Genomic DNA, 57671 nt, shown 5'->3' on the forward strand with positions numbered 1-57671 from the left:
AAGATTATGCCTTGTCTAAAGAAATAATAAAGCTTAATAAAATATTTTATGGTGATGAAAATGTTTAATAAAAAATTACATGAGCTTTTACAAGAAGAATTTGGAAAAAGAGGTATAGAGCAAATAGAAATTCCTTTTTATGTAAAAGAGAATTTATCAAAAGAACTAAGATTTTATCAAGAAAAAGCTCTAAAGTATTATTATGCAAATTTTGATAGCATAAAACAAAGACATTTAATGTTTAATATGGCAACAGGAAGTGGAAAAACACTTATAATGGCAGCTTTAATGCTAGATTGTTATAAAAAAGGATATAGAAATTTTATCTTTTTTGTAAATTCTACTTCGATTTTAGAAAAAACGAAAGCAAATTTTGCCAACAAATACTCAAGTAAATATCTTTTTAAAGAAAATATAAATATAGATTCTAAAAATATAGAAATTAACATTATTAATAATCTTTCTGAAAGTAAAGATGACTGTATAAATATATATTTTACCACCATACAAGCCTTGTTTTCTCTTTTTAAAAATGAAAGGGAAAATTCTTTAAGTTTTGAAGATTTAAAAGACAAAAAGCTTGTATTTTTAGCTGATGAAGCTCATCATTTAAATAGTGATACTAAAAGCAAAAATGAAAATGAGATCAAAGAAGGTTGGGAAGCTATTATAAAAAGAGCTTATGAGAGCAATAATGAAAATTTATTGTTTGAATTTAGTGCTACTATTCCGCAAGAATTTAATGTATTAGAAAAATATCAAGATAAAATCATTTATGAATACACCTTAAGAGAATTTTGCAAAGATGGATATTCTAAGCGTATATTTTTAGTTAAGTATGATAATGATAGTTTAGAACATAGATTTTTAGGAGCAGTACTTTGTAGTCTTTATAGAGAGTTGTTGGCTCAAAAATATAATATCGTATTAAAGCCTGTTGTTTTATTTAAGAGTGAATCTATAAAAGAATCTATGCAAAATCAAGAAAAATTTATAGATTTTATAGATAATTTAGAAAGCTTGCATATAGAAGATTTTTATAAAAATATAAACAAAGAAAGCGATCTTTTAAATAAAAGCTTAGAGTTTTTTAAAAAAGAATATCAAAATACTTATGCAAAAACTATTGTAAATTTTTTGAAAAATAATTTTAAAACGCTTTATATGTTAAACACAAATGATGATAAAGAGCTAGAAAAAAATCAAATTTTACTTAATAGCTTAGAAGAAAAAGATAATCAAATAAGAGTTATTTTTTGCGTTGATAAACTTAATGAAGGTTGGGATGTTTTAAATCTTTTTGATATAGTTAGGCTTGGAAATAAAAAGGCAAGTAAAACAATAACCACAAAGGAAGCGCAACTTATAGGAAGAGGTGCTAGATATTATCCTTTCAAAAGCGATTTGTTTGATTTTGATGATGAGTTTAAATTTAAAAGAAAGTATGATAGTGATCTTGAAAATGAGTTAAATGCTTTAGAGAAATTAACTTATCATACTAGAAATGATGTTGAGTTTATCAAGCAACTCAATGAAAGCATGAATAAAGAAGGATTATTATTTGAGGAAGAAAAAACACGCATAGATTTAATAGTCAATGAAAAAATAAAAGAGATTATTAAAAATAACAAAATTTATTACGCTAATAATAAAAGAATCAAAAAGCGTGATTTGAAAAATTTTTACATTACAAGAATTGAGATGGAACAAAAAATAAAAGGTTTGCAAATTCCTTATTTTTCAAATTCTATAAAAGAAAGTGAGGAGAAATTTGAAGAAATCAAAGAAGAATATGATCTTCAAAGACCATCTGCTCTTAATCATATAGATAATATATATTTTTTAAAAGCTATGAATATATTAGGACTTGATTTTAACAAAATCAATGAAAATTTTACCTTTAAAAGCAAAAAAGATTTTATAGAAAATTGTTTAAAAAATACAGTTGTTTGTTTTTCAAAACGACAAGAATTTAATCAAATAAATAATCTTGAAATAGCCAAATATATTTTAGAAAATTTTAAATCGCTCAAGCAAAACATAAAACAAGAATACGAAGTAAGTGAGTTTATAACTCATGAATTTAATATAGGCAATAAGGTAGTATTTAAAAATAAAGAGAATTTTAAGGAAATGAATTTTGAGTGGCTTTATCACAAAACTTTTTGTTTTGATAGTAATTTAGAAAAAGAATTTTTAAATTTTATAGAAGTGAAAAAAGATGAAATCAATAAAGTGTTTTCTAAATGGTTTGTTATAAGAAATGAAGGCTTTGAAGAATTTAAAATTTACGATAATAGAAAAGATGAAGTAACTTATGCTATGGGATTTGAACCTGATTTTATTTTCTTTGGTAAGAAAAATAAAGATGATGATAATTTTTTAAGTATACAATGTTTTATAGAAACAAAAGGGGAGCATTTAGCAATAGCAAAAGATGCTTGGAAGGAAGAATTTTTAGAGACTTTAAAAGGAAAAATCATAACCACTAAGGATGATAAAAAATTAACTCTTCAATCTTTACCGTTTTTTATAAACAAGAACTTTAATATAAATGATAAATTCCTTAGTAGTTTTGATGAATTTGTAAGTTTTCAAGATGAAAGATAAGTAATATTTATTTTTACCAAGTATAAATCTAGCTTTTTAAAATCCTTGCAAGTTTAAGCAAATTTGAAATCAAAAATTCTTTTTTTACGAGCTTAGAATTGGTTTTAAGCTCGTATTCGCTTTTAAGCAAAAGAGTGAAAATTTCTTTATATTGTTCGATTTTTAAACTAAAGGCTTGAGAGCTTAAATTTTGTCCCACTTGAGGAGGTGGAGTATAGCCTAAAAGATCTTTAAAGTCAATTTTACCATTGACTTTAGCATAAAGTGCGATTTTAAACAAACGATAAAAAGAATTATACAAAGAGTTGATTAAAGCAATTTCATTAAAATTATCTAAAATTTTTTCAAGTTCGCTTTTAAAGTCTTGTTTTTTTAAAATTTTCTCAAAAAAGCTTTCAAAACTTCCTGTATTCAAACTATAGCAGTATTGTTCTATGGTTTTTTCATCTACTCTTAAACCACTAAATTTATTAAGCTCGCTCGCAGCAAGATATAAATTCTCATCAAAACTTGTAAAAAGGGTAAACAAAGCATTTTGAGTGATTTCAACCCCTAGTTGTTTTGCTTTTATACTTAAAAGCTCCACGCCTTCTCTAGCTCCGTTAGCTTTAAAAAATCTTACAAAATGAGGAGAGAAAATTTTTTCTATGTCGCTTTGCTTTGAGTTTTCATCATAAAGCTCTAAAAGAAAGAAATTGTCCGTATTGTTTTTACAAAGATCTACTAAAATTTTAAGATCTTTTGTTGGAATTTTTTTAGAAGTTTTAATTTCGAGTAATTTTTTTTCACTAAAAAGCGATCCTGTACTTAAAAAATCACTTGCACGAGTGAAGTTGTATTCTTCAAAAAAAAGTTTTAAAGTTTCATCGGGCTTATATTTTTCTTTTATAAATTCAGCATAAAGTTCGCTTTGAAAATTATCTGCTCCATAAAGAAAGAAAAAATTAGGTATTGAATCTTTAGAAAGTAAGGTTTGAAGCTCTTTTCTATACATTTTCTTCCTTTATGAGTCTTTGGGTGATTTTAGCATAAATTTTTGCCATAACTATATCTGCTTCCATGATTTGCACTTCAACACTTTCTAGCAAATTTACACGCGTATCATAAAGGATTATATCTGCTCCTTTGATTTCATCATCTAGTTTAGCTATGCAAACTCCATCATTTTGCACAACTAAAGCTTTAAATTTTTTGCCTATATTTTTAGCCGCCCATCTAGCAAATTTTCTATCCATAAAATCAAAAGCAACCTTATCCGCCTCTCTTTCAAGTGTGCTAAGATTCTCGCAAGTGCTTTCTATGTTTAAAAGTAGATAATTAAAAAGTTTTTCATCGTTTTTTTGTTTGGCTTTTAAAAGTCTGTGTAAAATAAGATCAGAATACCTTCTTATAGGGCTTGTAAAATGTGAGTATTTATCAAAACCTAAGCCAAAATGTCCCGCATTTACACTAGAATATTCCGCTTTTTTTTGTGCTTTGATGATGAGTTTATCTACTTCTGCTCTTAAATTTAACTCATCGGCTAAAGCTTGTATGTCTCGTATGAGTTCAGGAAGATTGGGCTTAAAATTTACATCGATTCCGAGTTCGCGTAATTCATTTAAAAGCTTATCGATTTTTCTTACATCAGCGCTTAAGTGATTTCTAAAAACGCCTATATCTATGAGTTTTGCTGCGGCTTTATTGGCTAAAAGCATACAATCTTCGATCAAATTATGCGAAGGTGTGTCTTTTTCAAAAACTGTGCTTTTTAGACTTAAGTTTTCATCTAGATTCATTCTTAATTCTTCGGTGCGAAATTCAAAGGCATTTTTAAGACGCATTTTGCGTAAATTTTTTGTGATTTCAAAAAGCTCATAAAGCCATGAAAGCTCTTTTAAATCAGGTTTTTGTACTAAAATTTCATCAACTTCATCGTAATTAAAACGGCGTTTTGAGTTGATAATACCTTCAAAAAGTTCTTCTTTGATGACTTTATTTTCATGATCGAGTGTGATTTTAAAACAATACGCTAAGCGATCTAAATGAGGTTTTAAAGAACAGATATTTTCACTTAAAGGATGAGGCAGCATAGGTATAGCAATATGTGGAAAATAAATAGAAAATCCACGATTTCTTGCTTCTTTATCTATAGCGCTATAAGCATAAACATATTCGCTAACATCAGCAATAGCTACATAAATTTCTCGTTTTTGGATGTCAAAATAAATCGCATCATCAAAATCTTTTGCATGTATAGGATCTATGGTGCAAAAAGGCAAGGCTCTTAAATCCATGCGATTTTCATACATACTCGCATCAACACTATCGCCGTTTGCTAGAGCTTCTTTGATACAAGCGTCGCTAAATTCGTTATTTTTATTAAAAAGAGCTAGGGAGATTTTTTCATCTACGCTTTCATCATCGATATGTCCTAAAACTTCTATGATATTGTTATTTTCATTTTCTATTTTTAAAATTGTCCCTAAAGGTAGTGCTTTTAAAGATTTTTGAGAAGCTTTTAAGGCAGTGCTTAATCCTGTTTTGATATTCATTCCAAGCACGGCTTCGCCATACCTTTTGGTGATCACTAAAGAGGTTTCATTGGCTCTTTTTAGAACCAAAATCACCTTTGCACTGGGGCGTTTTTTCTTTAAAGGTAGAAGTTTTACCGCGACTATATCTTTATAGTTTGCACCTTTTAGGTTTTTGTTTTCTATCAAAAGATCTTTTTTAAAACTTTCATCAAAGCATTGTAAAAAACCTGTGCCTTTGCTTGAAATATCAAGTACTCCAAAGGCAAAACCATTGTTAAGATAGTATTTGTTTTTGTGTTCTTTGATGATATGATTAGCTAAAAGCTCTCTTAAAATTTGTTTAAATTCATTGCTTACTTCATGAGAGCTAATGCCATAACTAAGACTGTTTAAAAATTCTTTCACTTTTGATACTTTATGATTTTTTGTAAAATTCTTACATAAAGTTTATAAAAAAAATATGAAATTTATACTTTAATTGCTATAATAATACCTTTAATTTTTGAATTTTTAAGGAGTGAATATGGCTATTACAGTATATTATGATAAAGATTGTGATTTAAATTTAATCAAATCAAAAAAAGTAGCAATTATAGGCTTTGGCTCTCAAGGACACGCTCATGCGATGAATTTAAGAGATAATGGCGTAAATGTAATTATCGGACTTCGTGAAGGTAGTGTAAGTGCTGTTAAAGCAAAAAATGCTGGTTTTGAAGTAATGAGTGTAAGTGAAGCTTCTAAGACAGCAGATGTGGTTATGATTTTAGCTCCTGATGAAATTCAAGCAGATATTTTTAATGTCGAAATAAAACCAAATTTAAGTGAAGGCAAGGCTATAGCTTTTGCGCACGGTTTTAATATCCACTATGGTCAAATTGTTGCTCCAAAAGGTATAGATGTTATCATGATAGCACCTAAAGCACCAGGACATACAGTAAGAAATGAATTTACTTTAGGAGGTGGAACTCCTTGTTTAATAGCCATCCATCAAGATGAAAGTAAAAATGCTAAAAATTTAGCCTTAAGTTATGCAAGTGCGATTGGGGGCGGACGCACAGGTATTATAGAAACAACCTTTAAAGCCGAAACAGAAACAGATCTTTTTGGTGAACAAGCTGTGCTTTGTGGTGGGCTTAGTGCTTTGATTCAAGCAGGTTTTGAGACTTTGGTTGAAGCAGGTTATGAACCTGAAATGGCTTATTTTGAGTGTTTGCATGAAATGAAACTCATTGTGGATTTGATTTATCAAGGTGGTATTGCAGATATGCGTTATTCTATCTCAAATACTGCAGAATACGGCGATTATATTACAGGGCCAAAGATTATTACTGAAGAGACTAAAAAAGCGATGAAAGGTGTTTTAAAAGATATACAAAATGGTGTTTTTGCAAAAGATTTTATCTTAGAACGCCGTGCAGGTTTTGCTAGAATGCATGCAGAACGCAAAAATATGAATGATTCTTTGATAGAAAAAACAGGGCGTAATTTGCGTGCGATGATGCCTTGGATCAGTGCTAAAAAATTAGTAGATAAAGATAAGAACTAAACATTGTCAAAGAAAAAATTAGTTCAAATTCAGCGTTATTTAATCATAGCTATACTTTTTTTACTTTGTATAGCTTTAGCTTTGGGAATTTTAGTAAAATATCAAAATTCCCAAGATGTTTCTTCTGTTAAGCCGGATTATTTTATTGATAAACAAGAAGATTTAATTTCATCAAATAAAGATCATTATGAAATTGGTATTTTTCAAGAGAATGAGTTTGATAATAATAAATCTGTAAGTATTTTAGAGCAAAAAATTCAAGAAATTGATGATTTAAATATAAGTTTAAATGAGCAAAATTTAAGCAATGTAGAGCAGAATTTAAGTTTAGAACAAAATCAGAGTTTGGAACACAATTTTATTCCAAAAGATACAAATTTAACTCAAGATCAAAATTTAACTTTTGATGAAGATATTCATTTAAATAAAATTTCTAAAAAACCAAAACTTGCTATTATTATCGATGATATGGCAAATGCAAGTCAGGTTAGAGGTTTAAAAGCTTTAAATTTAAAGTTAAATCCTTCTTTTTTCCCGCCAGATAAAAACCATAGCGAAACGCCAAAACTTGCTTTAAAATTTGATTTTTATATGGTGCATTTACCTTTAGCAGCGATTAATTACAATAAACCCGAGCTTGATACTTTAAATCCAAATGATAGCAAAGAAAGAATTTTTAAAAAAATCAAGCAAATTAAAAAAGATTTTAAGGATTTAAGATATATCAATAATCACACAGGAAGTTTATTTACAAGCAATGAAGAAGCTATGAGAAAGCTTTACGAGGCTTTAAAAAATCAAAATATATTTTTTGTAGATTCTAAAACTATAGGAAATTCTAAGGCAAATAAAATCGCTAAAGAACTCAGTATGCCTTATATACAAAGAGATGTGTTTTTGGATAATGAGGATGATGTTAATTATGTTAAAAAACAACTCGAAAGTGCAGTAAAACTTGCACAAAAAAAAGGTTTTGTTATAGCCATAGGACATCCTAGGAAAAATACTTTTAAAGCCTTAGAGCAAAGTAAGGATTTGTTAAAAGGCGTTGATCTTGTGTATTTGAGTGAAATTTATGGCAAGTGAAATTTTGCCTGATGAATTTTTAGAACTTTTTAAAGATTTAAAAAAGCCTCCTAAAAAATTACACTACAAAGGAAATTTATCTTTATTAAGACAAGATAAAATCGCTATTATAGGTTCAAGGCGTATGAGTGTTTATACGAAAAATTGTGTTTTTTCCTTAGCGAGTATGCTTAAAAATACCCATCTTTGTGTGGTAAGTGGCGGTGCTTTGGGTGTGGATATCACCGCAAGTATGGCGGCTATGCCAAATACTATAGGTATTTTTGCTAATGGTTTAGATCAAATTTATCCAAGAACTAATGAAAAAATCATTAAACAAATTTATGAAAATGCTTTGGCTTTAAGCGAATACGAAGATGATTATTTGCCAAAAAATTATGACTTTTTACTAAGAAATCGTTTGGTTATTGCTTTAAGTAAGGCCGTTGTAGTTGCACAAGCAGATATAAAAAGTGGTTCTATGCAAAGTGCAAAACTTGCTTTAGAACTCAATAAACCTTTATATGTTTTACCGCAAAGACTAGGAGAAAGCACAGCAACTAATTTGCTTTTAAAGGAAAATAAAGCAAAATTGATTTGTGATTTCAAAGAATTTGTAAGTGAGTTTGCAAGTATAGATACAAATCAAGATGAATTTTTAGAGTTTTGTAAAAAAGGTGTGAGTGTTGATGAGGCTTTAAAAATTTATGGACAAAAAGTTTATGAATACGAACTTGAGGGAAAAATTTCCATAGAAGGGCTTTTTATAAGGGTTTTAGTATGAGAGCTTTGGCTTTAGATGTAGGTTTAAAACGCATAGGTGTAGCGCTTTGTGTAGATAAAAAGATCGCTTTGCCTTTAGATGCAGTTTTAAGAAAAAATCGCAATCAAGCCGCCAATGAAATCAAAAATTTACTTAAAATACATGAAATTTCTTTACTCATTGTAGGCATTCCTAAGGGTGGATCAAGCGAAGAAGAAATGACAAGACGCATTAAGCATTTTGTTTCTTTGCTTGAATTTGATAAAGAAATTTGCTTTGTAGATGAAAGTGGAACAAGTAAAGAAGCTTTAGGATACGGTGTAGCCAATACACGCAAAAAAGATGGTAAATTAGACTCTTTATCCGCTTTTATCATGATAAAGGATTATTTTGCTCTCTAGAATAGAAAAACTTTATACCAAAGATGAAATGCAAAATATTTTATCTTCTTTTACTCAAGAAAAAAATGTTTGTGTATTTGCAAATGCTTTAAAAACCAGCATTGAAGAATTAGAAAAAGAATTTTTAAAACAAAATTTAAAATTTAAAAAGATTAACGCTTATTGTTATTTGTTTGACGCCAAAGATAAGGCTATCTTAAGTTCTATGAAAGCTTTTAATGAGGCGCACTTTTATATACAAAATTATTCTTCTTATTTGTGTGCTTTAAATTTAGAAGTTAAAGCAGGGCAAAGTGTTCTTGATATGTGTGCAGCTCCGGGTGGTAAAAGTATCAATCTTGCAAATTTTATGCAAAATACAGGTTATTTAGCTTGCAATGAGATGAGTAGGGATAGATTTTTTATTTTGCAAAAAAATCTTAAAAATTACGGCGTGAATGCTAAAGTTTTTATGAAAGATGGTAAAAATATAGGCAATTTATGTCCTTTAAAATTTGATAAAATTTTACTTGATGCACCTTGTTCAACTTTTGCTAAAATAGGTTTTGATTTGGAAAAAAGTTATAAAGAAATCAAAAATATTGCAAAAACTCAAAAAAAACTTCTACATTCTGCTTTAAAGGCATTAAAAATAGGCGGAGAGCTTGTATATAGTACTTGCACCTTTACCAAAGAAGAAAATGAAGAAGTGATAGAGAATGCTTTAAAAAGCGAGTTTAAATTAGAGCTTTTAGATATTGATTTGGAAAATGTTGAGGCTAAAGCAGGGCAAAGTGAAGAATTTGCTGAAATTTCAAAATGCAGACGGATTTTACCAAGCTTAGACTATGATGGATTTTTTATAGCTAAACTTAGGAAATTATGTTAATTGATAAAATTATTCACATTTAAATACAAATTCATAAAAAAACTTAAAAAACAATAAATAATTTTTTCTTTATTTTAAAGCTTAAAGTTCTATTTTTAAGTACTTTGAAAAGAAAATCACAGCGTGAAAAGGCTGTGAATAAAGTTGAAATTTTTTTAACCTTAAAAAGATGAAATTAGTCTGATTGTATTTTTTGCAGTTTTGGAACTATTACAGCTTGACAATATCCTTGATTGGGATTATTTATAAAATAATGTTGATGATAGTTTTCAGCTTTGTAGTAAGTTTGCAATCTTGAAATTTTAGTAACTATTTTTTTGCTAAATATTTTTTGCTGTTCTTCGATGAAATTTTGAGCTAAAATTTTATCTTCTTCATTTTCGTAAAAGATTATTGAGCGATATTGTATACCAATATCTCCACCTTGTTTATCTATACTTGTTGGATCATGAATTTTAAAAAAGAGTGTTAAGATTTCAAGAAGAGAGATTTGTTTTTCATCGTAATTTATTTTGACAACTTCTATGTTACCATCACCATTACACACGCTTTCATAGCTAGGATTTGGATTTCCTCCGCTATATCCAACTTCAGTATCGATTACACCTTTTAGGCGTTCAAATACGGCTTCAACACACCAAAAACAACCACCACCTAAAACGATATTTTTCATTGCGAGTTTTCCTTGAGTTTAGCCCTTTGAAGGGCTAGGATTATTTGTAGTTTTTGATTGCTTTTTCTAAAATTTCAATTGCAGCTTTTTCATCTTTAAAATCTTGTACTTTAACCCATTTGTTTGGCTCTAAAATTTTATAAGTTTCAAAGAAATTTTTGATTTTATTTAAAGTTGCTTGTGGTAAATCTGTGTAAGTTTTTATATTGTCATATCTTGCATCTATTTTTGAATTTGGAACTGCAAGAAGTTTTTCATCCATTCCGCTTTCATCTTCCATGATTAAAACACCGATTAAGCGGCAAGGAATCACGGCTCCAGCTTGGATAGGATATTCATTAAGCACTAAAATATCCACAGGATCACCATCATCAGCCAAAGTATTGGCAATAAAACCATAGTTTGCTGGGTAAAACATCGCACTAGCCATAACGCGATCTACCATGATAGCACCACTATCTTTATCGATTTCGTATTTGATGCTTGATCCGTATGGAATTTCAATTACGGCATTGATTTTATTTGGAATATCTCCGATTTTGATTTTGCTTAAATCCATTTTTTCTCCTTATATACTTTGAATTTTTTTAATCAGTTCTTTCATGTCTGCAACGATAGGTTCGATAGTGCGTTCCCCATCGATAATAAAATGAAGTTTTTTCTTTTGATAAAAATCTAAAATTTCATTTAAAGGTTCTGTATAAACTTTCATTCTATTATAAAACACTTCTTCATTATCATCTGCACCACGATTTCTGCCTAAAACTCTTTCTTTGGCAACTTCTTCGCTTACTCTTACTTCTATAACACCTTTAAGACAAATTTCATTTTGCTCACTTAAAACCTTGTCAAATTCCATCATTTGTTCTACGCTTCTTGGATAGCCATCGATGATAATAGTTTTAGTTGGAGCAGCTTTTAGTGCGCAAACTATAGTATTTACAACAACATCTAAAGGAACAAGATTGCCTTTGGATATAAAACTATCTATAGTTTTTCCAAGCTCACTCCCACTTGCTACTTCAGCTCTTAAAAGATCTCCTGTTGAATAGTGTGTGATATTTGTCGCATCTGCTTGTGCGATTAAACTAGCATCGGTAGTTTTTCCACTACCTGGTGCACCTATGATTAAAAACAATTCTTTCATTTTATATTCTCCCTTAATTTGATTCCTAATTCTCTCATTGCTTCATTGCTAGCAGGCGATGGTGCATCTGTCATTAAGCATTGCGCTCTTTGGGTTTTTGGAAAGGCTATAACCTCTCTTATGCTGTTTACTCCTGTAACTAGCATGATGAGTCTATCAAGTCCTATAGCGATACCTCCATGTGGTGGAGCACCAAAACTTAAAGCATCAAGTAAGAAGCCAAATTTTTCTTTTTGTTGTTCTTCATCGATATTTAAAAGTTTAAATACTTTTTGTTGAATATCGTTTTTATGGATTCTTATACTACCTCCACCTAGCTCAACGCCATTTAACACTACATCATAAGCAATAGATGAAATTTCTTCTAAATCAGTCTCATCGATATTTTTTGGCATGGTAAAAGGATGGTGCATCGCAGAATAACTTCCATCATCATTTTGCTCAAACATAGGAAAATCAACAACCCATAAGAATTCTAAGGCATTTGGATCTATAAGATTTAACTCGTTGGCTAAGAAAATTCTAAATCTTCCCATGTAATCAAGCACGGTTTTTTTAGCTCCTGCACCGAAAAATACCACATCTCCTACTTCAAGTTCACAGCGTTTGCTTAGCTCATTTAAATCTTCTTCGCTAAAGAATTTGCAAAGTGGACCTTTAAGCCCATCTTCTTTAACTTGTATAAAAGCTAAGCCCTGAGCACCAAATTTACGCACAAATTCTTCAAATCTTTGCATTTGTCTTTTTGAAAAAATGGTATCGCCTTTTGGAACGCGTATGGCTTTGATGCGATTTTTCTTTGTATCTTTGGCAATATTTGCAAAAATTTCATTATTTGACTTAGCAAAAATATCAATCACATCAATAAATTTAAGATCAAATCTTAAATCCGGCTTATCAGAGCCATAATTCTCCACAGCGTCTTTGTATTGCATTTGTCTAAAAGGGGTTTGAATTTCTTTGCCGCAAGCTTTGAAAATATCTTTTAAAAAAGTTTCAGCTACATTGATTACATCTTTTTGTTCGCAAAAACTCATTTCAACATCAATTTGTGTGAATTCAGGTTGGCGATCAGCTCTTAAATCTTCATCTCTAAAACATTTTGCGATTTGAAAATAACGATCAAAACCGCTACACATTAAAAGTTGTTTGAAAAGCTGAGGGCTTTGTGGAAGAGCGTAAAATTCACCCTGATGCACACGAGAAGGTACGAGATAATCTCTTGCGCCTTCGGGAGTAGCTTTGGTAAGAATAGGGGTTTCAACTTCTAAAAATCCCATATTTGCCAAAGAATTTCTAGCTGCTATACAAGCTTTAGAACGCAAGGCAAAATTTTCATAAAGTTTAGGATTTCTTAAATCTAAAAAGCGATATTTTAAGCGTAATTCTTCATTTACACTTTCATCGGCGATAGCAAAAGGAGGTACGGCACTTTCATTTTCTATGGTAAGTTTAGAAACAACTACTTCGATTTCTCCTGTTTTTAATTTAGGATTTACAAGTCCTTCGCCACGCGGACGAATAGCACCTTCTGCAATAAGTACAAATTCATTTCTTGCATTGGAAGCGATTTCATGAGCTTCTTTGCTATCATTTGGATCGCAAACAAGTTGGATAATACCACTTCTATCTCTTAAATCTATAAAAATAACTCCACCATGATCGCGGTAGCTATTTACCCAACCGCAAAGTTTAACGCTTTGACCAACATGGGAAATTCCCAAGTCTGTATTATAATGACTTCGCAAATTTATTCCTTGAAAAAGATTTTTTAAGATAATGAGCAAAATTATAGTATTTTTATTCTTTTGCTTTGCTAAGATTTGATATAATTTTTTATGCAAAATAAAATAGATTATAAAAATATTAAAAAAATCGGACTTGTTACACGACCCAATGTGAGTTTAGATAAGGAAATTTTAAAACTTCAATCGATTTTATCTATATATAAAGTTGAACTTGTATTGTTTAAAGAAAGTTCTGAAATTTTAGATTTGCCAAAGTATGGATTGGATGATTTGTTTAAAATATCTGATTTTGTTATTTCTTTAGGTGGAGATGGAACTTTGATTTCTTTATGTCGTAAAGCTTGTGAATATGATAAAGCAGTTTTAGGAATTCATGCTGGACATTTAGGTTTTTTAACAGATTTTAAAGTTGATGAAGCTGAAAATTTTTTTCAAGCTTTTTTTCAAGGAGAATTTAGAATAGAAAAGCCTTATTTATTAAGTGTTTTTTTAGAAGATAAGCAAGGAAAAATTTTAGAAAAATTAGCTTTTAACGATGTGGTCATCAGTAAAAACAATCAAGCTTCTATGGCTCATATAGAAGTTTTTAGAAAAGAAAAGAAATTTAATGAATATTTTGGAGATGGGCTTATTGTTGCAACTCCTGCGGGTTCAACAGCTTATAATTTAAGCGCAAATGGGCCCATAGTTTATACTTTAGCTCAAGCTTTTATCTTAACTCCTGTTTGTTCTCATTCTTTAACACAACGCCCTATTGTTTTGCCAAAAGGTTTTGAAATAGAGATTATGGCAAAGGATTGCATACTTTGTATTGATGGGCAAGAAAATTATAAAATGAATGATTTTAAAAGTATAAAAGTGGGTTTAAGTGATAAAAATGTGGCTTTAATTCACCCAAAAAATAGGGATTATTTTCAAATTTTAAAAGAAAAATTACACTGGGGAAATTGATGATAAATAGAATTTTTATGAAAGAAAATCTTGGTTTTAAAAAGGCTGAGCTTGAAATTTCTAAAGGGCTTACCGTTTTTACAGGCCTAAGTGGAGCTGGAAAATCAGTTTTGTTTAAAGGAATTTTATCCGCATTTTCTTTGAGTGAAAGTGAGGCTAAAATTGTCGAAATAGAACTAGATGATAAGTTAGATTTAGAAAGTTTTGGCATAGAAAGCGAAGAGGAGAATGTTTTTAAGCTTTTAAAAGAAAAAAACACAAAATATTTTATTAACAATCAAAGCATAGCGAAAAAAAGTTTGCAAAATTTAAGTAAAACTTTTATTAAGTATTTAAGCGCAAAGGAAAATAACGAATTTGGAAATGAAAAATTTTTAAATCTCTTAGATGCCTTAGAAATGCAAGAAAATACAAATTTTATTTCCTTTTTAGAAGATTTTAAAAAAGATTTTAATGCTTATAGTCAAATTTCTAATGAGCTTAATGCAATTTTGGAAGAAGAAAAAAAAGTAGAAGAATTAAAAGAATTAGCTAGGGTGCAAATTGAAAAAATTTCAAGCATTAATCCTAAAATAGGTGAGTATGAAGAGCTTTTAATACTTAAAAAAAAGCTTTCTAAAAAAGATAAATTAGAAGAAGCTTGGAGTAAGGCAGAGCGTATTTTTGAGCTTGAAAAAGTTGTTATTGAAGCTTTAAATTTAAGCGAAGTTGATGCAAGTTTTTTTAGTGAATGTTTAAATGAATTACGCGTGATTTGTGAAAATCAAAAAATGGAAGATTTGGATTTTGATGTGGAGACGCTTTTAGATCGCATTGAAAATTTGTCCTATCTCATCAAGCGTTATGAAAGCATAGAAAATGCTTTAGAGGTTTTAAAACAAAAAAAACATGAACTAGAACATTATGAAAATTTAAGTTTTGAAAAAAAAGAACTTGAAAAAAAATTTCAAGAATTAAAACAAAAATTAGAAGAAAAAGCGCAAATTTTAAGTCAAACAAGAAAGAAAAACCTTAAAAAATTAGAAAAATGTTTAAATAATTATCTTAAAGATCTTTATATGAAAGACGCAAGTTTGACACTTAAAGAAAATGAAAAAATTTCAATTTTAGGCAAAGATGAGATAATGCTAGATATTAATTTAGCTCATTTAAAAAATTTAAGTTCGGGTGAATTAAATCGCTTAAGACTTGCTTTTATAGCCACAGAATGTAAAATTTTAAATGCAGGTAAAGGGATATTATTTTTAGATGAAATTGATGCAAATTTAAGTGGAAAAGAGGCTATGAGTATAGCCAAGGTTTTAGAAGAGCTTTCTAAGTTTTATCAAATTTTTGCTATTTCTCATTTGCCTCAACTTTCCTCTAAGGCACATAATCATTTTTTAGTTGAAAAAAATGGCGAAGAAAGCAAGGTAAAAAAGCTTGATCAAGAAGAAAGAATTAAAGAGCTTGCTAGGATGGTAAGCGGAGAGCTTGTTAGTGATGAAGCAATCGAATTTGCTAAGACCTTGTTTAAGAATTAAGCGGATTTTTTATTTTACTATGTTAGAATATATAACTATAAAATTTCCTTTCTTTGAAACAAATATATTAAAAATTTTAGATATAAAGGTATTTTACACACTATGAATAAGAAAATTTTAATTATTGATGACAATAAAATGCTCGGCAAACTTTTAGCTAAAAAAATTCAAATGACTTTAGATTATGAGGTAGATATTGCTTTTGGTTTCGCCGAAGCTAAGGAATTAGTGAATAATGATTATTTTTTAGCTTTTGTGGATTTATGTTTGCCAGATGCCCCAAATGGTGAAGTTGTGGATTATGTTATAGAAAAGAAAATTCCTGCTATTGTTCTTACAGCTAGTGGTGATAAGGCTACTAAAGAAAAATTTATGGATAAAGATATATTAGATTATATTTTTAAAGAAAGTGAAACTTGCATTGATGAGATTATTAGTTCTATTGTAAAACTTAATCAATATGCAAAAACTAAAGTGATTTTAGCTATGAGCAAGCTACCTGAACGTAATGAAATTAAAAAAATACTTACTCAAAGACAATTTAATGTTTTAGCTGCAGCTCATGGTGAAGAAGCAATGAGTTATTTAAATGATAATAATGATGTTAAGCTTATTATAGCAGATGTCAATATGCCAGTAATTAGCGGTTTTGAGCTTTTGACTCAAGTAAGAGAACGTTTTAGTGATGATGAATTAGGTGTGATTCTTTTGGGGGATCATAATGATTCATTTGAAGCGAATTCTTTTAAAAATGGAGTTAATGAGTATTTGTTTAAGCCTTTAAGCAAAGAAAGTTTTAATTGTCGCTTAGATCGTTGTTTATCTTACATGGATGATAAAAAATTTTTAAGCACTTATAATGTTTTAGATCCTGTATCTGGGGTTAAAAATTATAATGCTTTAATCGATGGAATAGATGATTATTTTAACGAAATAGCAACAAAAGACGAGGAATTTGCTTTTGCTTTCTTAGATATAGACAATCTTCAAATGATTAACGATGAATACGGCCGTGAAGTTGGTGATGAAGTAATTAAAATCTGCGCCAATGAAATAGTTAATGAAACTAAAGGAAGAGATCTTGTAGGTAGATATAGTGCAGAAAAAATTTGCATTTTGCTTAAAAATATATCCCAAGAAAGAGCGATTAAAATCTTTTCTCGTATACGAGTAAATATAAAAAAAGCTGGTGTTTTAGTTAATTTAGATGAAGTCTTTTTTACAGCTTCTATAGGCGTGGTTTTTGGAAAAAGTGGAGATAAGATTAATTCTTTGGTTGATAAAGCAAGTAAAATATTGTCTCAAGCAAAAGATAATGGCAAGGATAGAGTTGAAGTATGTTCTTAAATCTTGATTTTCAAGATGGTTTAAGGATTGTTGATACGCATTGCCATCTAGACAGTGAAGCATTTAAAGATGATTTAGATGAAACTTTAAATCGTGCTTTTAAAAATGGTATAGAGAAAATCATCATACCTGGTGCTGATATAAAAGATTTGCCCTATGCAGCTACAATTGCTCATAAATATAAAAATATTTTTTTTGCAGCAGGGGTGCATCCTTATGAAATTGATAATTATGATGAGAAAATTTTAAGGCAGTATTTATGCGATGAAAAGTGTGTAGCTGTAGGTGAATGTGGGCTTGATTATTTTCGTTTTAAAAGCGATCTTGCTGAAGAAATTCAAAAAGAAAAAGAAAATCAAAAAAAGATTTTTACCGCACAGCTTGAACTTGCTATTGAATTTAAAAAACCTGTTATCATCCACTCAAGAGAAGCAAATCATGATACTTATGAGATTTTACATGGGTATTCTAAGGATCTTGTAGGAGGAGTTTTACACTGCTTTAATGCAAGCGAACATTTGCTAACTCTTTTTGAAGAGGGATTTTATTTTGGTATTGGGGGAGTTTTAACTTTTAAAAATGCTAAGAAATTAGTTGAGATTTTGCCTAAAATTCCAAAAGATAAACTACTACTTGAAACTGATGCTCCATATCTTACTCCAGAGCCTTATCGCGGTAAAAGAAATGAACCTTTGTTAACTCAATTTGTAGCAAACAAAATGTGTGAAGTATTGAATTTATCAAGAAAAGAGCTTCTAGAAATTTGTTTTAACAATTCTGAAAAATTATTTTTTAAAGGTTATTAATGAAAAAAATTTTATTGTGTTTTTTAATATGTTTTAATTTTCTTTTTGCACAAATTAATACTCCTGAATTTTATGAAAGACAAATGAATGTTTTAAGAAATTTAGATATTAATCCAAGTTTTATTAGTGATTTGATTTTTGTGCAAACTCAACAAGATATAAAATCAAAACATGCTCAAACTTTAATAGATAGTATGCAAAATTTTTCAAAAGTTACTCCTATGATAAGAAAAATTTTAGCCCAGCAGGAAGTTCCTGATGAGATTTTGTATCTAGCTATGGTTGAATCAGGTTTGAAAACTCATAGTGTTTCTAATGCCAAGGCTGTAGGGGTTTGGCAATTTATGCAACCAACAGCTAGAAATTTGGGTTTAAGAATCGATGCTTATGTTGATGAAAGGCGTGATCCGGTCAAGTCAACTTATGCCGCTACAAATTATTTAAAAGAGTTAAAAGAGGAATTTGGCAAATGGTATTTGGCACTTTTAGCTTATAATTGCGGAAATGGCAAGCTAAGACAAGCTATCAAGCAAGCAGGAAGTGATGATTTAAGTGTTTTATTGAACCCTGATAAGAAATATCTTTCTTTAGAAACTAGAAATTTTATAAGAAAGATTTTAACGCTTGCTTTTTTAGCTAATGATAGGGATTTTTTATTAGATAAAGATGCGTCTTTAATGAATTATGCTTTAAGCAATGAATTTGCAAAAGTTGATGTGCCTTCTTCTGCATCTTTAAAAGAAATAGCTAAAAATTTAAATATGGATCTTGCAACTTTTAAGAAATATAATCCACAATTTAAACATAATTTTACGCCTCCTGGTAAAGGGTATTATATGTATATACCACTTAATAAAGTAGCATTTTTTGATAAAAATTTTAAAGCAGAAAAACTTGCAAAGGTTGATACAACTATACCTATGACAAGAACTTATACCGTTAAGTCTGGTGACTCTTTATATAAAATAGCAAAAAATTATAATATAAGTGTTGATGAAATTCGAGAATTCAATAAAATAGCAAAAAATCATCTTAGTATTAATCAAAAATTAATTATACCAATCAAGGAGAATAAAAATGCAAATAAAAACAATTACACTAAAGTTGTCAGCCGTTAGTCTAGGGGCTTTATTTTTTAGTGGTTGTTTAGGCACTAGTTTTTTTTCTAGCTTGGATAATGCTCAAGTGTATTATCCTTCAAATGATTTTAAAAGCAGTCCTAGTTCTTCAGGGACTAAAGGAACGATGAAGCCTTATACTATCAACGGTAAAACTTACTATCCTACTGTTGTAGCAGTAGGTGAAACTGCTGATGGTATTGCAAGTTGGTATGGTCCAGGTTTTCATGGTAAAAAAACCTCTAATGGCGAAACCTATAATCAAAACGGTTTAACCGCGGCTCATAAAACTTTACCTATGAATACCATTTTAAAAGTAACCAATCTAAATAACAATCGTCAAGTTACCGTTCGTGTGAATGATAGAGGTCCTTTTGTAAATAATCGTATTATAGATTTATCAAAAGGAGCTGCTAGTCAAATTGATATGATTGCTTCAGGAACAGCTCTAGTAAGGCTTGAGGTTATAGGATTTGGTTCAAGTAGCTCGGGTAATAATATTGTACATTCTAATGTAAACTATGGAAATAGTGGAGAGATTGCAAATAATGGACAAATTTATGAAGGTGGAAATTTCATGGTTCAAATTGGAGCCTTTAAAAACCCAGCTGGAGCACAAACGATAGCAGCAAGATATAAAACTTATAGAACTTATAGCTCCACTATACGCACAAGTTCAGTGGATGGGTTAAATCGCGTTTTCTTAACAGGCTTTAGAAGTGAAGATGAAGCAAGGGATTTTGCTGCAAGTGGTGCATTTTCAGGCGCATTTGTTGTAAGAGAGTAGAAATTATGACAGAATTGATTTTTTTGGATGTAGATGGCTGTTTAACTGATGGAAAAATTATTTATACTTCTAATGGAGAATTTATTAAAGAATTTGATGTAAAAGATGGAGCGGCTATCGAGGCTTGGCTAAAGCTTGGTAAAAAAATTGCTATTATTACAGGTAGAAATTGTCCTTGTGTTGAAAAAAGAGCTAAAGATTTAAAAATAGAAATTTTATATCAAGGTGTTAAGGATAAGTTAGCTTGCGCAAAAGAAATTTTGCAAAAACTTAATTTAGATTTTTCTCAGTGTGCGGCTATTGGAGATTATTTTAACGATAAGGCTTTGCTTGAAAGTGTAGGGCTTAGTTTTAAGCCAAAAGATGGTCATAAAGATTTAAATGTAGACATAGTGCTTAGCAAAAAAGGTGGTAAGGCTGCTGTAGCACAGATGATAGAAATTTTAGTAGAAAAAAATCATCTAGAAGAAGAATGGAATAAGCTTTGGCTATAAAAATTTTTGGAATTTTAATTGCTCTTTTTACAATTACTTTTACGATTTTAAGTTTGCAAGATCCGTATTCTTTGAATTTGCAAACTAATGCTTTAAATTTTAAAAATATTGAGGCTAAAAATTTGAAAGCTTATGAGAGTAATGCTAGTACAATTAAGGCATATTATAAGGCAAATTCTTGGGTGAGATATACAGATAGAGATGAATTTAATGATTTTATTACTTTAAATTTAGATTTTAATCTTAGTGCAAATCGTTTAGAGTTTTTTAATAAAGATATGAGCAAGGTTTTGTTTGAAGGAAATGTTACTTATATAGGTTCTGATAATGTCAAAATTATTTCTCAAGAGGTAGAATACCAACCTAAGGATAAAATTTTACACACAAATACTAATTTTAAAGCTCTGATCAATGGAAGTATTATTAACGGAAATACTTTAAACTATGATGTAAAAAACAAAATTTTAAATATCCAAGGAGTAAATGCGTGGTTGCAAGACAAATAATTTTATTGTTAGCTTGTGTAAGTGTAACTTGGGCAACTCAAATTGAAGTAAAAGCTTTAAATTTTTACTCAGATGAAAATAAGGGTGAAAGTATTCTTAGTGGAAATGTAGAAGTAATTAGGGGTGATGATATTTTAAATTCTGAAAAATTGATTATTTATACGGATAAAAATCGCAAACCTATTCGTTATGAAGCAATGCAAAATGCTAGGTTTAAGATTGTTTTAAAAGGTAAAACTTATAAAGGTAGTGGAGATAAATTTATTTATAATGTTATTAAAGATACTTACGAGATTAATGGTCATGCTTATATAAATGAGCTTGGAAGCAATCAAAAACTTTTTGGTGATAAAATAATAGTCGATAGAAAAGCTAATATTTATCGAGTAGAGAGCAAGGATCAAAAACCTGCTCGTTTTGTATTTGACCTTAAAGACAAATGATAATTAGTGCTAAATTTATCACTTCTTTAGTGAAATTTGATGAGAATTTGAGCTCAAATTTTAGTGAAGTAGCATTTTTGGGGCGTTCTAATGTCGGAAAAAGTTCTTTAATCAATTCTTTGTGTAAACAAAAAAATTTAGCCAAAAGTTCGGCAACTCCTGGAAAAACTCAGCTTATAAATTTTTTCGAAGTAACTTGCAAAAGAAATGAAGAAAAATTTAATATCAATTTTATCGATTTGCCAGGGTTTGGTTATGCAAAGGTTTCTAAAAATTTAAAAGAAATATGGAATCAAAACTTAGATGAATTTTTAAAATTAAGAACCTCGATAAAGTTATTTATACATTTAATCGATTCAAGACATACTCATTTAGAGATCGATGTAAATTTAAATGACTATTTGAAAAGATTTTTACGACCTGATCAAAAAATTTTAAAAGTTTTTACCAAATGCGATAAATTAAATCAAAGTGAAAAAGCTAAGTTAAAAAATGAATTTAAAGACTCTATTTTAGTTTCAAATTTGAATAAATTTGGCCTTGATTCTTTGGAAGATATTATTATCAATCAAACTTTAGGTCTTGGTAAATGAGAAGAAATTTAAGTGCTTATAAAGCAAAATTTAATGGAGCTTATGTCTTTTTAGGATTTTTTTTTCTAATCTATCAGATTCTTGGTTCGACTTTTGTATATGCTCCGTTACTTTATGGGATTTTTTTCTGTTATATGTTTTGCTTACTAGAAGAGAGAGAAAGAACTTTTTCAAAGCTTGATTTTAGATGGTATTTTTCTTTATTTTTTTTATTTTTTACTGATATAACTTATAATTTTTTTATTTTTTCATCTTGGTTGGCATTTTTTATTTTTTATTATCTTTGTGCAGATTGGATTAAGACAAATTTAAAAATTGGTAAATTTATCCCTGTTGTTTTTGTGCTTTGTGCTTACGGCATTATTTTGTTTTTGGATATGATATTGTCTTATATTGGAGATGAAAAAATTAAAATTTTAGGATGGGCGTATATTGTTTCAGTTTTTATAGAATGTTGTTTAGCTTATGTGTTTTTTAAAGGTAAAATTTAAATGAGAATGCGTTTAGTTGTTGGATTTATACTATTGTTTTTTATATTTTTATTAAGTCGTGTGTATTATTTGAGTATAAAATCAAATGTATATTATGAAGAGCTTGCTAAACAAAATGCCATAAAAACTGAATTTTTGCCACCTGTTAGGGGTCAAATTACAGATAGAAATGGAACTTTATTGGCTATTAATGATTTGGGTTTTAGTATTTCTATTAAACCTTATTTGAGTATTAAAAAGTCAAATAAAGGAATTTTGGATAAAGAATTATCTGAACTTACAAATTTATTTCCCGATTTAAATGCTAGTAAATTAGCAGAAATTTATAAGAGAAATGATTCTTACTATAATCAAGATTTTATTAAAGTTGTAGATTTTATACCCTATGATGAGATTATTCCGCATTATTCAGAGTTAAATCTTAATAAAACAATAAAAATAGATCCTGTTGTAAAAAGAAAATATCCTTTTGGAAAATTAGCTTCGCATATTATTGGGTATGTAGGTAAGGCAAATTTGCAAGATGTTCAAGAAAATGAAATAGCAAAACTTTCTAATTATACGGGAAAAAGTGGTATAGAACGCTATTATAATGATATTTTACAAGGAGAAAAAGGAACTAGGGTTTATAAGGTTAATGCCTTAAATCAAGAAGTAGAACAGCTTTCTTACACTCCTGCTATGTCTAATGATATAGAACTTACGATAGATATAGAGCTTCAGTCTTATTTAACTTCATTGTTTGAAGGGAATGCTGGAGCTGCTATAATTATGAATGTAAATGATGGATCTATTTTAGCTGCAGGGAGTTTCCCTGAATATGATCTTAATCCTTTTGTAACAGGGATTTCTTTTAAGGATTGGGATGAGCTTTCAAATAGTCTTGATCATCCTTTTACAAATAAACTTATAAATGGATATTATCCTCCAGGTTCTGTTGTAAAAATGGGAGTAGGGCTTTCTTTTTTAAATTCTAAAAATATTAGTCCATTAACTCAATATGTTTGCAATGGAAGTATTGAGCTTGGAGGCAGGTTTTTTAGATGTTGGAATCGATCAGGCCATGGACCTGTGGATTTAAAACATGCGATAAAATATAGTTGTGATGTTTATTTTTATAATGGCAGTTTGCAAGTTGGAATCGATCAAATAAGTGAAACTTTATCTCGCATTGGCTTTGGAGCGAAAACAGGGGTAGATTTACCTAGTGAATTTGTAGGAACTTTACCAAGCAAAGAATGGAAGATGCAAAGATATAGACAATCTTGGTTTCAAGGTGATACTTTAAATACAGCTATAGGTCAAGGTAATTTTCTTGCAACACCTATGCAAATTGCTAGATATACAGCTCAAATCGCAAAAGGTGGAGAGGTTATACCTCATTTTTTAAAAAGCATAGAAAATAATAATACAACTATAGAAAATCAAATGGATGAAAATAAAAAAGAAATTTTTACTTTATTTGAAAAGAGTCAATTGCCTTATATAAGAGATGCAATGTATGCTGTTGCTAATGAGCAAGGAGGAACCTCTTATCGTTATTTGCATAATCTTGATGTGAAAGTTGCAGCAAAAACAGGAACTGCTCAGGTTGTGGGATTTTCACAAACAGATAAAAATAGGGTCGATGAAAAACAATTTGAGTATTATACTAGATCTCATGCGTGGCTTACTTCTTATGCTCCTTATTCTAAGCCAAAATATGTAGTTACCGTTCTTTTGGAACATGGTGGGAGAAATATTACTTCAGGGGCAACTGTAGCTAAAATTTATCAAAAAATGATTGAACTTGGATATTTTAAATAATTTTTAGTTGTAAATTGAGTTTTTCAAAAAAACTTTTTTAGCAATTGGTTTAAAAACCTTGTATTAAACAAATTATAAGTTTGATACAAGGAAAATTTATCTATGTTAACAAAAGTATCTTAAAAGATGGCTTTTGTTCTTTTTTCAAGCCAAACTAGAGCTTTTGGATAATCACCTAGCTTAGGAGAAAGTTTTTCAAATACTTCTTTGTGATAATTGTTTAACCATTCTTTTTCTTTTTCATCTAACATTTTTGTATCAATACAAGATATTTCAAAAGGACAAAGAGTAACAGGTTTAAAGTATAAAAACTCTCCAAAATCTTTATTTTTAGGATTTTCTACTTTGGTATGAATAACTAAATTTTCAAGTCTTATACCCCATTTACCTACTTTATAAATACCTGGCTCTATGGAGGTTAGCATACCTTCTTTGGCTTTTGTTTTTTCAAGCACAGGGGATAGATAAGATAAAACTTGTGGACCTTCATGGACATTTAAAAAATATCCCACGCCATGTCCTGTGCCGTGTATATAGTCAATTTGTTCTTTCCATAAAGGTGCGCGTGTGATTGCATCAAGTAAGGGCATAGCTATATCTTTTGGAAAAATTGCACTGGAAATGGCAATATGTGCTTTTAAAACCAAGGTATAGTCATGAATTTGTTCTGCATTAGCCTTTCCTATTGGTACAACGCGTGTAATATCTGTTGTGCCGTTTTTATATTGTCCACCAGAATCAATAAGTAAAAGCCCATCTTTTTTAAGATAAGCAAAACTCTCTTTTGTGGCTTTATAATGTGGATATGCTGCGTTTTCGTTAAAGCCTGCTATAGTGGCAAAACTATCACTTATGTAGTGCTTGCTTTGTGCTCTAAATTCGCTTGCTTTAGCATCTATGTCTAATTCGCTTATTAATTCTTTATTTTCTATCGCTTCTTCAAGCCATGCAAAAAATTTACATAAAGCCACTCCATCTTCTATCATAGCATCTTGTATATGCGCTATTTCTTTTGTATTTTTAACTGCTTTTAAGTGAGTGCTTGGATTAATTTCTTGAATGATTTTTACGCTTTTGTCTAAAGAATTTATGAGTAAAGCGGTCATTTTTGAAGGTTCAATAAGCAAATTTGTATTTGCAAGTTTTTCAAGCTCCATGATGATTTCATCATAATTTTTAAGCCAAAACCCATCTAAATTTAATTTTTTTTCAAGTTCTGAATTTGCTTTTTTCTGATCAACAAAAAGCAAAGCTTTGTCTTCCAAGATTAGCAAATGACTTAAAAATACAGGATTATAATTTACATCATTCCCTCTTAAATTTGTAAGCCAAGCTATATCATCAAGGCTGGAGATTAAATGAGAAGTAGCATTTAAATTTTTCATTTTTTGACGCACTAATGCTAATTTTTCTTTTCTTGAGTAAGAGCAGTATTCTAGTTCGTGTTCATAAATTTTTTCTTGTGGCAAAGTGGGACGATCTTTCCAAAGTGGACTTATCAAATCTATATGTTTTAAATTTGCCTTGCAATTAATCTTTAAATCTTTTTGCAAAGATAAAGGTAAAAGTGCAAAATCGATGCCTAAAATTTGATCTTCGCTTAAATTTTTTTCCAACCATTTGGTAAAAGTATTTTTAGCATCTTGCTTTTGTAAAAGTATGCCACTACCTTCTAATTCCTTTTGTGCTTGAAGCCAATATCTTCCATCTACCCACAAAAAGCCCTCTTCTTGTGTGATAAGAACTGTTCCAACAGAACCCTTAAAGCCACTGATAAAGACTCTGTTTTTGTAATATTCTGGTAAATATTCGCTCAAATGCGGATCCGCGCTTAAGATGAGATAGGCGTCAATATTATTTTCTTTCATTAATCTTCTAAGTTCTAATACTCTTTGTTTGTAAATACTCATATTTTCTCCTTAATATTAATTTTTTAGTATTTTATTGATAGGTTTTTTGAGTATAAGTAAAATTATAACAGCACCAAGTAATATCCACATACATTGGTAAAATAAATTTGGCAAATAAGCTATATTTTCTTCACTTGCTTTACCACCTATGAATCCAGCTAAAGCATTGCCTAATGCACTTGCTACAAACCAAAGTCCCATGACTTGAGATTTAATTAAATTAGGTGCAATTTTTGTCATTATAGAAAGTCCCACAGGGGAAAGGCAAAGCTCTCCTAAAACCATAAGCAAAAAGCTACTGACAAGCCACCAAGGTGAAACTAAAATAATTTGTGATGAATTTTCTAAATTTTCTCTTAATGTATTAGCATCGCCATTTAAACTAATTGCATGATTTGAAGCTAAAGCCATTATTAAAAATGCCAAAGCTGCACCCAAAAGTCCTAATGCAAATTTAATAATAGATGAAATTTCTTTATTATTTTTGGCACATATAGTCCATATAAAAGCACTAAAAGGTGCAAAAAGTATAACAAATAAACCTCCAAGAGATTGAAACCATATTGTAGGAATTTCATAATTTAATATGGTTTTATCCGTTAATTTTTCTGCAAAAAAATTAAAAGAAGTGTATTGTTGCTCATATACTGACCAAAATAACGCAGCCGCTAAAAATAAAACAATAAAAATAATTAAATTTCTTTTTTCTTCTATTTTTAAAGAAGTAAAAGCGAAAAGATATAAAAAATAAATTCCAGCACAAGCTAAGATAGTTAGAATAATATTTTTATTAATAACTTGTGCATCTAATTTTATAAAACCACCAAGGATTAAAAATATTGCTCCAAGCAAAACAATACCTGATACAATGATGATGTAAAATGCGTTTTTGCTTTTTTTGCTTGGTCTATCCCAAGTAGAGTCTATGCCAACTTTTTCATCAAATTCTTTTAAATCAGGCATAGTTTTTAGGTAGAAAATAATTACCGCTAAAAGCATACCAATCCCACCTGCACCAAAACCAAAATGCCATCCGTATTCTTTTTGTAAAAAGCCGCAAATTAAAGGAGCTACAAAAGCACCAAAATTAAAGCACATATAAAAAAGAGTAAAACCAGAGTCACGCCTTGCATCATTTTTTTTATAAAGCATTCCAACCATTACAGAAGCGCAAGTTTTAAAAAGTCCTGTACCTATAACCAAAAAAACCATACCAACAAAAATCATTTTATTATTAAAATAAGAAAAGGCTATGCACAAATGTCCAAATGCTATAGTTAAAGCACCTAGTAAAATTGCTCTTTTTTGTCCTAAGTAATTATCCGCAAGCCATCCACCTGGCAAAGCAGCAAGATATAAACAACTTGCAAAAATTCCCATAATTGCACTTGCTTCTTCAGGTTTTAAGTTCATTCCACTTTTTTCAAAACTTGCTATCATAAAAAGGTAAAGCAAGGGACGAATTCCGTAAAAAGAAAATCTTTCCCAAAGCTCAGTAAGTGAAAGAGATAAAAGTGGTTTTGGATGTCCAAAAAATGAAGTATCTAAATTTTTTACATTTTTACTCAATTTATATCCTTTGTGTATTTTTATTTATAAATTATAGACAAAAAATTAAAAAATATGTATAACTTTGTAATATTTTTAAATGATTTATATCATAATGTTACTTTTTTGCAGATATAAAAAAAAGAAATATTAAGATCAATTTTCAACTTTGGTGTATTTTGTATTTTAAGTTTAGCTAGATAATTGCTTATTTTTTTCGTTAAGAATTTTATAAATCGGTTTTTTAGCAATAAAAAGTAAAAGCGCTACAACAAAAAGCATCCACATGTATTGTCCAAAAATATTAGGAAGTTGATCGATGTTTTTAATATTGACATTTCCCCCTATAAGTCCTGCAATAAAATTTCCAAGTGCACTTGCTACAAACCAAAGTCCCATGATTTGATTTTTGATTAAATCAGGGGCAACCTTAGCCATTATAGAGAGTCCAATAGGAGACACGCATAATTCCCCAAGTGTTAAAAAGAATATACTTATGATAATCCAAGCCATGGATATTGGCAAACCATTGTTGTTTATTAGATTTTGTGAAGCAAAGATCATCATCATAAAACCAATACCAGCAAATAATATTCCTAAAGTAAATTTTCCAATGGAAGAAAAATATATATTTTTTTCTCTAAAAATATCCAAATATAACTTGCTATAGGAGCAAGTATGATGATAAAAATTGGATTAAAAGATTGAAACCAGTTGGAATTTTCCAATCAAAAATATTTCTATTTGTAAAATCTTGCGCAAAAAGATTATAAGCGGTAGGTTTTTGTTCAAAAGTACTCCAAAAAAAAGTGGCTGCAAAGAATAAAACAATTAAAATTGTTAATTGCTGTTTTTCTCTTTTATTTAAGGCTTTAAAAACAAAAAGATATATGAAATAAATTGCCAAACATAGTAAAATTACAATTAGAAGTTTTTTTGATGGTATTATGGGGTTAATATCTGCAAGATTAATAAAAATTAGAAAAAATCCAATAATACTTAACAAGCTTATACTTAGTATAAGAGTTAAATTTTTACTTTTTTAAATGGTTGTTCCCAGTTTTGCTCTAAAGTGCAATTTTTATGAAATTCTTCAAGCTCAGGAGCAGCTTTAAAATATAAAATAAGTAAAGAGAATAGCATACCTAAACTTCCTCCAAATCCTAAATGATAATTCCATTTTGCTTGAACAAAGCTACATATAAGAGGAGCAATGAATGCCCCAATGTTAATTCCTATATAAAAAATCGTATAGCCAGTATCGCATCTTGTATCATTTTGTTTATATAACATTCCAACTGTTACAGAAGCACTAGTTTTAAAAAATCCAGCACCAATAACGATAAAAGTAAGTCCTAGGAAAAATATAGGTGTGCTTAAAATAGATAAGGCTATGTTAATATGTCCTAAAGCTATAATAAAAGAACCTAGAAATAAAGCCTTTTTTTGCCCTAAATAATTATCAGTAATCCAGCCTCCAGGAAGTGCTGCTAAATACAAGCATCCTGCAAAAATGCCATAAATTGCCGAGGCGTATTCAGTGCTTATTCCAAGTCCACCTTTGCTTATGGTTGTTGCCATGAAAAGCAAATCTTTCCCAAAGTTCTACCATTGATAGAGAGAATAAAGGCTTGGGATGACCTAGGAAATTTGTATCGAGTTTTTGTATTTCTTGTTTAGTCACTTCCCAATACCTTTCTTTTTTATGCTTAAAATATTTTAACTAATAGTAATAGAAAAATAATTAAATTACAATATTTTTAAATATTTTTTTTATAATAATATTTAAAAATATAATATTTTAATATTATTATAAATTAACAAATTTAAACATTAAATCAAGCTTTAATTTTAAACCCTGTGTATTGTATAGTTTTATTTTATCAATTTTTAAAGCTATAGGAAGATTTTCTAAATTTTGTATAAAATTGAGCAAGTCTTTAAAGTTGCCATTTAAACTTAGAGAAACATAATTATAGTGGATAAAATTTTTGTTTTCTTGGGAAAATTTTATTTCATTAATGGTTAAATTTTTGGATAAATTATTGATTTTTTTATTGAAAAAATCTTTATCATAAGAAAATAAATGCAATTTTTCTTTATAGTATTTTAATTTTTCTTCCTCTGTTTTTATCTGTTTTGTTAGCTTTGTTTCTATTTCTTTAAGATGTGAATTTTCTATTTTTGCTTCATTTAATGCAAGGTAATTATGTTCTACTAATGTTTTTTGAAAAATATCTTCTAAAAAGTGATCGTGAATTTTAAAAGCTAAAAACAAAGCACAAAGACAGATAAAAGAAATAAAAAGAAATTTTTCCCTAGGATTTAAATTCTGCAAAAATACTTCTATTTTATTCATGTATGACTTCTAATATGATATTCAATGTTTCTTCGTTTTTATCAAGAATTTTAAAAGCAGAATTTAGATTTTCTAATGCTCTTTTAAAGTGGTTTTCATCGATAAAAGAAAGAATGATTTTTGTTTGTTCAAATTCAAGATTTGTGATTTTAAGGTCATTGGAGTTAAGCCATGATATGATTTGATTTAGAATGATTGCTTTATTTTTATCTAAATTGATTTCTTTTGTTATGGTGGATAAAATATGAAATTGTTGTTGTGTAGATGATATTTTATTGGAAAGAGTAAAGTTTAAATCTTGTATGTTTGTTAATAATTTTTGCTTATCTTGTTTTAGTTTAGAAATTTCTTCTTGTATGATAAAATTTTTATTTTGAATTTCCTTATTTTGTTTGTACTCTATAAAATCTTTAAATAATAAAATCATCATGCTAAGACTAAAGCTAAAAATAAATATTAATATAATTTTAAAAGAAATAGATATTTTTATTTTATTATGCTTGATAAAATTACAATTTTGATCTAGATTTTTTATACTATATGAACTTAATTTCAATAAACTATTTTTATCAAGAATATCATTTAGATTTAAACATTTTATTTGAGATGAGAAGTAATGTTTGATTATATCCAAATCCTGATAAAGTAGCAATTTGCTTTCATAGTGTTTTAAAAGTTCTGTAAATCGATTTTGTTTAAAAAATAAATCCATATTACCTGGGTTGAAATTTTCGATTTTTTTAAGATTAATAAATTTTCCTTCTTGGTAAAAATATAAATATAAAGTTTGATCATATAAATTTAAAACACAATAATCACTTTCCTCAATAAATCTTTCATCAAATAAAGCTTGAAAAATTAAAGGCTCAGGAAAGCAAAAACGACTTTTTTTCAATTTGTAAACAGGCGCTAAAAAACAATGATAAATTTCATTATGTTTAAAAAAAGCTATTTGATAGTCAAAGGGTTTGCTTAGCTTAAAATCTGCGGTTAAATTGTTAAAAAGTTCGTCTTCTTTGGATATTCCTGTTCTTTGAGCATAAAGCAAATCTGTAGATTTTATAAAATTTATTTTATTTAATGAATCAATTTTCATCATTTAAAAGTTTTTTTAAAAATTCTTCATCTTTTTGCCAGTTTTTTTTCACTGTTACGAAAAGCTTTAAAAGTACCTTTTTTTGTGCAAGTTTTGAAATTTTAAAGCGTGCATCTTTGCCTATTCTTTTTAAAGTCGCCCCTTCTTTTCCTATAAGCATACCCTTGTGAGAGTTTGTATCGGTGATGATATTGGCTTCTAGGATTAAAAGATTAGGTGTGTCTTTGGTGCGATGGATAAGCACTTCGCTACTATAAGGAAGCTCATCGCTTAAATTTTCATAAATACTTTCAAGTATGAAATCTCTATAAAGTTCTTTTTCGCTACTCGCACTTAAAAATTCAGGATCATAAAAATATTCATGTTCGTCAAGATATTTTACTATCTCATCTAACAAGCCTTTTTTATAGCTTTTTTTCTTAAAAGAATAAGGAATGATAGCCTTAAAATGTTGGCTAAATTTTGCATATTCGCTAAGTTTTTTTAAAAGCGTAGCATTGTCGGTTAAATCTACTTTATTTAAAGCGATGATATGTGGTACTTGTGGGTTTAGACTAAGAAAATTTTCATAGTCTTTTGTACTATCAAAAACACTCGCCACAAATAAAATCACATCACAATCCCCCATAGATTTAATAGCACTTTGGACAAGCAGTTGATTAAGTGTAGCACCGCTTTCGTGAAGTCCTGGGGTATCGATGAAAATGATTTGATTTTTTTCATGCATCACTATGGCTTTGATTTTACGTCTTGTGGCGTTTTGTTTGTGAGAAACTAGGGCGATTTTTTCTTCTAATAAGGAATTGATTAAAGTACTTTTTCCTGCATTAGTACGCCCTATGATGCTAACAAAGCCACTTTTCACAAAATATACCTTGCAAGATCTTTATTTTCTATGATATCTCCGAGTTTTTCTTCTACTATTTTTTTATCCACTACGAATTTTTTACCCGCATACTCATCAGCTTCAAAGCTTAGATCTTCAAGTAATTTTTCTATCACAGTATGTAAGCGTCTGGCACCTATATCTTGCATTTCTTCATTGGCTCTTGAAGCTATTTTTGCTATTTCTTTAATGGCTTCATCATCAAATTCAAGTTCTAAATTTTCAGTTTTTAAAAGCTGAGAGTATTGTTTTAAAAGTGAATTTTTAGGGCGTGTTAAAATTTCATAAAGAGCTTTATCATCAAGACTATCTAATTCCACTCTTAAAGGAAAGCGTCCCTGAAGTTCAGGGATAAGATCACTTGGTTTGCTAAGATGAAAAGCTCCTGCAGCGATAAAAAGAATATGATCGGTTTTTAAAGTACCTATTTTTGTTTGTACATTTGATCCCTCAACTATAGGAAGTAAGTCTCTTTGTACCCCTTCTTTACTTGGATCTTGGCGGTTTGAATTTCCGCTTGAAACAGCGATTTTATCGATTTCATCAATAAAAATAATCCCTTCATTTTCTGCTCTTTTTAAGGCTTCACTTTTGATACTTTCTTGATCTAGGATTTTTTCTCCTGCTTCGTTTTTTAAAGCATTTTTAGCGTCTTTGATTTTCATTTCTTTTTTGACTTTTTTACTGCCAACGCCTATAACCTTAACTATATCTTGCATTGCACCCATTTCAGGAGGTAGGTTGGGATTGGTATCGAACATATTTTGTGAAATTTCTATCTCTATGGTGCTTTCATCAAGATCGCCATTTCTTAGCTTAGTTCTCATTTTTTCAAGACTGTTTTTATATTCTTCTTGTTTTTCATCGCTGATACCCTTTGGTAGAGGTGGCAAAAGTTTTTCTAAAATTTTATTTTCTATAAATTCATCGATTTTATCTTTGTTTTTTTCCCTTTGTTCGTTTTTTACCAAATTTAAAGCCGCATTGGCAAGATCTCTTACCATGCTTTCTACATCACGACCTACAAAACCTACTTCAGTATATTTACTCGCCTCGATTTTGATGAAAGGAAAGCCCATCATTTTAGCTAAACGCCTAGCGATTTCTGTTTTTCCTACACCTGTAGAACCTATCATCAAGATATTTTTTGGCACTATATCATCTTGCAACTCAGGGCTAAGTTGCATTCTGCGGTAGCGATTTCTTAAAGCTATAGCTATGATTTTTTTAGCTTTTTTTTGTCCTATAACATAATCATCTAAAAATTTAACGATTTCTTTTGGAGTTAGATTCATTTCTCATCCTCGATTACATAAGTTTTGATATTGGTATTGGTATAAATGCAAATTTCACCTGCGATTTGAAGACTTGATTTTACAAGTTCTTCTTCATCTAAATCGGTATGTTTTGCTAAGGCTCTAGCAGCTGAAAGTGCATAGTTTCCACCACTTCCTATGGCTGCGATTTGTCCATCTTCAGGTTCGACCACATCGCCTGTACCAGAAAGTAGAAAAATGTGATTTCTATCAAGTACGAGCATCATGGCTTCAAGTTTTCTTAGGTATTTGTCTTTTCTCCATTCTTTAGAAAAGTCAATTGCTGCTTTTAAAAGATCGCCTTTAGAACTTTGAAGGAGATTTTCAAACATATCAAAAAGATTAAAAGCATCAGCTGTTGACCCTGCAAAACCTGCTAAAACTTTGCCATTGTTGAGTTTTCTAATCTTTACAGCATTGCCTTTTAGCACCGTATTTCCAAAGCTTACTTGTCCATCTCCGCCAATTACGGATTTATTTTTACCTTTGTAAGCTAAAATCGTTGTTGCGTGAAACATTATTCTGCCTTTATATTTATGTTAAATTTAGCATGGATTGCGTGTCCAAGTTTTACGCTTACTTCGTGGATTCCTAAGCTTTTTAAGGTGTCGCACTCTAAACTTTTTTTATCGATTTCTATATGGCTTTGTTCTTTTAGGGCGTGAGCGATTTCATCTTTGGTTACGCCACCAAACAAACTTCCATTTGCACCTACGGGTTTTGAAATTTCAAGAGTGATTTTGCTAAGCTCTTCTTTGAGTTTTTCTAAATTTGCGATTTCAAAGCGTAAATTTTCAGCCTCTTTTTTCTTGTCGCTTTCATATTTTCTTAAAACTTCATTAGTAGCTGCTTTAGCAAAGCCTTTAGCGATTAAGAAATTTTGTCCGTAGCCGTCTTTTACTTCTTTTATTTCTCCTGCTTTTCCAAGTGCTTTTACATCTTTGATTAATAATACTTTCATTTTATTCCTTTATTAAAATTTTCTTCCATTTTTTCCTGCGATGATAAAACGCAAAGCATTAAGCTTGATAAAGCCTGCTGCGTCTTTTTGATTATACACTTCATCTTCTTCAAAAGTACAATAAGCTGCGTTAAACAAGCTATCATTTGCACTTTCGCGTCCTATAATCATCACATTGCCTTTGTAAAGCTCGAGTTTTACTCTGCCATTGGCATGAATTTGTGACTCGTCGATTAAGGCTTGAAGCATCATTCTTTCAGGCGAGAACCAATAGCCATTATAAATTAAACTTGCGTATTTTGGCATGAGTTCATCTTTTAAGTGTGCTGCTTCTCTATCAAGCGTGATGCTTTCAAGCGCTCTATGTGCTTTTAAAAGTATAGTACCGCCTGGAGTTTCGTAACAACCACGGCTTTTCATGCCTACATAGCGATTTTCTACTATATCAAGGCGTCCTATACCGTGTTTGCAGCCTAGTTCGTTAAGTTTGGTTAAAAGTCCTGCGGGACTTAGTTTTTCTCCATTTATCGCTACTAAATCTCCTTTTTGGAAATCAAGTTCTATAATTTCACTTTCATTTGGAGCGTCTTTTGGGCTTTTACTCCATCTCCACATATCTTCTTCAGGTGCGTGTGCAGGATCTTCTAAAACAAGTCCTTCATAAGAAATATGAAGTAAATTTGCGTCCATAGAATAAGGGGATTTTCCTTTTTTCTTAGAAATATCAATACCGTGTTTTTGCGCATAAGCAAGGAGTTTTTCACGACTGTTTAAATCCCACTCACGCCATGGAGCGATGATTTTTAAATCGGGACTAAAAGCAAGATAACCAAGTTCAAAACGCACTTGATCATTTCCTTTACCTGTGGCACCATGGCTTACCGCATCAGCACCTGTTTGCAGGGCGATTTGTGCTTGAGTTTTTGCTATAAGCGGTCTTGCTATACTTGTTCCTAAAAGATATTCTCCTTCATAAATCGCATTGGCTCTAAACATAGGAAATACATAATCTTTAACAAATTCATCTCTTAAATCTTTAATGAAAATATTTTCTTCTTTTATGCCTAAAGAAAGGGCTTTTTTTCTTGCAGGTTCGAGTTCTTCACCTTGACCAATATCTGCTGTAAAAGTTACAACTTCACAATTATACTCATCTTGAAGCCATTTTAAAATGATGCTCGTATCAAGCCCTCCAGAATACGCTAAAACTACTTTTTTTACTTCATTTTTCATAAGATATCCTTTGTTAAAATAGATTTGAAAATTGTAAAATTGTATCCAAATTTCATTAAAGAAAAGTTTTTACTTGCTATTTTCTTAAAAAATAAAGCAAAGGCATAAGCAAATTTTGTTCCAAAAATTGATTTTTTTTGCTAAAATTGCTTTTATGAGAGTAGATAAATTTTTAAATGTAGTTAATATCACGAAAAGAAGAGCTATTTCTGAGGATATGTGTAAAAGTGGTGTAGTGGGGATTAATGGCGTTATTGTTAAGGCGAGTAAAGAGGTTAAGGTGGGTGATATCATCACTTTGCATTTTACTGAATACACTCAAAAATATAAAGTGCTAGCTCTACCTAGTACGAAAAGTATTCCTAAAAACGCACAAAATGAATATGTGGTAAAATTATGAAAGAATTTATTTTAGCAAAAGATGAGATCAAAACGATGCTTCAAATAATGCCTAAAGAAGGCGTTGTTTTGCTTCAAGGAGATTTGGCTAGCGGAAAAACAAGCTTAGTACAAGCTTGGGTTAAATTTCTTGGTCTTGATGCAAGGGTAGATTCTCCAACTTTTTCCACTATGCAAAAATATGAAAATCATGATATTTGCATTTATCATTATGATATTTATCAAGAAGGTTTAGAAGGACTTTTAGCGAATGGTTTATTTGAAAATTTTTTTGAAAAAGGTTTGCATTTGGTTGAATGGGGCGGTGAAAATTTGAAAAAAACTTTAATGAAATTTGGAATTTCTACTATCCAGATTAAAATTAGCATTAAAGACGACAAAAGAAAGTATGAAATTTATGAGTAAATTAGAAATTGTAAATTTAGAAAAAATTATTAAAAAAACTAAGATTATACATGGAATTTCTTTAGAGGTTAATAGCGGAGAAGTTGTAGGACTTTTAGGGCCAAATGGTGCAGGAAAAACGACAACTTTTTATATGATATGTGGACTTATTTCCCCAAGTAGTGGAAAAGTTCTTTTAGACGGTTTAGATGTGACAAAAGATCCTTTAAATAAAAGAGCTAGATCAGGGATAGGTTATTTACCTCAAGAAAGTAGTATTTTTAAGGATTTAAGCGTAGAAGATAACCTGCTTTTAGCGGCTCAGATTTTTTATAAAGATAAAAAAATTTTACATGATAAAGTTGAGCAAATGCTTGAACTCTTAAGTATAGAGCCTATTCGTTTAAGGAAAGGTTTAAGTTTAAGTGGAGGTGAAAGAAGGCGTTGTGAGATCGCTAGAAGCTTGATGTGCGAACCTAAGTTCTTACTTCTTGATGAGCCTTTTGCAGGTGTTGATCCTATAGCAGTGGCTGAAATTCAAACTTTAATTAAAGAGCTTAAAAGATTGGGGATTGGGGTTTTAATTACCGATCATAATGTGCGTGAGACTTTGGCTATTTGTGATAGAGCTTATGTTATAAGATCGGGTTCTTTACTTGCTAGCGGGAATGCTGATGAAATTGCAACCAATAAAGACGTGAAAAAGTATTATTTAGGAGCGGAGTTTAAACTCCTTGATTGATGTTAAAGCAAAAAATCACCCAAGCACCCAAGACTAAAATTTCTCAAACTTTACGCTCTTGGTTGCCGATTTTACAAGCAAACATAGAGGATTTAAAAGAAAATTTAGATAAATTTGCTGAGGATAATCCTTTCTTAAATGTTCAAGATTCGATACAAACTCATGATAAGGGTAAGAATTATTTTGATTCATTTTATAAACATAATGTAAATTCGGCCCTTGTGGATAGTAAAGGACTTGCCAAAAAAAGCGTTTATGAGCTTTTAAATGAACAGATTCTTCCTCCTTTGTTTCCTACAAACAAATCTCAAGAACTTGCAAAAAAAATTATAGAATGCTTAAATGAGGAAGGATATTTTGAATACGATGGAGAATTTTTAAAAGAGTATTCTTTGGAAGAAATTGAGCGAGTAAGAGCAAGATTTAAATTTTTAGATCCTGTAGGAGTGGGAGCTAAAGATTATAAAGAAGCATTTTTATTTGCTCTTGAAAATATGGAGTTAGATGAAGATATTGATGAGTTTTGTAGAATGTTGATTATGGATTTTGAAAATATACAAAACTATACCAAAGAGCCTTTATATAAAGAAGCATTGGCTATACTTAAGCGTTTTAGCACTCCTCCTTTTTTGGAATATTTTGAAGATTCTCGTATAATTGTTCCTGATATTTTTGTTTATAAAGAAAATGGTGAAATTAAAGTAAAAATCAATGATGATTATTATCCTGAAATTTCAATCCAAACTGATGGTTTAGAGCATGATTTTTTAAGTCATTACATCAAAGAAGCAAAAAATTTAGTTGATGCTTTAGCGATGAGAAAAGCTACTCTTTATAAAATAGGGCTTATGATAGTAGAATATCAATATGATTTTTTCATGGGAAAAGAGATAAAACCTATGACTTTTAAGGATTTAGCACTTGATTTAGAACGCAATGCTTCGACTATATCAAGAGCTGTGGCAAATAAATATTTAAGTTGTGAAAGAGGACTTATTCCCTTGCGTGATTTTTTTGCTTTTGCTCTTGATGAAGAGGGGGAGACTTCAAATGTAGGTGTTAAAGAATTTGTGGCAAATTTAGTAAAGAATGAAGATCGCAATAAACCTTTAAGCGATAGTAAAATTTTAGAATTAATCAAAGAAGAATTTAAGGTCGATATAGGGCGAAGAACTATTACAAAATATCGCAAACATCTTAATATAGCAAGTTCTACAGATAGAAAAAAATTATATGAACTTGAAGGATAAAATTCTATCAATCTATCAAACCCATTACACTTTTCTTTTATATTTAAATTTAATTTAAATAATTTAAAAAATTATTATTTTTTATTTTTGGAAATATTATTCTTTAGTTTAAAAATGTGATACAATAATAACTGTTTTTAAATATTAATTTTCAAAGGAGTTAAAATGGTCTTTTTAACAAGCCTTAGCGAGGGAGGGCAATTTGCAGTCCAAATCATTATCGTTTTAATTTGTCTTTTTTACGGTGCAAAAAAAGGCGGCATAGCGCTTGGTTTACTTGGTGGTATAGGTATTTTAATGCTTGTATTTGCTTTTCATATAAAGCCTGGAAAACCAGCCATAGATGTTATGCTTACAATTTTAGCGGTAGTGGTTGCGAGTGCAACTTTGCAAGCAAGTGGTGGTTTAGATGTTATGCTTCAAATAGCAGAAAGAATTTTAAGACGCAATCCTAAGTTTTTAACAATATTAGCGCCTTTTGTAACCTGCTTTTTGACTATACTTTGTGGAACAGGACATGTGGTTTATACTATTATGCCTATTATTTATGATATAGCGATTAAAAACGGTATTCGTCCTGAGCGTCCAATGGCGGCAGCTTCTATATCATCACAAATGGGTATTATTGCATCTCCTGTATCTGTGGCTGTTGTGAGTTTGACTGCTTTGCTTTTAAATGCTAATCATAAATTAGTAGGTTTTGATGGTTATATCAATCTTCTTCAAATTACCATACCTAGTACATTATTTGGTGTATTGTGTATAGGAATTTTTTCTTGGTTTAGAGGAAAAGATTTGGATAAAGATGAAGTATTTCAAGAAAAACTTAAAGATCCTGAATTTAAAAAATATGTTTACGGGGATTCTAAAACACTTTTAGGCGTTAAACTTCCAAAAAGCAATTGGGTTGCAATGTGGATTTTCTTAGGAGCTATTGCTTTAGTAGCTTTATTAGGTGTATTTGATTTCTTGCGCCCAAACTGGGGACAAGTTGTAAAAAATGGCATTCCTCAAGTAGATGCTTTAGGCAACCCTAAAATGGATGTTTTATCCATGGTTTCAGTTATTCAGATGTTTATGCTTTTAGCAGGTTCTTTGATTATCATCTTTACTAAAACAGATGCAAAGAAAATCGGCTCTAATGAAATTTTTAAATCAGGTATGATAGCACTTGTTGCGGTTTTTGGAATTTCTTGGATGGCTGATACTATGTTTGCAGTTCACACTCCTATGATGAAAGCAGCGCTTGGAGATATAGTAAAAGAGCATCCTTGGACTTATGCTGCAATGCTTCTTTTAATTTCAAAATTTGTAAACTCCCAAGCAGCAGCTATTTCGGCTTTTGTTCCTTTGGCTTTAGGAATTGGTGTTGAACCTGGTGTAATTGTTGCCTTTGCGGCTGCTTGTTATGGGTATTATATTTTACCAACTTATCCAAGCGATTTAGCTACTATACAATTTGATAGATCAGGTACTACTCACATTGGTAAATTTGTTATCAATCATAGTTTTATTTTGCCAGGTCTTATAGGTGTAATCACTTCTTGTATAGCAGGATATTTTATTGCTATGGCAGCGGGTTATCTTTAACAATTTTTAGCAGGATTTTTCCTGCTAAATTCTTCATTTATCTTTTTATTTAATATAGATAAAAATTATAAATAAATCATAAAATTAGTATTAATCAAAATATAAGCTTAACAAGGATAGAATAAATCCTATTTTGAATCAATGAGAAAGGGCTATCCTATGGATGTTATCTTTGCTTTGCTTCTGCTTTTAGCTTTTGGTAGTTTATGGTTTTTTATCCGTTTTTGTGAAATTCAAACTAGGACACGCGGATGATATTTTTACTAGTTTTAAGCTTAATACTTGCTCTTTATTTATTTTATGCTCTATTATATCCTGAAAAATTTTAAAGGAAAAATATGCTAGAAATTTTAATAACACTGATTATAGCTTTTATATTAGCTTTAATTTTTGGAAATTATCTTTATAAAATTGCAAGCTGTAAAAAAACTATTTTTGATTTTATTTTTAATCCAATTGATAACTTAATTTATAAAATTTGTGCGATTGATAGAAAAAATATGACTTGGCAAAAATATTCTTTGCATTTAATTGCTTTTAATGCCTTAGTGGCTATTTTTTCTTTCGTGATTTTTTATTTGCAAGATAAACTTTTTTTAAATCCCAATTCGATAAATTCTATGAAAGGGGATTTGAATTTAAATACTGTAATTAGTTTTATTACAAATACAAACCTTCAGCATTATAGTGGAGAGAGTGCTTTAAGTTTGCTTTCGCAAAATACAGGCATTTTACTTGCTATGTTTGTTTCAAGTGCAAGTGGATATTCTGCTTGTATGGCTTTTTGTCGTGCTTTATGTGGCATGCAAATGGGAAATTTTTATGAAGATTTTGCGCGTATTATTACGCGTTTGATGTTGCCTTTAAGTTTTATTTTGGCTGTAATTTTTATCTCTGAAGGCGTAGTGCAAAACTATCACGCAAATTTTAGCGTGCTTACTTTAGAAAATAAATTTCAAAGTATTGCCACAGGTCCTGTTGCAGCTCTTGAGTCTATAAAACATTTAGGGACAAATGGGGGTGGTTTTTTTGGTGCTAATTCAAGCATGCCTTTTGAAAATCCTACTTCACTTACAAATTTTTTGCAAATTTTATCCATGATGCTTATTCCTAGCGCCTGTGTTGTAGCTTTTGGATTGATGGTTTATCATAGAAAAGAAAGACAAGGTTTTGCTCTTATGGGAAAAGAAGGGGGAGTTATTTTTGGTGCAATGGGGATTATTTTTATCATTTCTTTGCTTTTAATTTATTTTAGCGAAAAAATGTCAAATCCAAATTTGGATTCTTTGGGTTTAAATGCAAATTTGGGAAATTTAGAAGGTAAAGAAATAAGATTTGGCACAGATGGTTCGAGTTTATTTAGTGCTGTAACTACTGCTTTTACTACAGGAAGCGTCAATAATATGCACGATAGTTTAAATCCTTTAAGCATCAGTGCTACTTTGTTAAATATGATGTTAAATGTAGCTTTTGGTGGCGAAGGAGTAGGGCTTATGAATATGATTATTTATGTGCTTTTAACCGTGTTTATTTGTGCATTAATGATAGGCAGAACTCCAGAATTCTTGGGTAAAAAAATAGAAAGCGCACAAATGAAGCTTATAGCTTTGGTAATTCTTATCCATCCTTTATTAATCCTTGTTTTAAGTGCATTAGCTGTTGTTTTTGCAAAAGATAGTATAAGCAATCCTAGCTTTCATGGCTTGGCTCAAATTTTGTATGAATTTAGTTCTTCGGTAGCAAATAATGGTTCAGGACTTGAAGGTTTAAAAGATGATAATTTATTTTGGAATTTAAGTACAGCTTTTGCTATGTTTTGTGGGCGTTATTTGGTTTTAATAGCTCAGCTTGCTATAGCTGGATCGCTTTTGGCTAAAAATACACAAGAAAATACTGCAAATTCTTTAAAAACGGATAATTTAACTTTTATGTTTGTGCTTGTTTGTATTATATATATTTTTACTGCACTTACTTTTTTTCCAGTGCTTACTTTATCAAGCGTTGCAGAATATTTATCTTTATGGCATTAAGGAGAGTCAATGTCTAAAAAACAAAATAAACTCATTACAAAAGAAATTTTAAATAATGCCATAAAAGGAGCATTTTTAAAATTTGATCCACGCTTTATGATAAAAAATCCTGTTATGTTTATGGTGGAAGTTGGATTGATTCTTGCTTTGATTTTAAGTATTTTTCCTACTTTGTTTAATGGAAATTCTGATGAAAGAATTTATAACATCTTAATCACTTTTATTTTATTTGTAACCTTGCTTTTTGCAAATTTTGCAGAAAGTATTGCAGAAGGAAGGGGTAAAGCCCAAGCAGCTACCTTAAGACAAAGTAAAAAGGATTCTAAAGCTAGACGCATAAAAAGTGATGGCAGTGAAGAAATGCTTAATTCTAGCGAGTTAAAAATAGGTGATATAGTTTTAGTTAAAGCAGGTGAACTTATACCTAATGATGGAGAAGTTATAGAAGGTGCTGCAAGTGTTGATGAATCAGCTATTACAGGTGAAAGTGCTCCTGTTATGCGTGAAGCGGGCGGTGATTTTTCTTCTGTTACGGGCGGGACTACGGTTTTAACTGATTTTTTAAAGATTAAAATTTTAGTTGGAGCTGGGGAAAGTTTTTTAGATAAAATGATCAATCTTGTAGAAGGTGCTGCGCGTCAAAAAACTCCAAATGAAATTGCTCTTAATACTCTTTTAATTGTGCTTAGTTTGAGTTTTTTAGTAGTGGTTGTAAGTTTATATCCTTTTATGCAATTTTTAGGTGTGAGTTTGCCTATTTCGTGGTTAGTAGCATTGCTTGTATGTCTTATTCCTACAACTATAGGGGGGCTTTTATCGGCTATAGGAATAGCAGGTATGGACAGGGTAACGCGTTTTAATGTGATCGCACTTTCAGGCAAGGCTGTTGAAAGTTGTGGTGATGTTGATACCATGATTTTAGATAAAACAGGAACGATTACTTTTGGAAACCGTTTGGCAAATGAATTTTATGAAGTCCAAGGTATAAGTAAAGAAGAAATGATTAAAGCTTGTGTTTTATCCTCTTTAAAAGATGAAACTCCAGAAGGTAAAAGCATAGTTACATTGGCTCAAAAAATGGGTTATGAATTAGAAGGTAATGATATTAAAGAATTTATCGAATTTAGCGCTCAAAATAGAATGAGTGGTGTGGATTTGCAAGATAATACAAAAATTCGCAAAGGTGCTTTTGATGCTATAAGAGCTTATATAAGCGAAATGAATGGAAAAATTCCTAGCGATTTAGAAACTAAGGTAATGGAAATTTCAAATCTCGGTGGCACTCCTTTGGTAGTGTGTAAAAATGAAAAAATTTTAGGAGTAATTTATCTAAAGGATACTGTAAAACCAGGGCTTAAAGAGCGCTTTGATGAGCTTAGAAAAATGGGCATAAAAACTTTAATGTGTACCGGAGATAATCCTTTAACAGCAGCTACTATAGCCAAAGAAGCAGGGCTTGATGGATTTATAGCAGAATGCAAGCCTGAAGATAAAATAGAAGCCATTAAAAAAGAACAAGCCCAAGGTAAGATAGTAGCCATGACAGGAGATGGAACCAATGATGCTCCAGCTCTTGCACAAGCTGATGTAGGTATAGCTATGAACTCAGGAACTCAAGCAGCCAAAGAAGCAGCCAATATGATAGATCTTGATTCTAATCCTACTAAAATTTTAGAAGTAGTTGAAATAGGAAAAGGTTTGCTTATTACTAGGGGTAGTCTTACAACTTTTAGTATGGCAAATGATATTGCTAAGTATTTTGCTATTTTACCTGCTATGTTTAGTGTGGTTTTACCTCAAATGCAAATTTTAAATATTATGCATTTGACTACCCCACAAAGCGCTATTTTATCAGCACTTATTTTTAATGCTATTATTATACCTTTGCTCATACCTATTGCTATGCGTGGAGTTAAATTTAAGCCTATGAAAAGTGAGCATTTGCTTTTAAGAAATTTGAGTATTTATGGTTTAGGCGGTATGATCGCACCTTTTATAGGGATAAAAATAATTGATATTCCTACAGCTTGGATACTTAGAATTTTAGGAGTGTGATATGCTTAGAACTTTGTTTAGTTTTTTTGTAGTAATGCTAATATTGTGTACTCTTATTTATCCTTTTGCTTTAAATACAGTTGCAAAATTTATTTTTCCTTATCAATCAAGTGGAAGTTTAGTGGATAAAGAAGGTCGTCCGACTTTGGATATAAGCAAAGCGGTAGGTTCAAAGCTTTTGGGTCAAGATTTTAATAAGCCTTATTTTCTACATTCAAGAGCATCTGTATCAAATTACAATACAAGTGATACAAATGAAAGCAGTGTAAGTTCAGGTGGATTTAATTATGCTATGTCAAATCCTGCTTTAAAAGAGCGTGTGCAAAAAGATTTGCAAAAATTTTTAGATGAAAATCCGCAAATTACAAAAGAACAAATTCCTTTGGATTTGTTAAGCGCTTCAGGATCAGGACTTGATCCTCATATCAGTCTTCAAGCAGCCCTAGTGCAAATTCCTAGGATAAGTCAATCTTCAAAAATTACCAAAGAAGAACTAGAAAAAATCATTCAAGAAAATACCGAGTCTAAATTTTTAGGGATTTTTGGGGAAGAAAAGGTTAATGTTTTAGCTGTTAATATAGCTATTGCTAAAGCCATGAAAAAGAATAAACATGCAAAGACAAAGTCCTGAACAAATTCTTAAAAAACTTGAGGTTAAAGCCAAGGAAGAAGAAAAAAACAAACTTGCAAAATTAAAAATCTTCTTAGGTTATGCTGCAGGTTCTGGAAAAACTTATGCTATGTTAAGTGAAGCTAGAACTTTAAGGGATAATGGAGTTGATGTTGTTTTAGGCTATATAGAGCCTCACGATAGACCTGAAACAATGGCTTTAACACAAGGTTTTGAAAGTATAGCTAATCTTGAAATTCCTTATAAAAATATAGTATTAAAAGAATTTGATTTAGACGCTACCCTTAAGAGAAAACCTGCTTTGGTTTTAGTAGATGAGCTTGCACACACTAATGCTAAAGGGTTGCGTAATGAAAAGCGTTTTCAAGATATAGAAGAACTTCTAAAAGCAGGGATTGATGTTTATACTACTTTAAATATACAACATTTAGAAAGTTTAAATGATTTAGTCGCTAATATCAGTAAGATAGAAGTTAAAGAGCGTATTCCTGATCGTATTTTTGATGAGGCTGATCAGGTAGAACTTGTTGATATTGAACCTAATAAGCTTTTAAAAAGAATGCAAGATGGTAAAATTTATAAGGAAAAACAAGCTAAACTAGCACTTGAAAATTTCTTTCGTCAAGAAAGACTTATAGCTTTGCGTGAGATTGCCTTAAGAAGACTTGCTTCAAGAGTGAATTTAAGAGCAAGTGAACAAAGGCTTATTAATGATGATTTAGCTTATCATACTGGAGAGCATATTTTAGTTTGTATTAATGCTTCAAATGCAAAGGTTATTCGTGCAGCTGCAAGACTTGCTTTAGCTTTTCATGCTAAATTGAGTGCGCTTTATATAAAAAATCCCAATATTAAAGAAGAAAAAGCCTTAGAAGAAAATATAGAACTAGCTAAAAGTTTTGATGCTGAAATCATTAGCGTATATGATGATGATATAGCAAGACAAATTGCAGAGTATTCAAGCCTTAGCAATGTTTCTAAAATTGTTTTAGGTAAAAATAAAGATAAAAAAAAGTTTAAAGAAGAGATTTTTGAAGCTGTTGCTAAAAAAGCACCCAATATTGATTTATATCTTGTTAATGAAAATCAAATTTCTACTCCTAAAATACGAAGTAAAAAAGGTTTTGATTTTTTAGGTTTTTTAAAAATCACAGGAGTTTTGCTTTTAGCAACTTTTATAGCTTTTGTATTTCATAAATTTAATACTCAGCCAAGTAATATAGTTATGATTTTTATTTTAGCAGTTTTTGCTTCTTCTTTTATTTCTGATAATAAAATTTTCGCCTTTTATTCTTCTTTGGTAAGTGTTTTGATTTATAATTTTTTCTTTTTAGAACCTATTTTTAGTCTTAAAGTTCATGATAGTGGAAATATTATTACTTTTACAACTATGTTTATAGTTGGATTTTTAACAGCTGTTTTTACTAGAAGATTAAAATTGCAATCTAAAGAACTCACTGAAAGAGCTTATAGAACGGCTATTTTGCTTGAAAATAGTGAAAAGTTAGCAAGAGTGAAAAGCAAACAAGAGCTTTGGGAACAACTTGGAAATCAAGCTTTAAAATTATTAAATTTACCTATTATTATTTATCCTATAAATAAAAACAATATTTTATCGAAACCTTTGTTGTTTTTTAACGATGATAAGCAAATGTTAAAAAATTGTTTTAGTGCTGATGAGATTGCTATTGCTCAATGGGTTGCAACAAATAAAGAAAGAGCAGGTGTTTGTACAAATACCTTGCCTAATGCTAATGCTATGTATTTACCTATAGAAGATGGGGAAAAAACTAAAGGGGTCATAGGTATAGTTTTAAAAGAAAAACGTCCCTTGCAAGACTTTCAGTATGAAATTTTAAGTGCTTTACTTAATGAGGCAGGAGTTAGAACAAGGGATATATTTTTATTATAAATCCCTTAATTTATTAATCTCATCTCTAATAGCAGCAGCTTTTTCAAACTCAAGTGCTTTAGCTGCTTCAAGCATTTGCTTTCTTAACTCTTTGACAATTTTTGCTCTTTCGTTAGCAGGCATTTTTTCTAGTTTTTTACCTTTGCGATAAATTTCGCCTAAATCCTCTTCATTTTTCAAGCTCTCTTCAATATGGCGTTTGACTGAAGTTGGCGTGATATTGTATTTTTTATTATAAGCCATTTGAAGTTTGCGGCGTTCATTGGTGGTATCCATAGCTTCTTGCATGGATTTTGTGATTTTTTTGCAAAAAAGCAAAACCTTACCATTGACATTTCTAGCTGCTCTTCCCATGGTTTGGATTAAACTTGTAGTGCTTCTTAAAAAGCCTTCCTTATCTGCATCCATAATGGCAATGAGTGAAACTTCAGGCAAATCAAGTCCTTCTCTAAGTAAGTTAATGCCAATTAGCATATCAAAAGCACCGCTTCTTAAACCTCTTATGATTTCATTGCGTTCTATAGCATCGATGTCTGAGTGCATGTATTTGACTTTTATACCAAGCTCTAAATAATACCTTGTAAGTTCTTCAGCGAGTTTTTTAGTTAGCACGGTTACTAAAACCCGTTCGTTTCTTTGTATGACTTTTTTAGCCTCATCAAATAAAATTTCAACCTGATTATCACTATCTTTTAATTCTATTAAAGGATCAAGCAGTCCTGTAGGACGCATGATTTGATGAAAGATGTTTTCTTTGCTAAGTTCAAGTTCTAAAGGTGCAGGTGTAGCTGAAACAAAAAGAAATTGACAATTTTTATGGATAAATTCATCAAACATTAAAGGACGGTTATCCAAGGCTGAAGGCAAACGAAAACCATAATCCACCAAGGTTTGTTTTCTGCTTCTATCTCCTGCAAACATACCTCTAAATTGTGGTAAAGATACATGGCTTTCATCGACTATAACAAGAAATTTCCTATCTTTAATCGCAAAATAATCAAAAAGTGTATAAGGAGTATCACCTTCTTTAAGTCCTGTTAAATGCCTTGCATAATTTTCAACGCCTTTACACATTCCTGTGCTTGTAAGCATCTCAAGATCAAATTCAACTCTTTGTTTAAGGCGTTGATATTCTACGAGTTTATTTTCATGCTCAAAATAAGCAAGGCGTTCGTTAAGTTCTGCTTTGATATCTTTTATCGCTTGTTTTAGTCTTGTTTCGCCCACGCTAAACTGGCTTGTAGGATAGAGTATGAAGCGTTTTAAATCTTTGCCTTTTTTATTTTCTAAAACATTGTAATGATACATAGCATCAAGTTCATCGCCAAAAAATTCAAGTCTTACTACTTCATCTTCATAATAAGCTGGATAAATGTCTATAATATCTCCTTGAACTCTAAAATCTGTACGATCAAAAAAATTATCATTTCTTTTATAACCCATATCTACAAGTTTTTTTAAAAGTTCTTTTTGTGAAATTTGCATACCTAGTTCAAAGATTAAAACCATGCCTATGTATTCATTTGGATTGCCAAGTCCATAATTTGCTGAAACACTAGCTATACAAACCACATCTTCATAACTTAAAAGAGAAGCAGTAGCACTCAGTCTTAAACGCTCTAAGTCTTCATTAGTAGAGCTGTCTTTTTCTATGAAAACATCAGTGCGTGGGATATAGGCTTCAGGTTGATAATAATCATAATAAGATATAAAATATTCCACATGATTTTTAGAAAAAAAGCCTTTAAATTCGCTATAAAGTTGTGCACAAAGGCTTTTGTTGTGACTCATGATAAGGGTAGGTATATTAAGTTCTTTAATGACATTTGCCATGGTAAAGGTTTTTCCACTTCCTGTAACGCCTAGTAAGGTTTGATATTTGTTGCCTTTTTTTATACTTTTTACTATACCTTTTATGGCTTCTTGTTGATCGGGACTGGGTTTAAATTCGCTGGTAAGTTCTAACATTTTTCTACTTTATTTTTATTTTTGAAAAAATTTTAAAAGAAAATGCTTTAATTAAAAATTAATTGACAATAAAAACCTAAATTTAAATTTTTTTCTGCTACAATATCAAATAATATTTTCCATAAATTACAAATTTCTTAAGAAGGCAAAAATATGTTTGATGAAAAAATAATCAATACTATGACAGATAAAGTAAATGAATTAATTGAAAAGTATAACGAAGTTTGCGAAGCCAATGAGGCTTTAAGAAATGAGCTTGTAAGTGTGAAAGCGCAAAATGAAGCAAAAAGCAATCAAATCATGCGTTTAGAAGAAGAACTTAAATCTCGCAATATAGAAAGCGAAGATATTTATAAGAAAATAGAGGCTGTTCTTGGCAGATAATCTAAAACAAGTCATTGTTAATGTTAATGCAAAAGATTTCATTGTTAAGTGCAGTGAAGAATTTGCAAATTTTTTAGAAGATGATATCGCTTTAATTTCTGGCGGTACTAAAAAAATAGAACTTAAACGCTTTGTAGATGCGTTTGTTAAAAAAAGTTATGAAAATTATATTTTAGAAAGAGAACTTAAGAAACTAATAAAAGCAATCAATGAAGAACTCCCGACAAAATGAATAAAGCTTTTACTTTGCTTGAGCTTGTTTTTGTGATTTTGATTTTGGGAATTTTATCAAGCTTATCTTTATCTTTTATCAATACTACAAAAGATGAGGTTAAAATTTTAAAATTAAAAATGGACTATGAAATGCTAAGCTCAGCTCTTGCTTTAATGCGTAGTCAAATGAGACTTAAAAATTTAAATTTTCCAGAAATTTTAGATAATGCACAAAACAATCAAGCCAAAGAAAAACTCTTTTATTGTTTAAATGATTGTGATTATTCTTTGCTTGATACACCTATTTATTCTGATTTTAAATCTTGGATAAAAATAGGTAAAAATCACTATAGATTTGCATTAAATGCCAAAGAGATGGTTGAATTTATTTATGATTCTAAAGAAGGTTTGTTAAAGTGTATAGGAAGTTCTAGATGCAAAGATCTGATATAAGATATTATGAACTTGCAATTTGTGGTTTGTATTTGGATAATTTAACTTTTCATAGTTTTGATGAAATCAAACCTTTAACACAAGTATTAGTGGATTTAAAAACTAAAAAAAACCTTAAAGCTATCGTGCTTAAAGAATGTCAAAAACCTGATTTTAAAACCGTAGAAATTAAAGAAATTACAGGGTATTTTCTAACTCCTTTGCAGTTTGAATTGGTAAATTTTATTGTTTATTATTATGCTTCAAAACTTGGTTTTGTTTTGGGTTTTTTTGAAACTAGTCCTAAGTATAAATGTCACAAAATGTTTTTTAAAGATACCCCTAAGCTAAGCAATCAACAACAAAATGCCTTAAGTTTTCTTCAAAAAGAAAATAATTCCTTGCTTTTTGCTGATACAGGTAGTGGCAAGACTGAAATTTATATTTCTTTGATAAAAGAGTGTTTAGAACAGGGTAAACAAGCTTTACTTTTGATGCCAGAAATCGCACTCACTCCACAAATGCAAAAGCGTTTGGAAGTGTATTTTAAGGATAATTTTTTCCTGTGGCATTCTAAAATTTCAAAGAAAAAAAAGCAAGAATATTTAGAGCGTTTTTGCAAGGGAGAAGTGCTTTTAGTAGCGGGTGCAAGATCGGCTTTGTTTTTGCCTTTTAGAAATTTAGGACTTATTGTAGTAGATGAAGAACACGATAATTCTTATAAGGCTTCTAATCAGCCTTTTATCAATGCAAGAGATTTAGCACTTTTTTTGGGTCAAAAAAATAATATTAAAGTGGTTTTAGGTTCTGCAACTCCATCTTTAACGAGCTTTTATAAACAAAAAAGTTTTAGATTAAAAGGAACTTTTTTTGACAGTAAAAAACATTTTTTATATGATGAAAATGAGCTTGGTATAACACCTATGCTTTTAAGCGAATTAGAAAAAAGTTTAAAACATCAAAAACAAGCTATAGTGTTTTTACCTACAAGGGCTAATTTTAGACAAATCATTTGCAAGGATTGTGGGGAAACGATAAAATGTCCTTTTTGTTCTATCGCTATGAGTATGCATAAAAAGAAAAATGTTTTAAAATGTCATTATTGTAATTATACTTCTTTGATAGAGCAAAATTGTCCAAGTTGTAAAGGAGAAATGTTAGAAGCTAGAAAAATGGGGACTGCTGAACTTTTAGAGCTTTTGCAAAATGCTTTACCTTTAGCAAAAATAGTAAAATTTGATAGCGATGAAATCACAAGCGTTAAAAGGCTTAATACTATTTTAAAAGACTTTAATGAAAATAAGATCGATATACTTATTGGCACCTCTATGCTTGCTAAAGGGCATGATTATCATAGTGTGGATTTGAGTGTGATTTTAGGGCTTGATGAGTATTTGTTTCGTCCTAGTTTTAGAGCGAGTGAAGAAACTTTAGCTTTAGCTATGCAAGTTGCAGGTAGGGCAGGGCGTAAAGGCGAAGCAAGAGTACTTTTGCAAACAAAAAATAGAGCTTTTTTTGAAAGGTATATAGAGGATTATGATGCTTTTTTAAAAGATGAGTTAGAAAATAGAAAAGATCTTTATCCTCCATTTAAACGCCTTTTAAGAGTTCTTATAGAAGATAAGGATCAACAATCCTCACAAAAGCTTTGCGAAAAACTTGCCTATCAATTTAAAAATATCAAACAAGTAGAATTGGTAGGCTATGGAATTTGTGGAGTTGAAATGCTGCATGGAAAATATCGTTTTTATTTATTACTTAGAAGTGAAAATCACAAAGCTTTAGTGGCAATTGAAAATTATATTTTGCAATTTAAAAATGTAAGTGCAGATATTGATCCTATTGATTTTGTGTAAGCAAGATAATTATTTATCTTTGTATATCTTTTCAAATTCTTTATAATATTTCCAAGAGTCAATAATATGAGGATGTGTTTGTTTTAAATGATTTAGTTCATTTTCAAATATATTAAAAAAAGTATAAATAAGTGATTTATTTTTTATAAAATAATCTATCACATCTTTTTCTTTCATCATTTTTGTTTCTGTTTCGTCTATGGTTATTTTAATTTGATGTAAAAAATTATGTAAATAATGTTTAATTGTTGAAAATAAAAGATTGTTTTGTTCTAATTGCTTAAAATTATTTTTATCAATATATACACCCATATCATTACATAGGTCATTTTTTATAATTTCTTGTATTATGTCTATTTTTTCATTATTAATGTGTTTTCTGTCTAAAATTATGGGAATGCTAGAAGTTTTATCAATATTAAAATTTTTATTATTTTTAGGAGTATTAAGATAAAAGGTATTGTTAATATCCTTAGAATTTGCATAAAGTGTAATAGGAAAAAGATAGCGAATATAACCTCTAAATTCTTTAATTTTAAATAAATCTAATTTATCTTTATGGGGGGGGTAAAATTAAAATTTATAGCAAGTAAATTCATAGTATCGAAGGCCTTTGATTGGCGGATTTCTTCCATATCAAGATAGTATACATTGTCTTTGTTAAAATATTTTAATAAATAAGAGATGATAAAAACTCCTTGTTGTAGTTCGTTTATATCGATTTTAATTTTATGATTTTGATGAGTAAGATAGTCAATATAATAACGCCAATCATAAGTTAGATTAAATTCAGGGGGATAGTTTCTTAAAACTTTACTCCAATCTCTTCCCCAGTTATGCTTTAAAATTCCTATTGGATCGCGAACTCCACAAATAATTTTAGAGTTAAAATCCAATAAAGATAGATATTTATCAAAATAAGGTAGATTAATTTCTGATATATTAATAGCATATTGAGTAATTGTATTGTCATTTAGACACATGTAATTAAGACAATATCTTTCTTTGGCATCAGGTGGTAAAACCCAGGAGGCAAAACAAGTTACATCGCAACATTGATTAAGGTATCTTAAAAATGCTGCTGCTCCAACGCCATGTGGAGAAATATAGATAAATTTATAGTGTTTAGGCAGGGGCAAATTTAAATCCCAAGCTAATTCTGCGCAATGTCGACTAGCATCTATTTCTATAAAATTAGGATTGATTAAAGGTGGATAAGGATGTTTTGTTGATAAATATCTATTCTCAAATTCGCTAGAATTGAGCCAAGTGCAAATTGTTTCAATATTTTCCAAAACAAAGGTAAAAAATTTTTCATTATTCGAATTTTTTAAAGCTTGTAAAAGAATTTGAGCCAAGGTTGGAGTTAGGTTATTTTTTATATAGAGTAAAAGATTTTGCATATAACCTCTTTTAATTGTATTTAATTTATATGTATAATTCATAAATATTTAAATGTCGTGAAATTTAAATATATTATCAAAAATAAACTTTAATTAAAGCAATAAAAAGTTAAAATTTGATATTAAAATTTTTCAAAGAGTGAAGTTATGGAGTATAAAAGATTCAAAACCAGACAAATCAAAGTAGGAAATGTTTTAATAGGCGGTGATGCACCTATTTCAGTTCAATCGATGCTTTTTACTAAAACAAGAGATATAGAAGGTTCTTTAGAACAAATCAATCGTCTTTATTTTGCAGGAGCAAATATAGTGCGTTTGGCGTGCTTGGATATGGCTGATGCAAGGGCTTTAAAAGAGATTAAAGCTAAAAGTCCTTTGCCTTTAATCGTAGATATTCATTTTAATCATAATTTGGCTGTATATTGTGCTGAATTTATCGATGGAGTGCGTATAAATCCTGGCAATATAGGCTCTAAAGAAAATATCAAAGAAGTGGTAAAAGCATGTAAAGAACAGGGTATCCCTATACGCATCGGTGTAAATCACGGCTCCATAGAAAAACAATTTAGCGATAAATTTGGCTATGGTGTCGATGCTATGCTAGAAAGTGCGATGTATAATATCAAGCTTTTAGAGGATTTAGACTTTTTTGATATTAAAATTTCAATGAAGACTTCAGATGCTCAAAAAACTATAGAAGCTTATGAGAGATTAAGACCGCTTTGTGGCTATCCTTTTCACTTAGGGGTAACTGAAGCAGGAACTAAATTTCATAGCACCGTAAAAAGTTCTATAGCTTTAGGAAATTTACTTCTTAAAGGTATAGGCGATACTATGCGTGTTTCTATGACGGGCGAACTTGAAGAAGAAATTCGTGTAGCAAGGGCGATTTTACAAGATAGCGGAGTGCAAAAAAGCGGAGTAAATATCATCTCTTGTCCAACTTGCGGTAGGATTCAAAGTGATTTGTTAAGTGCGATTAAAATCGTAGAGGAAAAAACCAAGCATATAAAAGAACCTTTAAATATCAGTGTCATGGGCTGCGTGGTAAATGCTTTGGGTGAAGCTAAAGGTGCTGATGTGGCTATAGCCTTTGGAAAAAATCAAGGACTTGTTATAAGACATGGTGAAGTTGTAGCTAAATTAAAAGAAAGCGAACTTGTAGATAGATTTTTAACTGAAGTTGAAGATGAGGTTAAAAGTAGGGCTGCAAAAGAATAAAAGCCAAGAAGCAAGGTTTAACCTTGCTTTTAGAATGGCCATATCGCTTCTATAACTTTACTACCCCAAGGTTTTCTTGTGCTTCTATCCACTTCACCTTCTGTTTTATAGAGAATTTTAGCATCTGCTATATATTTACTATCTATAGTATTGTCTTGACCGATGTCATAAGGACGAATAACACCGCTTAATTGTATGATTTGTTTTTCTCCGTTGATTAAAAGCTCTCTTGAACCTTCGATAAAATAGTTACCATTTGATAAAATTTTAATTACACGTGTTGAAATTGTAGTATTGAAACTTTCATTTCTGCTTTGTGAGCCTGTTCCTGTGTAGTTGTTTGAACTATTGGTTTGAAAGCCTATATTAGAATAAGCATTGACTTTATTAAGAGCATTAGCTACCACTCCTGAACTTCCTTTTAAAGCACCTCCGCCTAAATTTGAGGTATTAGTTCTACTTGTTGCTTTATTGGCTTGTGTGCTTTGAGTGGTGCTTTCTTGTATAATAACTGTAACTAAATCATTTACATTCATAGCTTTTTTATCTGAAAATAAAGGATTATCCCCTTTGCCAAAAAGAGATCCTGGTGCACTTTCTACATTATTACTTTGTTTTGGTGCAAGTTCTTCTACATAAGCAGGTGGTTTCATTGAAATTTGTGGATCAACCGTTGCAGAACAACCAAAAAACGCAAACGGTAACACATAAAATAAAACTTTTTTCATTTTCGTCCTTTAAAATATAAATTTTTTATTTTTATTTTGTTAAAATTAGAAAAAGCAAAGAGTGTTCCACATTTATAAATTCAAGGAGAAAATGATGGCAAATCTTTATTTGATGAGATCTAGAAGTGATGAATTAAATACTATTATTAGTACAAATTTGCTTAAAAATTATAGCAAAATTTACAAAAATATCGCAATTTATTGTCCTGTGATATACATACATCGTGTCCCTGTTTTGCAAGGTTGGTTGGAAGAATTTAATATTAACCAAACCGTAAAAAGTGCTTATGGTTTTACCTTTAGAGAAGCAATGGAGGAATTTAGCAAAGATCCTCATAATTTTTTTAATGTTATTTTAGAAGAATACGAAGAGTTAAAACGCAAATACGATTTTGTGCTTGTAAATAGCTTTTGTGAATTTGGAATACTTGATGGATTTGATCTTAGTATAAAATTGGCTAAAAATCTTAATACCCCTATTGCTGCTATTATTAACGATGAAGATAAACTTATAGCTCAAAAATATTTCGATCATGCCCTAGATGGTCGTAATTATGTTTTGATTAATGAAAATTTTAATTTTGAAGAAGTGCAAAAGCTTGAAGAGTATGATTTTATAACTCCGCATCGTTTTAAATATGAATTGATTAAACAAAGCGTAAAAAATAAAAAAACTGTTGTTTTGCCAGAAAGTAATGATGAGAGAATTTTAAAAGCTGCTGAAATTTTATTAAAAAGTAAAGTTGTTGATCTTATTTTATTGGGTGATGAGGAAAAAATCAAACAAGATGCTGCTAGATTAAGTCTTGATTTAAGTACTATACAAATTATGAATCCACTCAATTCAGAATATAATCAAGAATTTACTTCCATTCTTTACGAGGCAAGAAAATCTAAAGGAATGAGTTTAGAAGAGGCTAAGATGCTAGTTCAGGATAAAACTTATTTTGGAACTTTGCTTATACATACTGGAAAAGCTGATGCTATGGTTAGTGGAGCATCGACTACTACGGCTGAAACGATTCGCCCTGCATTGCAACTTATTAAAACCAAAGAAGGTATTAGTTCTGTTTCGGGAATTTTCTTTATGGGGCTTGAAGATCAAGTTTTAGCTTTTGCTGATTGTGCTGTAAATCCAAATCCAAGTGCTGAACAGCTTGCAACTAGTGCTTATGTAAGTGCTATGACTGCTAAGTCTTTTGGACTTGAACCAAAAATAGCTTTGCTTTCTTATTCTAGCGGTGATAGTGGTAAAGGGGAAAGTGTAGATCTTGTAAAAGAAGCATTAAAGATTGCTAAAGAAAAATACCCTGAGTTAAATATAGATGGTCCTATGCAGTTTGATTGCGCTTACGATCCAAAAACTGCAGCAAAGAAAATGCCAAATTCTAAGATAGCAGGCCATGCAAATGTATATATTTTTCCTGATCTTAATGCAGCAAATATTTGTTATAAAGCAGTTCAAAGAACTGCTAATGCTTTAGCAATCGGTCCTATTTTACAAGGTCTTAAAAAACCTGTTAATGATTTAAGTCGTGGATGTTTGGTAGATGATATTGTAGATACTGTTATTTTAAGTGCTATACAAGCTCAATAGAAAGGAATAATAAATGAAAATTTTAGTTTTAAATTCGGGTTCTTCATCGATTAAATTTAAATTTTTTGATAATAAAGTCGTTAAAGCGAGTGGCTTAGTAGAGAAAATCGGAGAGCAAAATTCAAAAGTTATATTAAAAAATGTTTTAAATAATGAAAGTTTTGAAAGAGAATTAACGATAAATAATCACGAAGAAGGACTTAGTATAGTCAATGAGCTTTTTAAAGAATCAGGAATTTTAGCGGATTTAAATGCTCTTGATGGCTGTGGTCATCGTATAGTTCATGGGGGAAGAAATTTAAGTGAGCATTGTTTAGTAGATGACTATGTTCTTAAAGAGATAGATAGGGTTAGTATTTTTGCTCCTTTGCATAATCCTGCCCATTTAGCAGGTATAAAAACAATGATTAAAGCTGCACCTAGTGTTGCAAATGTGGCTATTTTCGATACAGCTTTTCATCGCACTATGCCTGATTTTGCTTATATGTATGCTTTGCCTTATGATTTTTATGATAAGCATAATATTAGAAGATATGGTTTTCATGGGACTTCTCATGCTTTTGTCAGTTCTAGAGCGGCAAGTTTGCTTGAAAAAGATAAAAGTGAACTAAATGTTATCTCCGCTCATCTTGGAAATGGTGCAAGTGTATGTGCCATAGAAAAAGGTAAGAGTGTAGATACTTCTATGGGATTTACTCCGCTTGAAGGACTTATTATGGGAACGCGTTGTGGAGATTTAGATCCTGCTATTTTACCTTTTATTAGTCATCTTAAGGGTTTAACTATAGAAGAAATAGATACACTGATGAATAAAAAAAGTGGAGTATATGGAATTTGCGGTTATAATGATTTTAGAGATATAGAAAGAGAGATAGAACAAGGTAATGATAAAGCACGCTTGGCTCTTGATATGTTTTGTTATCGTCTTGTCAAATATATAGGATCTTACTTTGCTGTGTTGCCAAAAACCGATGCTATTATTTTTACAGGTGGCATAGGAGAAAATGATAGTTTGGTTCGACAAAAAGTATGTGAGAGATTAGCTCATCTTGGTATCGAGTTAGATTTTGAACTTAACAAACAAAGGATTTCGGGCGAAAGAATGATAAATCATGCAAATTCTAAAGTTAAGGTGCTTGTTATTCCTACAGATGAAGAATTAGAAATCGCTAGAATCACAGAAGAACTTATCGGTAAAAATTAAATTTTAAAAACTATATAAATCTTTCATTTATATAGTTTTTAGCAAGGTTATATATTCACTTTGCTTTTCATTTAAAACTTTAAAAGTGCTTATCATGTAAGAAAATTCATCATCACTTAAATCATAAAGTTCTTTAACCAATAAATCATTTTTTGCTCTTA

Annotated in this window: 56 protein-coding genes and 2 pseudogenes (2 of these 58 cut by a window edge); 36 read left to right on the forward strand and 22 right to left on the reverse strand. The window is 30.2% G+C overall.

From position 1 onward, the window contains the following. Together ELQ05_RS03415 and ELQ05_RS03420 are read left to right on the forward strand one after the other, a co-directional pair. Positions 1-68, forward strand: partial view of a site-specific DNA-methyltransferase gene (locus ELQ05_RS03415; protein ID WP_134239943.1) — the 3' end only. It extends 1888 nt beyond the left edge of the window; 68 of the gene's 1956 nt are visible here — the last part of the coding sequence; its start codon lies off the left edge, out of view; the stop codon is at positions 66-68. Continuing rightward, the gene (locus ELQ05_RS03420; protein WP_052835102.1) at positions 61-2610 is read left to right on the forward strand and encodes a DEAD/DEAH box helicase family protein; all 2550 of its coding nucleotides are present in this window, start codon (positions 61-63) and stop codon (positions 2608-2610) included. Before ELQ05_RS03415 ends, ELQ05_RS03420 begins: the two co-directional genes overlap by 8 nt. A 28-nt stretch (positions 2611-2638) precedes the next feature. On the opposite strand, the gene holA is transcribed toward ELQ05_RS03420, so the two are convergent. Both holA and ELQ05_RS03430 read right to left on the reverse strand, forming a co-directional pair. After that, positions 2639-3604 carry a DNA polymerase III subunit delta gene (gene holA, locus ELQ05_RS03425; protein ID WP_052835103.1) on the reverse strand — a complete coding sequence of 322 codons (966 nt, stop codon included), beginning with the start codon at positions 3602-3604 and terminating at the stop codon, positions 2639-2641. Beyond that, positions 3597-5531, reverse strand: coding sequence for a ribonuclease R family protein (locus ELQ05_RS03430; protein WP_057042592.1), 1935 nt, complete (start codon positions 5529-5531; stop codon positions 3597-3599). Before ELQ05_RS03430 ends, holA begins: the two co-directional genes overlap by 8 nt. 118 nt (positions 5532-5649) lie before the next feature. On the opposite strand from ELQ05_RS03430, the gene ilvC reads away from it, so the two are divergent. The 5 genes from ilvC to ELQ05_RS03455 are packed head-to-tail and all read left to right on the forward strand — an operon-like array spanning position 5650 to position 9769. Next, positions 5650-6672 (forward strand): ketol-acid reductoisomerase, encoded by a 1023-nt coding sequence (gene ilvC / locus ELQ05_RS03435; protein ID WP_002921147.1) that lies wholly within the window; start codon positions 5650-5652, stop codon positions 6670-6672. Between the two features lie 3 nt (positions 6673-6675). Beyond that, positions 6676-7758, forward strand: coding sequence for a divergent polysaccharide deacetylase family protein (locus ELQ05_RS03440; protein ID WP_070295604.1), 1083 nt, complete (start codon positions 6676-6678; stop codon positions 7756-7758). After that, positions 7748-8521 carry a DNA-processing protein DprA gene (locus ELQ05_RS03445; RefSeq protein ID WP_088303747.1) on the forward strand — a complete coding sequence of 258 codons (774 nt, stop codon included), beginning with the start codon at positions 7748-7750 and terminating at the stop codon, positions 8519-8521. Before ELQ05_RS03440 ends, ELQ05_RS03445 begins: the two co-directional genes overlap by 11 nt. After that, the gene (gene ruvX, locus ELQ05_RS03450) at positions 8518-8901 is read left to right on the forward strand and encodes a Holliday junction resolvase RuvX (protein WP_002856861.1); all 384 of its coding nucleotides are present in this window, start codon (positions 8518-8520) and stop codon (positions 8899-8901) included. The genes ELQ05_RS03445 and ruvX overlap by 4 nt, the downstream gene beginning before the upstream one ends. A 28-nt stretch (positions 8902-8929) precedes the next feature. After that, positions 8930-9769, forward strand: coding sequence for an RsmB/NOP family class I SAM-dependent RNA methyltransferase (locus ELQ05_RS03455; RefSeq protein ID WP_079264093.1), 840 nt, complete (start codon positions 8930-8932; stop codon positions 9767-9769). Positions 9770-9944: 175 nt separating this feature from the next. Here the strand turns inward: ELQ05_RS03455 and msrA are convergent, their stop codons facing one another. The 4 genes from msrA to aspS are packed head-to-tail and all read right to left on the reverse strand — an operon-like array spanning position 9945 to position 13337. Next, the gene (gene msrA / locus ELQ05_RS03460; protein ID WP_002876697.1) at positions 9945-10442 is read right to left on the reverse strand and encodes a peptide-methionine (S)-S-oxide reductase MsrA; all 498 of its coding nucleotides are present in this window, start codon (positions 10440-10442) and stop codon (positions 9945-9947) included. 40 nt (positions 10443-10482) lie between these two features. Further along, positions 10483-11001 carry an inorganic diphosphatase gene (ppa, locus tag ELQ05_RS03465; protein ID WP_002855031.1) on the reverse strand — a complete coding sequence of 173 codons (519 nt, stop codon included), beginning with the start codon at positions 10999-11001 and terminating at the stop codon, positions 10483-10485. A 9-nt stretch (positions 11002-11010) separates the two neighbouring features. After that, on the reverse strand, positions 11011-11589 hold the full coding sequence (locus tag ELQ05_RS03470) for an adenylate kinase (protein WP_002855137.1): 579 nt from the start codon (positions 11587-11589) through the stop codon (positions 11011-11013). Further along, on the reverse strand, positions 11586-13337 hold the full coding sequence (aspS, locus tag ELQ05_RS03475) for an aspartate--tRNA ligase (RefSeq protein ID WP_070316946.1): 1752 nt from the start codon (positions 13335-13337) through the stop codon (positions 11586-11588). The genes ELQ05_RS03470 and aspS overlap by 4 nt, the downstream gene beginning before the upstream one ends. A 90-nt stretch (positions 13338-13427) precedes the next feature. Between aspS and ELQ05_RS03480 the strand changes: the two genes are divergently transcribed. The 12 genes from ELQ05_RS03480 to mrdA all read left to right on the forward strand — a co-directional run bounded on the left by ELQ05_RS03480 (position 13428) and on the right by mrdA (position 24202). Beyond that, positions 13428-14288: an NAD(+) kinase gene (locus ELQ05_RS03480; RefSeq protein ID WP_002866499.1), complete on the forward strand. Its 861-nt coding sequence runs from the start codon at positions 13428-13430 to the stop codon at positions 14286-14288. Then, positions 14288-15811, forward strand: coding sequence for an AAA family ATPase (locus ELQ05_RS03485; protein ID WP_002876701.1), 1524 nt, complete (start codon positions 14288-14290; stop codon positions 15809-15811). The genes ELQ05_RS03480 and ELQ05_RS03485 overlap by 1 nt, the downstream gene beginning before the upstream one ends. 102 nt (positions 15812-15913) lie before the next feature. Next, entirely contained in the window at positions 15914-17158 is a 1245-nt protein-coding gene (cbrR, locus tag ELQ05_RS03490; RefSeq protein WP_057042593.1) for a bile resistance response regulator CbrR, read from the forward strand. Continuing rightward, a complete protein-coding gene (locus ELQ05_RS03495) occupies positions 17149-17964 on the forward strand; it encodes a TatD family hydrolase (RefSeq protein ID WP_059110962.1) in 816 nt (271 codons plus the stop codon). The genes cbrR and ELQ05_RS03495 overlap by 10 nt, the downstream gene beginning before the upstream one ends. Then, positions 17964-19082 (forward strand): lytic transglycosylase domain-containing protein, encoded by a 1119-nt coding sequence (locus tag ELQ05_RS03500; protein WP_002852087.1) that lies wholly within the window; start codon positions 17964-17966, stop codon positions 19080-19082. The genes ELQ05_RS03495 and ELQ05_RS03500 overlap by 1 nt, the downstream gene beginning before the upstream one ends. Then, positions 19042-19869 (forward strand): septal ring lytic transglycosylase RlpA family protein, encoded by an 828-nt coding sequence (locus ELQ05_RS03505; RefSeq protein ID WP_134239944.1) that lies wholly within the window; start codon positions 19042-19044, stop codon positions 19867-19869. Before ELQ05_RS03500 ends, ELQ05_RS03505 begins: the two co-directional genes overlap by 41 nt. A gap of 5 nt (positions 19870-19874) precedes the next feature. Further along, a complete protein-coding gene (locus tag ELQ05_RS03510) occupies positions 19875-20363 on the forward strand; it encodes an HAD-IIIA family hydrolase (protein ID WP_002932029.1) in 489 nt (162 codons plus the stop codon). Next, on the forward strand, positions 20354-20869 hold the full coding sequence (locus tag ELQ05_RS03515; protein WP_002876713.1) for a hypothetical protein: 516 nt from the start codon (positions 20354-20356) through the stop codon (positions 20867-20869). The genes ELQ05_RS03510 and ELQ05_RS03515 overlap by 10 nt, the downstream gene beginning before the upstream one ends. After that, a complete protein-coding gene (locus ELQ05_RS03520; RefSeq protein ID WP_002859586.1) occupies positions 20851-21312 on the forward strand; it encodes an LptA/OstA family protein in 462 nt (153 codons plus the stop codon). Before ELQ05_RS03515 ends, ELQ05_RS03520 begins: the two co-directional genes overlap by 19 nt. Beyond that, positions 21309-21905 carry a ribosome biogenesis GTP-binding protein YihA/YsxC gene (gene yihA, locus ELQ05_RS03525; protein ID WP_002876714.1) on the forward strand — a complete coding sequence of 199 codons (597 nt, stop codon included), beginning with the start codon at positions 21309-21311 and terminating at the stop codon, positions 21903-21905. The genes ELQ05_RS03520 and yihA overlap by 4 nt, the downstream gene beginning before the upstream one ends. Beyond that, on the forward strand, positions 21902-22396 hold the full coding sequence (locus tag ELQ05_RS03530; RefSeq protein ID WP_002857018.1) for a membrane protein: 495 nt from the start codon (positions 21902-21904) through the stop codon (positions 22394-22396). The genes yihA and ELQ05_RS03530 overlap by 4 nt, the downstream gene beginning before the upstream one ends. After that, positions 22397-24202, forward strand: a complete 1806-nt coding sequence (mrdA, locus tag ELQ05_RS03535) for a penicillin-binding protein 2 (RefSeq protein WP_088303783.1) — start codon at positions 22397-22399, stop codon at positions 24200-24202. 119 nt (positions 24203-24321) lie between these two features. Here the strand turns inward: mrdA and ELQ05_RS03540 are convergent, their stop codons facing one another. From ELQ05_RS03540 to ELQ05_RS03595, 12 genes are all read right to left on the reverse strand, one after another. Beyond that, entirely contained in the window at positions 24322-26112 is a 1791-nt protein-coding gene (locus ELQ05_RS03540) for an aminopeptidase P family protein (RefSeq protein WP_070316948.1), read from the reverse strand. Positions 26113-26127: 15 nt separating this feature from the next. Beyond that, positions 26128-27681 (reverse strand): peptide MFS transporter, encoded by a 1554-nt coding sequence (locus ELQ05_RS03545; RefSeq protein ID WP_002867729.1) that lies wholly within the window; start codon positions 27679-27681, stop codon positions 26128-26130. Positions 27682-27852: 171 nt separating this feature from the next. Next, the gene (locus tag ELQ05_RS08475; protein ID WP_134239945.1) at positions 27853-28314 is read right to left on the reverse strand and encodes a di-/tripeptide transporter; all 462 of its coding nucleotides are present in this window, start codon (positions 28312-28314) and stop codon (positions 27853-27855) included. A gap of 10 nt (positions 28315-28324) precedes the next feature. After that, on the reverse strand, positions 28325-28666 hold the full coding sequence (locus ELQ05_RS08480; RefSeq protein ID WP_257841189.1) for a hypothetical protein: 342 nt from the start codon (positions 28664-28666) through the stop codon (positions 28325-28327). A gap of 20 nt (positions 28667-28686) precedes the next feature. Further along, positions 28687-29241: an oligopeptide:H+ symporter gene (locus tag ELQ05_RS08305; protein ID WP_186820532.1), complete on the reverse strand. Its 555-nt coding sequence runs from the start codon at positions 29239-29241 to the stop codon at positions 28687-28689. Between the two features lie 229 nt (positions 29242-29470). After that, a complete protein-coding gene (locus ELQ05_RS03565) occupies positions 29471-30019 on the reverse strand; it encodes a hypothetical protein (RefSeq protein WP_002855032.1) in 549 nt (182 codons plus the stop codon). Then, positions 30012-31118: a hypothetical protein gene (locus tag ELQ05_RS03570; protein WP_079862137.1), complete on the reverse strand. Its 1107-nt coding sequence runs from the start codon at positions 31116-31118 to the stop codon at positions 30012-30014. Before ELQ05_RS03570 ends, ELQ05_RS03565 begins: the two co-directional genes overlap by 8 nt. Continuing rightward, positions 31105-31980: a GTPase Era gene (gene era / locus ELQ05_RS03575; RefSeq protein WP_002877691.1), complete on the reverse strand. Its 876-nt coding sequence runs from the start codon at positions 31978-31980 to the stop codon at positions 31105-31107. Before era ends, ELQ05_RS03570 begins: the two co-directional genes overlap by 14 nt. Continuing rightward, positions 31977-33296 (reverse strand): ATP-dependent protease ATPase subunit HslU, encoded by a 1320-nt coding sequence (gene hslU / locus ELQ05_RS03580; RefSeq protein WP_002877690.1) that lies wholly within the window; start codon positions 33294-33296, stop codon positions 31977-31979. Before hslU ends, era begins: the two co-directional genes overlap by 4 nt. Beyond that, entirely contained in the window at positions 33293-33835 is a 543-nt protein-coding gene (gene hslV, locus ELQ05_RS03585; RefSeq protein WP_002781630.1) for an ATP-dependent protease subunit HslV, read from the reverse strand. The genes hslU and hslV overlap by 4 nt, the downstream gene beginning before the upstream one ends. Further along, positions 33835-34278 (reverse strand): 50S ribosomal protein L9, encoded by a 444-nt coding sequence (rplI, locus tag ELQ05_RS03590; protein WP_002781628.1) that lies wholly within the window; start codon positions 34276-34278, stop codon positions 33835-33837. The genes hslV and rplI overlap by 1 nt, the downstream gene beginning before the upstream one ends. Positions 34279-34290: 12 nt before the next feature. Continuing rightward, complete coding sequence (locus ELQ05_RS03595; protein ID WP_070300913.1) at positions 34291-35511, reverse strand: argininosuccinate synthase; 1221 nt, start codon at positions 35509-35511, stop codon at positions 34291-34293. Positions 35512-35665: 154 nt separating this feature from the next. Here ELQ05_RS03595 and ELQ05_RS03600 point away from each other — a divergent pair, with 154 nt between their 5' ends. The 10 genes and pseudogenes from ELQ05_RS03600 to ELQ05_RS03645 all read left to right on the forward strand — a co-directional run bounded on the left by ELQ05_RS03600 (position 35666) and on the right by ELQ05_RS03645 (position 46504). Next, positions 35666-35911 carry an RNA-binding S4 domain-containing protein gene (locus ELQ05_RS03600; protein WP_002864726.1) on the forward strand — a complete coding sequence of 82 codons (246 nt, stop codon included), beginning with the start codon at positions 35666-35668 and terminating at the stop codon, positions 35909-35911. After that, positions 35908-36315, forward strand: a complete 408-nt coding sequence (gene tsaE / locus ELQ05_RS03605) for a tRNA (adenosine(37)-N6)-threonylcarbamoyltransferase complex ATPase subunit type 1 TsaE (RefSeq protein ID WP_002854905.1) — start codon at positions 35908-35910, stop codon at positions 36313-36315. Before ELQ05_RS03600 ends, tsaE begins: the two co-directional genes overlap by 4 nt. Further along, the gene (lptB, locus tag ELQ05_RS03610; RefSeq protein WP_002855252.1) at positions 36308-37036 is read left to right on the forward strand and encodes an LPS export ABC transporter ATP-binding protein; all 729 of its coding nucleotides are present in this window, start codon (positions 36308-36310) and stop codon (positions 37034-37036) included. The genes tsaE and lptB overlap by 8 nt, the downstream gene beginning before the upstream one ends. Further along, positions 37036-38286 carry an RNA polymerase factor sigma-54 gene (locus ELQ05_RS03615; protein ID WP_070300915.1) on the forward strand — a complete coding sequence of 417 codons (1251 nt, stop codon included), beginning with the start codon at positions 37036-37038 and terminating at the stop codon, positions 38284-38286. Before lptB ends, ELQ05_RS03615 begins: the two co-directional genes overlap by 1 nt. Before the next feature lie 165 nt (positions 38287-38451). Further along, positions 38452-39876 (forward strand): anaerobic C4-dicarboxylate transporter, encoded by a 1425-nt coding sequence (locus ELQ05_RS03620; RefSeq protein WP_134239946.1) that lies wholly within the window; start codon positions 38452-38454, stop codon positions 39874-39876. Between the two features lie 141 nt (positions 39877-40017). Continuing rightward, positions 40018-40205 (forward strand): annotated as a pseudogene (kdpF, locus tag ELQ05_RS03625) (K(+)-transporting ATPase subunit F). 9 nt (positions 40206-40214) lie between these two features. Next, positions 40215-41906, forward strand: a complete 1692-nt coding sequence (gene kdpA, locus ELQ05_RS03630) for a potassium-transporting ATPase subunit KdpA (protein ID WP_134239947.1) — start codon at positions 40215-40217, stop codon at positions 41904-41906. A 9-nt stretch (positions 41907-41915) separates the two neighbouring features. Beyond that, entirely contained in the window at positions 41916-43961 is a 2046-nt protein-coding gene (gene kdpB, locus ELQ05_RS03635) for a potassium-transporting ATPase subunit KdpB (protein WP_134239948.1), read from the forward strand. Position 43962: 1 nt separating this feature from the next. Further along, positions 43963-44592: a potassium-transporting ATPase subunit KdpC gene (gene kdpC / locus ELQ05_RS03640; RefSeq protein WP_134239949.1), complete on the forward strand. Its 630-nt coding sequence runs from the start codon at positions 43963-43965 to the stop codon at positions 44590-44592. Then, positions 44573-46504, forward strand: a complete 1932-nt coding sequence (locus tag ELQ05_RS03645) for a sensor histidine kinase KdpD (protein WP_070316955.1) — start codon at positions 44573-44575, stop codon at positions 46502-46504. Before kdpC ends, ELQ05_RS03645 begins: the two co-directional genes overlap by 20 nt. On the opposite strand, the gene uvrB is transcribed toward ELQ05_RS03645, so the two are convergent. Further along, a complete protein-coding gene (uvrB, locus tag ELQ05_RS03650) occupies positions 46499-48472 on the reverse strand; it encodes an excinuclease ABC subunit UvrB (protein ID WP_044780530.1) in 1974 nt (657 codons plus the stop codon). The genes ELQ05_RS03645 and uvrB overlap by 6 nt on opposite strands. Before the next feature lie 153 nt (positions 48473-48625). Between uvrB and ELQ05_RS03655 the strand changes: the two genes are divergently transcribed. The 4 genes from ELQ05_RS03655 to ELQ05_RS03670 are packed head-to-tail and all read left to right on the forward strand — an operon-like array spanning position 48626 to position 51357. Then, positions 48626-48856 carry a hypothetical protein gene (locus ELQ05_RS03655; protein WP_002852327.1) on the forward strand — a complete coding sequence of 77 codons (231 nt, stop codon included), beginning with the start codon at positions 48626-48628 and terminating at the stop codon, positions 48854-48856. Then, positions 48846-49088: a hypothetical protein gene (locus ELQ05_RS03660; RefSeq protein ID WP_002854947.1), complete on the forward strand. Its 243-nt coding sequence runs from the start codon at positions 48846-48848 to the stop codon at positions 49086-49088. The genes ELQ05_RS03655 and ELQ05_RS03660 overlap by 11 nt, the downstream gene beginning before the upstream one ends. After that, positions 49085-49522 (forward strand): prepilin-type N-terminal cleavage/methylation domain-containing protein, encoded by a 438-nt coding sequence (locus ELQ05_RS03665; RefSeq protein WP_002852324.1) that lies wholly within the window; start codon positions 49085-49087, stop codon positions 49520-49522. The genes ELQ05_RS03660 and ELQ05_RS03665 overlap by 4 nt, the downstream gene beginning before the upstream one ends. Further along, positions 49504-51357 carry a primosomal protein N' gene (locus ELQ05_RS03670; RefSeq protein ID WP_044780529.1) on the forward strand — a complete coding sequence of 618 codons (1854 nt, stop codon included), beginning with the start codon at positions 49504-49506 and terminating at the stop codon, positions 51355-51357. Before ELQ05_RS03665 ends, ELQ05_RS03670 begins: the two co-directional genes overlap by 19 nt. Positions 51358-51366: 9 nt before the next feature. On the opposite strand, the pseudogene ELQ05_RS03675 reads toward ELQ05_RS03670, so the two are convergent. After that, positions 51367-52760, reverse strand: a pseudogene (locus tag ELQ05_RS03675) (DUF2972 domain-containing protein). A 147-nt stretch (positions 52761-52907) separates the two neighbouring features. Here ELQ05_RS03675 and ispG point away from each other — a divergent pair. Beyond that, a complete protein-coding gene (ispG, locus tag ELQ05_RS03680; protein ID WP_134239950.1) occupies positions 52908-53981 on the forward strand; it encodes a flavodoxin-dependent (E)-4-hydroxy-3-methylbut-2-enyl-diphosphate synthase in 1074 nt (357 codons plus the stop codon). A 29-nt stretch (positions 53982-54010) separates the two neighbouring features. On the opposite strand, the gene flgH is transcribed toward ispG, so the two are convergent. Next, entirely contained in the window at positions 54011-54709 is a 699-nt protein-coding gene (gene flgH, locus ELQ05_RS03685; protein ID WP_057042773.1) for a flagellar basal body L-ring protein FlgH, read from the reverse strand. 91 nt (positions 54710-54800) lie between these two features. On the opposite strand from flgH, the gene pta reads away from it, so the two are divergent. Together pta and ELQ05_RS03695 are read left to right on the forward strand one after the other, a co-directional pair. Then, positions 54801-56306, forward strand: coding sequence for a phosphate acetyltransferase (gene pta / locus ELQ05_RS03690; RefSeq protein WP_079862139.1), 1506 nt, complete (start codon positions 54801-54803; stop codon positions 56304-56306). 13 nt (positions 56307-56319) lie between these two features. Further along, complete coding sequence (locus ELQ05_RS03695) at positions 56320-57510, forward strand: acetate kinase (protein ID WP_134224812.1); 1191 nt, start codon at positions 56320-56322, stop codon at positions 57508-57510. A 27-nt stretch (positions 57511-57537) separates the two neighbouring features. Here the strand turns inward: ELQ05_RS03695 and ELQ05_RS03700 are convergent, their stop codons facing one another. Continuing rightward, positions 57538-57671, reverse strand: partial view of a class I SAM-dependent DNA methyltransferase gene (locus ELQ05_RS03700; RefSeq protein WP_134239951.1) — the final stretch only. Its footprint extends 3619 nt past the window's final position; 134 of the gene's 3753 nt are visible here — the last part of the coding sequence; the start codon falls outside the window, past its right edge — the gene reads right to left on this strand; its stop codon occupies positions 57538-57540.

It is taken from the genome of Campylobacter sp. US53 (assembly GCF_004378995.1).
Lineage (GTDB): Bacteria > Campylobacterota > Campylobacteria > Campylobacterales > Campylobacteraceae > Campylobacter_D > Campylobacter_D jejuni.

Coding starts and splice junctions, on each gene's coding strand:
- ilvC (WP_002921147.1), top strand. CDS start 5,650: ATGGCTATTACAGTATATTATGATAAAGATTGTGATTTAAATTTAATC.
- kdpC (WP_134239949.1), top strand. CDS start 43,963: ATGCTTAGAACTTTGTTTAGTTTTTTTGTAGTAATGCTAATATTGTGT.
- ELQ05_RS03655 (WP_002852327.1), top strand. CDS start 48,626: ATGTTTGATGAAAAAATAATCAATACTATGACAGATAAAGTAAATGAA.
- ELQ05_RS03445 (WP_088303747.1), top strand. CDS start 7,748: ATGGCAAGTGAAATTTTGCCTGATGAATTTTTAGAACTTTTTAAAGAT.
- ELQ05_RS03695 (WP_134224812.1), top strand. CDS start 56,320: ATGAAAATTTTAGTTTTAAATTCGGGTTCTTCATCGATTAAATTTAAA.
- ELQ05_RS03665 (WP_002852324.1), top strand. CDS start 49,085: ATGAATAAAGCTTTTACTTTGCTTGAGCTTGTTTTTGTGATTTTGATT.
- ispG (WP_134239950.1), top strand. CDS start 52,908: ATGGAGTATAAAAGATTCAAAACCAGACAAATCAAAGTAGGAAATGTT.
- lptB (WP_002855252.1), top strand. CDS start 36,308: ATGAGTAAATTAGAAATTGTAAATTTAGAAAAAATTATTAAAAAAACT.
- ELQ05_RS03600 (WP_002864726.1), top strand. CDS start 35,666: ATGAGAGTAGATAAATTTTTAAATGTAGTTAATATCACGAAAAGAAGA.
- ELQ05_RS03540 (WP_070316948.1), bottom strand. CDS start 26,112: ATGAGTATTTACAAACAAAGAGTATTAGAACTTAGAAGATTAATGAAA.
- tsaE (WP_002854905.1), top strand. CDS start 35,908: ATGAAAGAATTTATTTTAGCAAAAGATGAGATCAAAACGATGCTTCAA.
- ELQ05_RS03670 (WP_044780529.1), top strand. CDS start 49,504: ATGCAAAGATCTGATATAAGATATTATGAACTTGCAATTTGTGGTTTG.
- hslU (WP_002877690.1), bottom strand. CDS start 33,296: ATGAATCTAACTCCAAAAGAAATCGTTAAATTTTTAGATGATTATGTT.
- ELQ05_RS03495 (WP_059110962.1), top strand. CDS start 17,149: ATGTTCTTAAATCTTGATTTTCAAGATGGTTTAAGGATTGTTGATACG.
- ELQ05_RS03470 (WP_002855137.1), bottom strand. CDS start 11,589: ATGAAAGAATTGTTTTTAATCATAGGTGCACCAGGTAGTGGAAAAACT.
- ppa (WP_002855031.1), bottom strand. CDS start 11,001: ATGGATTTAAGCAAAATCAAAATCGGAGATATTCCAAATAAAATCAAT.
- ELQ05_RS03615 (WP_070300915.1), top strand. CDS start 37,036: ATGTTAAAGCAAAAAATCACCCAAGCACCCAAGACTAAAATTTCTCAA.
- ELQ05_RS03505 (WP_134239944.1), top strand. CDS start 19,042: ATGCAAATAAAAACAATTACACTAAAGTTGTCAGCCGTTAGTCTAGGG.
- cbrR (WP_057042593.1), top strand. CDS start 15,914: ATGAATAAGAAAATTTTAATTATTGATGACAATAAAATGCTCGGCAAA.
- ELQ05_RS03565 (WP_002855032.1), bottom strand. CDS start 30,019: ATGAATAAAATAGAAGTATTTTTGCAGAATTTAAATCCTAGGGAAAAA.
- ELQ05_RS03485 (WP_002876701.1), top strand. CDS start 14,288: ATGATAAATAGAATTTTTATGAAAGAAAATCTTGGTTTTAAAAAGGCT.
- ELQ05_RS03570 (WP_079862137.1), bottom strand. CDS start 31,118: ATGATGAAAATTGATTCATTAAATAAAATAAATTTTATAAAATCTACA.
- ELQ05_RS08305 (WP_186820532.1), bottom strand. CDS start 29,241: ATGGCAACAACCATAAGCAAAGGTGGACTTGGAATAAGCACTGAATAC.
- kdpB (WP_134239948.1), top strand. CDS start 41,916: ATGTCTAAAAAACAAAATAAACTCATTACAAAAGAAATTTTAAATAAT.
- ELQ05_RS03510 (WP_002932029.1), top strand. CDS start 19,875: ATGACAGAATTGATTTTTTTGGATGTAGATGGCTGTTTAACTGATGGA.
- ELQ05_RS03530 (WP_002857018.1), top strand. CDS start 21,902: ATGAGAAGAAATTTAAGTGCTTATAAAGCAAAATTTAATGGAGCTTAT.
- hslV (WP_002781630.1), bottom strand. CDS start 33,835: ATGTTTCACGCAACAACGATTTTAGCTTACAAAGGTAAAAATAAATCC.
- flgH (WP_057042773.1), bottom strand. CDS start 54,709: ATGAAAAAAGTTTTATTTTATGTGTTACCGTTTGCGTTTTTTGGTTGT.
- ELQ05_RS03480 (WP_002866499.1), top strand. CDS start 13,428: ATGCAAAATAAAATAGATTATAAAAATATTAAAAAAATCGGACTTGTT.
- pta (WP_079862139.1), top strand. CDS start 54,801: ATGATGGCAAATCTTTATTTGATGAGATCTAGAAGTGATGAATTAAAT.
- kdpA (WP_134239947.1), top strand. CDS start 40,215: ATGCTAGAAATTTTAATAACACTGATTATAGCTTTTATATTAGCTTTA.
- yihA (WP_002876714.1), top strand. CDS start 21,309: ATGATAATTAGTGCTAAATTTATCACTTCTTTAGTGAAATTTGATGAG.
- holA (WP_052835103.1), bottom strand. CDS start 3,604: ATGTATAGAAAAGAGCTTCAAACCTTACTTTCTAAAGATTCAATACCT.
- rplI (WP_002781628.1), bottom strand. CDS start 34,278: ATGAAAGTATTATTAATCAAAGATGTAAAAGCACTTGGAAAAGCAGGA.
- uvrB (WP_044780530.1), bottom strand. CDS start 48,472: ATGTTAGAACTTACCAGCGAATTTAAACCCAGTCCCGATCAACAAGAA.
- ELQ05_RS03595 (WP_070300913.1), bottom strand. CDS start 35,511: ATGAAAAATGAAGTAAAAAAAGTAGTTTTAGCGTATTCTGGAGGGCTT.
- ruvX (WP_002856861.1), top strand. CDS start 8,518: ATGAGAGCTTTGGCTTTAGATGTAGGTTTAAAACGCATAGGTGTAGCG.
- ELQ05_RS03645 (WP_070316955.1), top strand. CDS start 44,573: ATGCAAAGACAAAGTCCTGAACAAATTCTTAAAAAACTTGAGGTTAAA.
- msrA (WP_002876697.1), bottom strand. CDS start 10,442: ATGAAAAATATCGTTTTAGGTGGTGGTTGTTTTTGGTGTGTTGAAGCC.
- mrdA (WP_088303783.1), top strand. CDS start 22,397: ATGAGAATGCGTTTAGTTGTTGGATTTATACTATTGTTTTTTATATTT.
- ELQ05_RS03420 (WP_052835102.1), top strand. CDS start 61: ATGTTTAATAAAAAATTACATGAGCTTTTACAAGAAGAATTTGGAAAA.
- ELQ05_RS03620 (WP_134239946.1), top strand. CDS start 38,452: ATGGTCTTTTTAACAAGCCTTAGCGAGGGAGGGCAATTTGCAGTCCAA.
- ELQ05_RS03500 (WP_002852087.1), top strand. CDS start 17,964: ATGAAAAAAATTTTATTGTGTTTTTTAATATGTTTTAATTTTCTTTTT.
- ELQ05_RS03455 (WP_079264093.1), top strand. CDS start 8,930: ATGCAAAATATTTTATCTTCTTTTACTCAAGAAAAAAATGTTTGTGTA.